General features: G+C 53.2%; 63 protein-coding genes (2 of these 63 running past the window's edge). 25 read left to right on the top strand and 38 right to left on the bottom strand.

Going from position 1 to position 55,360, the window contains the following annotated elements:
* The 10 genes in view from ABJI30_RS07845 to ABJI30_RS07800 are tightly spaced (at most 32 nt apart) and all read right to left on the bottom strand, a layout consistent with a single transcriptional unit that may run on beyond the window.
* On the bottom strand, window positions 1-340 hold the start of the coding sequence (locus tag ABJI30_RS07845; RefSeq protein ID WP_348016628.1) for a flagellar motor switch protein FliM. 587 nt of this gene lie to the left of the window's left edge; 340 of the gene's 927 nt are visible here — the first part of the coding sequence; it begins with the start codon at window positions 338-340; its stop codon lies off the left edge, out of view.
* Window positions 341-362: 22 nt separating this feature from the next.
* The gene (locus tag ABJI30_RS07840) at window positions 363-959 is read right to left on the bottom strand and encodes a flagellar basal body-associated FliL family protein (protein WP_348016627.1); all 597 of its coding nucleotides are present in this window, start codon (window positions 957-959) and stop codon (window positions 363-365) included.
* A gap of 32 nt (window positions 960-991) precedes the next feature.
* Window positions 992-2,614 carry a flagellar hook-length control protein FliK gene (locus ABJI30_RS07835; RefSeq protein WP_348016626.1) on the bottom strand — a complete coding sequence of 541 codons (1,623 nt, stop codon included), beginning with the start codon at window positions 2,612-2,614 and terminating at the stop codon, window positions 992-994.
* A 5-nt stretch (window positions 2,615-2,619) separates the two neighbouring features.
* Window positions 2,620-3,039 (bottom strand): hypothetical protein, encoded by a 420-nt coding sequence (locus ABJI30_RS07830; RefSeq protein ID WP_348016625.1) that lies wholly within the window; start codon window positions 3,037-3,039, stop codon window positions 2,620-2,622.
* Entirely contained in the window at window positions 3,036-4,367 is a 1,332-nt protein-coding gene (locus ABJI30_RS07825; protein WP_348016624.1) for a FliI/YscN family ATPase, read from the bottom strand. The genes ABJI30_RS07830 and ABJI30_RS07825 overlap by 4 nt, the downstream gene beginning before the upstream one ends.
* Window positions 4,364-5,059 carry a hypothetical protein gene (locus ABJI30_RS07820; RefSeq protein WP_348016623.1) on the bottom strand — a complete coding sequence of 232 codons (696 nt, stop codon included), beginning with the start codon at window positions 5,057-5,059 and terminating at the stop codon, window positions 4,364-4,366. The genes ABJI30_RS07825 and ABJI30_RS07820 overlap by 4 nt, the downstream gene beginning before the upstream one ends.
* Entirely contained in the window at window positions 5,043-6,080 is a 1,038-nt protein-coding gene (locus tag ABJI30_RS07815) for a flagellar motor switch protein FliG (protein ID WP_348016622.1), read from the bottom strand. Before ABJI30_RS07815 ends, ABJI30_RS07820 begins: the two co-directional genes overlap by 17 nt.
* Window positions 6,073-7,824, bottom strand: a complete 1,752-nt coding sequence (gene fliF / locus ABJI30_RS07810) for a flagellar basal-body MS-ring/collar protein FliF (protein WP_348016621.1) — start codon at window positions 7,822-7,824, stop codon at window positions 6,073-6,075. The genes ABJI30_RS07815 and fliF overlap by 8 nt, the downstream gene beginning before the upstream one ends.
* A gap of 1 nt (window position 7,825) precedes the next feature.
* Window positions 7,826-8,164 (bottom strand): flagellar hook-basal body complex protein FliE, encoded by a 339-nt coding sequence (fliE, locus tag ABJI30_RS07805; RefSeq protein ID WP_348016620.1) that lies wholly within the window; start codon window positions 8,162-8,164, stop codon window positions 7,826-7,828.
* 16 nt (window positions 8,165-8,180) lie between these two features.
* On the bottom strand, window positions 8,181-9,452 hold the full coding sequence (locus tag ABJI30_RS07800; protein WP_348016619.1) for a sigma 54-interacting transcriptional regulator: 1,272 nt from the start codon (window positions 9,450-9,452) through the stop codon (window positions 8,181-8,183).
* A 373-nt stretch (window positions 9,453-9,825) separates the two neighbouring features.
* Here ABJI30_RS07800 and ABJI30_RS07795 point away from each other — a divergent pair, with 373 nt between their 5' ends.
* On the top strand, window positions 9,826-10,641 hold the full coding sequence (locus ABJI30_RS07795; RefSeq protein WP_348016618.1) for a flagellin: 816 nt from the start codon (window positions 9,826-9,828) through the stop codon (window positions 10,639-10,641).
* A 151-nt stretch (window positions 10,642-10,792) separates the two neighbouring features.
* Here ABJI30_RS07795 and ABJI30_RS07790 read toward each other — a convergent pair whose 3' ends face one another.
* The 8 genes from ABJI30_RS07790 to ABJI30_RS07755 all read right to left on the bottom strand — a co-directional run bounded on the left by ABJI30_RS07790 (window position 10,793) and on the right by ABJI30_RS07755 (window position 17,058).
* Complete coding sequence (locus ABJI30_RS07790; protein ID WP_348016617.1) at window positions 10,793-11,524, bottom strand: FliA/WhiG family RNA polymerase sigma factor; 732 nt, start codon at window positions 11,522-11,524, stop codon at window positions 10,793-10,795.
* A gap of 16 nt (window positions 11,525-11,540) precedes the next feature.
* The gene (flhA, locus tag ABJI30_RS07785) at window positions 11,541-13,658 is read right to left on the bottom strand and encodes a flagellar biosynthesis protein FlhA (RefSeq protein WP_348016616.1); all 2,118 of its coding nucleotides are present in this window, start codon (window positions 13,656-13,658) and stop codon (window positions 11,541-11,543) included.
* Window positions 13,655-14,473, bottom strand: a complete 819-nt coding sequence (locus tag ABJI30_RS07780; protein WP_348016615.1) for a lytic transglycosylase domain-containing protein — start codon at window positions 14,471-14,473, stop codon at window positions 13,655-13,657. The genes flhA and ABJI30_RS07780 overlap by 4 nt, the downstream gene beginning before the upstream one ends.
* A gap of 121 nt (window positions 14,474-14,594) precedes the next feature.
* Window positions 14,595-14,900 carry a hypothetical protein gene (locus ABJI30_RS07775; RefSeq protein WP_348016614.1) on the bottom strand — a complete coding sequence of 102 codons (306 nt, stop codon included), beginning with the start codon at window positions 14,898-14,900 and terminating at the stop codon, window positions 14,595-14,597.
* Window positions 14,900-15,184 (bottom strand): flagellar biosynthesis anti-sigma factor FlgM, encoded by a 285-nt coding sequence (gene flgM / locus ABJI30_RS07770; RefSeq protein WP_348016613.1) that lies wholly within the window; start codon window positions 15,182-15,184, stop codon window positions 14,900-14,902. The genes ABJI30_RS07775 and flgM overlap by 1 nt, the downstream gene beginning before the upstream one ends.
* A 73-nt stretch (window positions 15,185-15,257) precedes the next feature.
* Window positions 15,258-15,779 carry a flagella basal body P-ring formation protein FlgA gene (locus tag ABJI30_RS07765; RefSeq protein WP_348016612.1) on the bottom strand — a complete coding sequence of 174 codons (522 nt, stop codon included), beginning with the start codon at window positions 15,777-15,779 and terminating at the stop codon, window positions 15,258-15,260.
* A gap of 116 nt (window positions 15,780-15,895) precedes the next feature.
* A complete protein-coding gene (locus ABJI30_RS07760; RefSeq protein WP_348016611.1) occupies window positions 15,896-16,366 on the bottom strand; it encodes a hypothetical protein in 471 nt (156 codons plus the stop codon).
* Window positions 16,357-17,058 carry a MotA/TolQ/ExbB proton channel family protein gene (locus tag ABJI30_RS07755; RefSeq protein ID WP_348016610.1) on the bottom strand — a complete coding sequence of 234 codons (702 nt, stop codon included), beginning with the start codon at window positions 17,056-17,058 and terminating at the stop codon, window positions 16,357-16,359. Before ABJI30_RS07755 ends, ABJI30_RS07760 begins: the two co-directional genes overlap by 10 nt.
* Window positions 17,059-17,314: 256 nt before the next feature.
* On the opposite strand from ABJI30_RS07755, the gene flgB reads away from it, so the two are divergent.
* The 14 genes from flgB (at window position 17,315) to ABJI30_RS07685 (ending at window position 27,717) form a co-directional block, all read left to right on the top strand.
* Window positions 17,315-17,668 carry a flagellar basal body rod protein FlgB gene (flgB, locus tag ABJI30_RS07750; protein WP_348016675.1) on the top strand — a complete coding sequence of 118 codons (354 nt, stop codon included), beginning with the start codon at window positions 17,315-17,317 and terminating at the stop codon, window positions 17,666-17,668.
* On the top strand, window positions 17,665-18,075 hold the full coding sequence (gene flgC / locus ABJI30_RS07745) for a flagellar basal body rod protein FlgC (RefSeq protein WP_348016609.1): 411 nt from the start codon (window positions 17,665-17,667) through the stop codon (window positions 18,073-18,075). Before flgB ends, flgC begins: the two co-directional genes overlap by 4 nt.
* Window positions 18,072-18,707 (top strand): flagellar hook capping FlgD N-terminal domain-containing protein, encoded by a 636-nt coding sequence (locus tag ABJI30_RS07740; RefSeq protein ID WP_348016608.1) that lies wholly within the window; start codon window positions 18,072-18,074, stop codon window positions 18,705-18,707. The genes flgC and ABJI30_RS07740 overlap by 4 nt, the downstream gene beginning before the upstream one ends.
* Window positions 18,708-18,740: 33 nt before the next feature.
* On the top strand, window positions 18,741-19,571 hold the full coding sequence (locus ABJI30_RS07735; RefSeq protein WP_348016607.1) for a flagellar hook-basal body complex protein: 831 nt from the start codon (window positions 18,741-18,743) through the stop codon (window positions 19,569-19,571).
* Window positions 19,572-19,662: 91 nt separating this feature from the next.
* Window positions 19,663-20,409, top strand: coding sequence for a flagellar basal body rod protein FlgF (flgF, locus tag ABJI30_RS07730; RefSeq protein WP_348016606.1), 747 nt, complete (start codon window positions 19,663-19,665; stop codon window positions 20,407-20,409).
* 25 nt (window positions 20,410-20,434) lie between these two features.
* The gene (flgG, locus tag ABJI30_RS07725) at window positions 20,435-21,223 is read left to right on the top strand and encodes a flagellar basal-body rod protein FlgG (RefSeq protein WP_348016605.1); all 789 of its coding nucleotides are present in this window, start codon (window positions 20,435-20,437) and stop codon (window positions 21,221-21,223) included.
* A 21-nt stretch (window positions 21,224-21,244) separates the two neighbouring features.
* Window positions 21,245-21,925, top strand: a complete 681-nt coding sequence (locus ABJI30_RS07720) for a flagellar basal body L-ring protein FlgH (RefSeq protein ID WP_348016604.1) — start codon at window positions 21,245-21,247, stop codon at window positions 21,923-21,925.
* Window positions 21,926-21,986: 61 nt separating this feature from the next.
* Window positions 21,987-23,066: a flagellar basal body P-ring protein FlgI gene (locus ABJI30_RS07715; RefSeq protein ID WP_348025426.1), complete on the top strand. Its 1,080-nt coding sequence runs from the start codon at window positions 21,987-21,989 to the stop codon at window positions 23,064-23,066.
* The gene (locus tag ABJI30_RS07710) at window positions 23,063-23,398 is read left to right on the top strand and encodes a rod-binding protein (RefSeq protein WP_348016602.1); all 336 of its coding nucleotides are present in this window, start codon (window positions 23,063-23,065) and stop codon (window positions 23,396-23,398) included. The genes ABJI30_RS07715 and ABJI30_RS07710 overlap by 4 nt, the downstream gene beginning before the upstream one ends.
* Window positions 23,395-24,726 (top strand): flagellar hook-associated protein FlgK, encoded by a 1,332-nt coding sequence (gene flgK / locus ABJI30_RS07705; protein WP_348016601.1) that lies wholly within the window; start codon window positions 23,395-23,397, stop codon window positions 24,724-24,726. Before ABJI30_RS07710 ends, flgK begins: the two co-directional genes overlap by 4 nt.
* A 15-nt stretch (window positions 24,727-24,741) precedes the next feature.
* The gene (locus ABJI30_RS07700) at window positions 24,742-25,590 is read left to right on the top strand and encodes a flagellin (protein WP_348016600.1); all 849 of its coding nucleotides are present in this window, start codon (window positions 24,742-24,744) and stop codon (window positions 25,588-25,590) included.
* A 110-nt stretch (window positions 25,591-25,700) separates the two neighbouring features.
* Entirely contained in the window at window positions 25,701-26,564 is an 864-nt protein-coding gene (motA, locus tag ABJI30_RS07695; protein WP_348016599.1) for a flagellar motor stator protein MotA, read from the top strand.
* A 2-nt stretch (window positions 26,565-26,566) separates the two neighbouring features.
* Window positions 26,567-27,535 (top strand): flagellar motor protein MotB, encoded by a 969-nt coding sequence (locus tag ABJI30_RS07690; RefSeq protein WP_348016598.1) that lies wholly within the window; start codon window positions 26,567-26,569, stop codon window positions 27,533-27,535.
* Window positions 27,532-27,717, top strand: a complete 186-nt coding sequence (locus ABJI30_RS07685) for a hypothetical protein (RefSeq protein WP_348016597.1) — start codon at window positions 27,532-27,534, stop codon at window positions 27,715-27,717. The genes ABJI30_RS07690 and ABJI30_RS07685 overlap by 4 nt, the downstream gene beginning before the upstream one ends.
* A gap of 13 nt (window positions 27,718-27,730) precedes the next feature.
* On the opposite strand, the gene ABJI30_RS07680 is transcribed toward ABJI30_RS07685, so the two are convergent.
* The 6 genes from ABJI30_RS07680 to ABJI30_RS07655 form a co-directional block, all read right to left on the bottom strand.
* Entirely contained in the window at window positions 27,731-28,108 is a 378-nt protein-coding gene (locus ABJI30_RS07680; RefSeq protein ID WP_348016596.1) for a MarR family transcriptional regulator, read from the bottom strand.
* A 55-nt stretch (window positions 28,109-28,163) separates the two neighbouring features.
* Entirely contained in the window at window positions 28,164-28,709 is a 546-nt protein-coding gene (gene radC / locus ABJI30_RS07675; RefSeq protein WP_348016674.1) for a DNA repair protein RadC, read from the bottom strand.
* An 8-nt stretch (window positions 28,710-28,717) separates the two neighbouring features.
* The gene (locus ABJI30_RS07670) at window positions 28,718-29,161 is read right to left on the bottom strand and encodes a hypothetical protein (RefSeq protein ID WP_348025427.1); all 444 of its coding nucleotides are present in this window, start codon (window positions 29,159-29,161) and stop codon (window positions 28,718-28,720) included.
* A 58-nt stretch (window positions 29,162-29,219) separates the two neighbouring features.
* Complete coding sequence (locus tag ABJI30_RS07665) at window positions 29,220-29,576, bottom strand: hypothetical protein (protein WP_348016594.1); 357 nt, start codon at window positions 29,574-29,576, stop codon at window positions 29,220-29,222.
* A 51-nt stretch (window positions 29,577-29,627) separates the two neighbouring features.
* Entirely contained in the window at window positions 29,628-30,167 is a 540-nt protein-coding gene (locus ABJI30_RS07660) for a helix-turn-helix transcriptional regulator (RefSeq protein WP_348016593.1), read from the bottom strand.
* 146 nt (window positions 30,168-30,313) lie between these two features.
* Window positions 30,314-31,453, bottom strand: a complete 1,140-nt coding sequence (locus tag ABJI30_RS07655) for a diguanylate cyclase (protein WP_348016592.1) — start codon at window positions 31,451-31,453, stop codon at window positions 30,314-30,316.
* A 200-nt stretch (window positions 31,454-31,653) separates the two neighbouring features.
* Between ABJI30_RS07655 and ABJI30_RS07650 the strand changes: the two genes are divergently transcribed.
* Both ABJI30_RS07650 and ABJI30_RS07645 read left to right on the top strand, forming a co-directional pair.
* Window positions 31,654-32,067 (top strand): cupin domain-containing protein, encoded by a 414-nt coding sequence (locus tag ABJI30_RS07650; protein ID WP_348016591.1) that lies wholly within the window; start codon window positions 31,654-31,656, stop codon window positions 32,065-32,067.
* A 100-nt stretch (window positions 32,068-32,167) separates the two neighbouring features.
* Window positions 32,168-34,318, top strand: a complete 2,151-nt coding sequence (locus tag ABJI30_RS07645) for an FAD-dependent oxidoreductase (RefSeq protein ID WP_348016590.1) — start codon at window positions 32,168-32,170, stop codon at window positions 34,316-34,318.
* 21 nt (window positions 34,319-34,339) lie between these two features.
* Here ABJI30_RS07645 and ABJI30_RS07640 read toward each other — a convergent pair whose 3' ends face one another.
* From ABJI30_RS07640 to ABJI30_RS07625, 4 genes are all read right to left on the bottom strand, one after another.
* A complete protein-coding gene (locus ABJI30_RS07640) occupies window positions 34,340-34,945 on the bottom strand; it encodes a CDP-alcohol phosphatidyltransferase family protein (RefSeq protein WP_348016589.1) in 606 nt (201 codons plus the stop codon).
* Between the two features lie 31 nt (window positions 34,946-34,976).
* Window positions 34,977-36,245, bottom strand: a complete 1,269-nt coding sequence (locus ABJI30_RS07635) for a nucleoside transporter C-terminal domain-containing protein (protein WP_348016588.1) — start codon at window positions 36,243-36,245, stop codon at window positions 34,977-34,979.
* An 88-nt stretch (window positions 36,246-36,333) separates the two neighbouring features.
* Window positions 36,334-37,131, bottom strand: coding sequence for an SDR family oxidoreductase (locus tag ABJI30_RS07630; RefSeq protein ID WP_348016587.1), 798 nt, complete (start codon window positions 37,129-37,131; stop codon window positions 36,334-36,336).
* Window positions 37,132-37,290: 159 nt separating this feature from the next.
* Entirely contained in the window at window positions 37,291-39,735 is a 2,445-nt protein-coding gene (locus tag ABJI30_RS07625; RefSeq protein ID WP_348016586.1) for a TonB-dependent receptor, read from the bottom strand.
* 326 nt (window positions 39,736-40,061) lie between these two features.
* Between ABJI30_RS07625 and ABJI30_RS07620 the strand changes: the two genes are divergently transcribed.
* Window positions 40,062-40,826: an SDR family oxidoreductase gene (locus ABJI30_RS07620; protein WP_348016585.1), complete on the top strand. Its 765-nt coding sequence runs from the start codon at window positions 40,062-40,064 to the stop codon at window positions 40,824-40,826.
* On the opposite strand, the gene ABJI30_RS07615 is transcribed toward ABJI30_RS07620, so the two are convergent.
* The 6 genes from ABJI30_RS07615 to ABJI30_RS07590 all read right to left on the bottom strand — a co-directional run bounded on the left by ABJI30_RS07615 (window position 40,827) and on the right by ABJI30_RS07590 (window position 45,974).
* Complete coding sequence (locus ABJI30_RS07615; protein ID WP_348016584.1) at window positions 40,827-41,219, bottom strand: limonene-1,2-epoxide hydrolase family protein; 393 nt, start codon at window positions 41,217-41,219, stop codon at window positions 40,827-40,829.
* A gap of 16 nt (window positions 41,220-41,235) precedes the next feature.
* Window positions 41,236-42,258 carry an NADP-dependent oxidoreductase gene (locus ABJI30_RS07610; RefSeq protein ID WP_348016583.1) on the bottom strand — a complete coding sequence of 341 codons (1,023 nt, stop codon included), beginning with the start codon at window positions 42,256-42,258 and terminating at the stop codon, window positions 41,236-41,238.
* Window positions 42,259-42,272: 14 nt separating this feature from the next.
* Window positions 42,273-43,436 (bottom strand): acyl-CoA dehydrogenase family protein, encoded by a 1,164-nt coding sequence (locus ABJI30_RS07605; RefSeq protein WP_348025422.1) that lies wholly within the window; start codon window positions 43,434-43,436, stop codon window positions 42,273-42,275.
* Between the two features lie 114 nt (window positions 43,437-43,550).
* Window positions 43,551-44,699, bottom strand: coding sequence for a thiolase family protein (locus ABJI30_RS07600; RefSeq protein ID WP_348016672.1), 1,149 nt, complete (start codon window positions 44,697-44,699; stop codon window positions 43,551-43,553).
* Between the two features lie 20 nt (window positions 44,700-44,719).
* A complete protein-coding gene (locus ABJI30_RS07595) occupies window positions 44,720-45,124 on the bottom strand; it encodes an OB-fold domain-containing protein (protein ID WP_348016582.1) in 405 nt (134 codons plus the stop codon).
* Window positions 45,125-45,203: 79 nt separating this feature from the next.
* The gene (locus tag ABJI30_RS07590) at window positions 45,204-45,974 is read right to left on the bottom strand and encodes an SDR family oxidoreductase (RefSeq protein WP_348016581.1); all 771 of its coding nucleotides are present in this window, start codon (window positions 45,972-45,974) and stop codon (window positions 45,204-45,206) included.
* An 89-nt stretch (window positions 45,975-46,063) separates the two neighbouring features.
* Between ABJI30_RS07590 and ABJI30_RS07585 the strand changes: the two genes are divergently transcribed.
* On the top strand, window positions 46,064-46,444 hold the full coding sequence (locus ABJI30_RS07585) for a nuclear transport factor 2 family protein (protein WP_348016580.1): 381 nt from the start codon (window positions 46,064-46,066) through the stop codon (window positions 46,442-46,444).
* Window positions 46,445-46,457: 13 nt separating this feature from the next.
* Here the strand turns inward: ABJI30_RS07585 and ABJI30_RS07580 are convergent, their stop codons facing one another.
* From ABJI30_RS07580 to ABJI30_RS07570, 3 genes are all read right to left on the bottom strand, one after another.
* The gene (locus tag ABJI30_RS07580; protein WP_348016579.1) at window positions 46,458-47,597 is read right to left on the bottom strand and encodes an acyl-CoA dehydrogenase; all 1,140 of its coding nucleotides are present in this window, start codon (window positions 47,595-47,597) and stop codon (window positions 46,458-46,460) included.
* Between the two features lie 22 nt (window positions 47,598-47,619).
* Complete coding sequence (locus tag ABJI30_RS07575) at window positions 47,620-48,828, bottom strand: acyl-CoA dehydrogenase family protein (protein ID WP_348016578.1); 1,209 nt, start codon at window positions 48,826-48,828, stop codon at window positions 47,620-47,622.
* A 98-nt stretch (window positions 48,829-48,926) separates the two neighbouring features.
* Window positions 48,927-49,928 carry an NADP-dependent oxidoreductase gene (locus tag ABJI30_RS07570; RefSeq protein ID WP_348016577.1) on the bottom strand — a complete coding sequence of 334 codons (1,002 nt, stop codon included), beginning with the start codon at window positions 49,926-49,928 and terminating at the stop codon, window positions 48,927-48,929.
* A 119-nt stretch (window positions 49,929-50,047) separates the two neighbouring features.
* Between ABJI30_RS07570 and ABJI30_RS07565 the strand changes: the two genes are divergently transcribed.
* The 6 genes from ABJI30_RS07565 (at window position 50,048) to ABJI30_RS07540 (ending at window position 55,127) form a co-directional block, all read left to right on the top strand.
* Entirely contained in the window at window positions 50,048-51,010 is a 963-nt protein-coding gene (locus ABJI30_RS07565; protein WP_348016576.1) for a kelch repeat-containing protein, read from the top strand.
* A gap of 31 nt (window positions 51,011-51,041) precedes the next feature.
* Window positions 51,042-51,803, top strand: a complete 762-nt coding sequence (locus tag ABJI30_RS07560; protein ID WP_348016575.1) for an N-acyl homoserine lactonase family protein — start codon at window positions 51,042-51,044, stop codon at window positions 51,801-51,803.
* 177 nt (window positions 51,804-51,980) lie between these two features.
* Window positions 51,981-52,964 (top strand): thiamine pyrophosphate-dependent dehydrogenase E1 component subunit alpha, encoded by a 984-nt coding sequence (locus ABJI30_RS07555; protein ID WP_348016574.1) that lies wholly within the window; start codon window positions 51,981-51,983, stop codon window positions 52,962-52,964.
* On the top strand, window positions 52,961-53,953 hold the full coding sequence (locus tag ABJI30_RS07550) for an alpha-ketoacid dehydrogenase subunit beta (protein WP_348016573.1): 993 nt from the start codon (window positions 52,961-52,963) through the stop codon (window positions 53,951-53,953). Before ABJI30_RS07555 ends, ABJI30_RS07550 begins: the two co-directional genes overlap by 4 nt.
* A 2-nt stretch (window positions 53,954-53,955) precedes the next feature.
* The gene (locus ABJI30_RS07545) at window positions 53,956-54,189 is read left to right on the top strand and encodes a biotin/lipoyl-containing protein (protein ID WP_348016572.1); all 234 of its coding nucleotides are present in this window, start codon (window positions 53,956-53,958) and stop codon (window positions 54,187-54,189) included.
* Window positions 54,190-54,314: 125 nt separating this feature from the next.
* Window positions 54,315-55,127 (top strand): LuxR C-terminal-related transcriptional regulator, encoded by an 813-nt coding sequence (locus ABJI30_RS07540; RefSeq protein ID WP_348016571.1) that lies wholly within the window; start codon window positions 54,315-54,317, stop codon window positions 55,125-55,127.
* A gap of 6 nt (window positions 55,128-55,133) precedes the next feature.
* Here the strand turns inward: ABJI30_RS07540 and ABJI30_RS07535 are convergent, their stop codons facing one another.
* Window positions 55,134-55,360, bottom strand: the 3' portion of a protein-coding gene (locus ABJI30_RS07535) for a PaaI family thioesterase (protein ID WP_348016570.1). The gene runs 181 nt beyond the window's last position; 227 of the gene's 408 nt are visible here — the last part of the coding sequence; its start codon lies off the right edge, out of view — the gene reads right to left on this strand; the stop codon is at window positions 55,134-55,136.

Genomic DNA, 55,360 nt, shown 5'->3' with positions numbered 1-55,360 from the left:
AGTCTACGAGCAGAGACACCATATCCGGTTCAATCCCCAACATCAGCTGACCTTTGCAGGGCGGCATGTGGAATTTGGTCATACCCAGAAAACCGGCCTTGCTGTCGCACCAGTTCTGATAACCTTCCAGTTTGGTCTCCGTCGCTTCGACTTCAAGCTTTTCGGGCACGATCTCTTCAAGACAGTTCTGAACACTGGCGGCAAACAGTTTTGCAATTCGTTCAAAACCCGGGACCATGTTGATCTGGTCTGACTGATGCATCGCAAAGCTGTGCACAGTTTTGTCCTTTGTGCCCGATGGCTTGCTGGACGTTTCGCTTTCTTGTGACTCTGTGGCCATCTGACTTGCTTCCGATCAAAAACTACTGGACGACAAAATTGGTGAAATAGGCATCTTCGACACCACCGAAACCGGCTTTTTCCTGCAGCACCTGATTGATGCGATCTGTCAGTTTCTGCTGCAGCACCTGCTTGCCCATCTGGGTTTCCAGCTCGGTCCGGTCCTGTTCCGCAAGCAACATCAGTACCGCCGAACGGATCGCAATTTCATGCGCCTGGATGTTTTCCACGACCCGCTCGTCATAATAGGTTGAGATCGCAAGCGAGACCTGCGCAAAACTATTGCTGTTGCGCAGATTGGATGTGAACGGCTGCTCTATCTGGTGATAGGAGACCTTATACTCGCTGGTTGGAGTGGCTTTTGCTTTGCCATCTTTTTTGGACGACTTGCGCGTATCGGCCACGGTTGTTCCATCCTTGAGCACAAGCATAGGCGCATTTGGATCCACTTCTTCCCCATCTGCGTCACCACCCATCGCGCCAGCAGCAAAAAAGCCGCCCGCTGCGCCGCCGCCGCCAACGACAAGAACGACAAGAAGGATCATGATGATCTTCTTCATCTTGCCGCCCTTCGGCTTGCTTTCTTCTTCCAGTTCTTCGGGCTTTTCCTTGTCAGCCATTGGTTATCTCCGTTTGAATGTTTCGTTCCGGTTTACGCGTATCGCGCACCAGAGCTGGTGTGACCGGAGTCGCTACCGGGTGAATATTGCTGTGCGTCCTGGTCTTCCGCCGATCCCGAAACCTGACCTGGTTTCAGACCATTTGATGACGCGGTATCCCGCGCATTCTGTTCCTGGCTCTGATTGAGGTTGGTTCCGATTTCGACGCCCGCCAGCTTCTGACCGTTCAGGCGGATCTCCTGTTCAAGACGCGAAAGTGACTGAACCAGCAGCTGTCTGATCGCATCCGTTTCAGCGGTCACTTTGATATCGTCACCCTGTTCGCCGCCACGGATCTCAACATCAATCCGCCCGAGATGTTCAGGCTTCAACGCAAAGCGCGCAATGCCTTTGGCCTGGGCGATATTTGAAATTTCTCTTGTCAGATTATCGATAAAATTTGCGTCAAATTCGAGGACAACTTCGCCCGCATTGCTCGCCAGCGGCACCGGATTGTTCTGCACCGACGCATTGCCCGTTGCAGCGGCGGTTGCACGCGCAGGCCCAATGGCCAGTCCCGCAACCACATCTCCGGTTACCGTCTGTTTCGGACGCCATCCTGCCAGCGAATTAAATGCTGCCACGCCAGATTCAGCATTTTGCTTCATCTCGGGCTCGATGACATCAGGTTCGACAGTCATCGGAACCGGGCTCGAATCAGCGCTATTTTTTGAACCTGTTCTTCCGGCACTTCCGGCAACCGGTGGCGATGAGAGGGTTTCAACGTTTCCGGAAACCTGTTTCGTCTGGCCAGTTCCAATGGATGGATCGGATTTTGCCGATTGCTGCGTATAATCGGAATCAGGTTCCTGACGTTGGGACGCAACGGCCTGCCTGTTTGATCCCTCGTCAGCGACAGTTGGCGGTGTCTGACCAGGGACGCTGGAAAAGCCCGCTGACGGGCGTTCGGCAGAGGAGGTTTTCGGTGCCGGCATCTCGTTGATCGGAATCGCAAGTTTGGGAGACCGATCAGCAGCCGTTCCTGAATTTCCAACAACTTCTCCGGCCGCCGTGCCAGTGACGGGATTGGGGCCAGAGGGAACAGGACTGGCCGGTTCTTGTTGAACTGGTAGCACAGTCGGGCCGGGACGCGGCCGCTGACGGGATGGATCGGACCCGGTCAATTGGTCGGGCCGGGCCGGAACGTCTGCCTCGCCCGCACCATCAGAACCGGTATTGCCATATGGCATGATTTTCGACTCTGGGTCGATATCAGACAATTTTACGACATTGCCATCATCAGTTTGCGGAGCCAATATGGCGGGTTCGACAACCGGTCGGGCTGGCATCGTTTCGGGCGCTTTTTCCGGCCGCGCTCCAGGATAGAGAACGATATCGGGAATCTGCAATGCCGAACGATCCGGCTTGTCACCGGGAGTATCGTAAACCAGCGGCTTATCCGGCAAATTGCCAGTTCCGCTGACGGTCAATCCGTCGGTTTTAGCGTTTGGACCAGCCAAGCCGCTGCGGCCTTCCTCTTGCAAGGCTGCGCTGTCAGGTCGGGTGTCCTCTTTCAACATGCCCTCTGGAAAAGCAGGAAGCGTGCCAGATGACGCGACATGCGAAACTTTGTCCAATGCAGGACCCGTCAGGGATTTCAAAAAAGAGATTTCCATTTGTATCACCTTTGTTTTTTCGGCCGTCTAAACGGCAGATTTGCAGCAATTTTTCGTTCATTTTCCAGTTCAAAACCTGCCGTTTTGCGTGCAACAAACTCGCGCATCACATCTCGGTCGAGATGAGCGGCAACTCTTTGCCGGTCTTGTTCGGCAACTGATTGCCGCGCATCGATTACGGCGCGATTGACCTGATCTCCTGCCCCGATCAACCGGTGCCCCAGCTCCATGCGAGCCGCCAGCGACTGAGCAGCCGAGCAATCTTCATTATCGAACATGGTGGCTCGCAAACTGGAGAGATGGACAGATTTCTGTTCCAGGCCATGCAGACGTGACTGTGCTTCCGTCGCCCTGCCAATCGCCACTCTGCGCAGCGTCTCACGAACCTTCAATATCCGTCTGGGTGTGTTCAGTTTTCGCGTCATTCACCGAAACCTTCAATCAACCTTGTGACACTGCTTTCCAGCGAGACTTGCGAATGGGATGGCTGGCGAATGAAATCGAGCATGTCGGGTCGTCGGGCAATCGCATGATCAATGGCTTCATCGCTGCCGGCGCGATAGGCCCCCATCAGGATCAGATCCCGATTTTCTTCATATGTCGACCAATGCCGGCGAAAATTGATCATCGCCTGATGGTGATCCTCGTCGACAATGTCCGCGGCAACCCGGCTCAGCGAGCGCGCCACATCAATGGCAGGAAAAATCCCCTGCTCCGCCATGAAACGCGACAAAATAATATGTCCGTCAACGATGGAGCGCGCCGCATCAACCACAGGATCTTCCAGGTCATCGCCATCCGCGAGAACCGTATAGAGGGCAGTAATCGAACCGCCGCTGTTGCTGTCATTGCCCGCCCGCTCAACCAGCTTTGGTATGATCGACAGGGCCGAAGGCGGATAACCTTTCATGGTCGGTGGTTCACCCAGAGCAAGACCGATTTCCCGCTGGGCATGTGCAATCCGCGTCAGACTGTCGATCAGCAGCAGCACTTTTTTGCCCTGATCCCTGTAATATTCCGCAATCGCGGTGGCCCGATAGGCCGCGCGCAATCGCAATATTGGTGAGTGATCCGCGGGCACCGCGACAGTCACCGTCTTGTCCGCCATTTTGCCGTTCAATTTGGTTTCAACAAAGTCGCTGACTTCTCTTCCGCGTTCCCCGATCAAGCCAACAACAATGACATCTGCATCCACACCGGCGATGATCTGGCCCATGAGCACGGACTTGCCGACGCCGGATCCTGCAACAATCGCAATCCGCTGTCCGAAACCGGCGGTGAGCAAAGCGTTGATGGCCTGCACACCGAGATCAATCTTCTTTTTGACCCTGCCACGACGCAAAACATTGTTCTGCTTTCCGCCCAAAGGCCAGTGATCAGTTGTCACAATCGGCCCTTTGCCATCCAGTGCTTCGCCCATCGGACCAACAATTCGTCCGAGCAGAGCATCTCCGACAGAGGCCTGGCTGGAAATCGAACTGGGAACAACACGGCTGCCATTGCGCAAGGCAACATCTTCCGCGAGCGGCACCATCATGGTCTTGGACCCACGGAAACCTGCAACTTCTGCCATAATCGTCTTGCCATCTGCGGTGGTCAGGCGCCCACCATAGCCGGTGGGATAATCAAAACCGGTAACCTCGAGCAAGCCTGCGTCATGCGCGACAACCTTCCCGACCTGCCGGGCATCAGCCTGCAATACGGACAGGCTATCAACGAACTTCTCCGCTGCTCGAACTTGTGCAGCAATCATGACATTTGTTCCATTTCATCGAGCATACCTTGCAGTTCGTCCAGCAACGGCTGAGAGCCTTGCTCGATCCAGCCATCACCGTGTACCAGCCGCAATGTCCCCCGGATCAAACCAGGGTCGGCGGTGACATCCACACCGCATTCAAACTCGCCAAACAAGCTCAGGTCCTCGGGATGGACATGCAACTTGGCATCCCGCATCCCGTTTTGAATCAGACTTCCCAGTTTGCTGGCCTGTTCTTTCAGAAATTCGCTATCCGGGTCGGTCCGGCCAATCATCTTTTCAGTCAGCCCGCAAACGCTCTTGAGCAGCATCTTGGTCATCATCGCATCCGACAGAGGCTTGAGTTCCAGAAGTGCTGTGGTCAATTCATCAACGCGCAGTTGATCTGCAGAAGCCGTAGCATCGCGCAGTCTTTCCGCTTCGGCAAAACCGCTTGCATAGGCGTCGGCCAGCAACTGATCTGCCGTTGGTTGTTCTGTGCCGGTTGCGTTCATATCTGGTGATGCAGAAAAACCATTTGTGGTGCGGGCCGAGCTTTCGGATCCGGAGTATAGCGGTTGAAATCCGCGATCATGGCTTTGTACATTCCACACATTCATACGCAGAATTTCATCGGCTGCATGTGCTCCCGAATCCATTCCCGCTGGCATTGCCGTCGCAATATCGGCTGTCTCAGACGAAGTCGTCATCTGCCCCTCCAATCATGATTGTGCCTTCGTCCGCGAGACGTTTGGCTTCCGCAATCACCGCCTTCTGGGCCGCAATGACTTCTGATCCAGGGATCGGACCGCGGTCTTCCATTTCATCTTCGATTGATTGCACCGCCCGGCTCGACATGCTGGAGAAAATTTTCTCTTTGAGCTCCGGCTCTGCACCTTTGAGCGCCGGTATCATCACTTCATTGTCAATGCTGCGCATCAAAGTGCCCAGGTTCTTGACGTCGAGATTGATGAGATCGGCGAATACGAACATTTCATCCTCGATTGAGAGCGCGGTCTGTTTGGCGCGTTTGGTCAGCAGTTTCAGGATCCGCTTCGATTCCTGTTTGCCGAGATTGTTCATAATGGCCGCCGCATCGGACACACCGCCCATGCTTTTGGGCAAGCTGCTTCCGGTACTGCTGCTGTAGTTGAGAAGCAGCTGCTCCAATGTTGCAATGGCTTCCTTGCTCACCGGCCGCATCGTGGCGACCCGATAGACGATGTCGTCCTGCTGATCTTCGGGAAGCAATTTCAATGTAGTTGCTGCAACTTCGGCTTCGAGAAAGGACATCACAAGCGCTTTGACTTGTGGATGCTCTTCTTCGAGCATGGATACGATTTCAGAAGGATTCATCCATTTGAGCGCCTCGAGGCTTTCGGTATCAACCTTCGGCGGTGCAATCTGGGTCAGCATGTTTTCCGCGCGCTTTTCGCCAAGCGCACGTGTCAACATTCCCTGGATTTGCTCGCCGGCCTGATAGCCAACGGTTGTCCGGCCCTTTGCGCATTGAATGAAACGATCAAAAACCTGATTGATATCGGCCACACCAACGTCAGCCACACTGTACATGGTTTGACCAAGCTGTTTCACTTCTTCCGGTTCCAGGCGCGTCAGTATGTCTGATGCCTGTTCTTCAGAAATGAGCATCAGCAATATTGCCGCCGCTTTGGTGCCATCTTCAGACAGACTGACCTGCACGTCTTCGGTTTGTTCTGTTGCTTCAGGCATCAGCCTCTTCCTTGGTTTGACCGCTTTCTTTCAACAAATCTCGAACGACAAGCGTTGCATGTTCAGGATTCTGACGGACAAAATTCTGGACGAGCGTTGCGCGGCTTTGATAATTTTGTGCAGCCATGATCATGTCGATGGTGACAGGCTCGCCCGGCTTGGATTCAAGTTCCCGATCCAGAGCTCCGGAAATTTCTGTCAAAAGCTGGCTATTCTGTTGCGCGCGGTGCTCTTCGGCTTTTTCGGCCAGCTGTGCCCGCTTTTTCAGCAAGGGACGACCGATGCCGAAGATCAATGCCAATGCGACAAATAATGCGGAAATATTGCGCACCAGCAGGGCGACCCACGAGGATTCATACCAGGCTTCTTCTGCAGCCACTTCGGCTACCGGAAAATCTCGAGACGAGATCGCAACCTGATCGCCACGCGCCTGGTCAAAACCGATGGCGCCTTTCACCAGCGATTCAATCGCAGCCAGTTCTTCAGCGCTATAGGATTTGCCCTTTGTTGGATTGCGCAAGGCAACGGCGACGGAAATCCGTTTTACGGTTCCACTTGCCTCTTTGGTCACAGATACTTCACGACCAAGCTCAAAATTGCGTGCATATTTCTCGGATGTTTTCGTCAGCTCTTTTGCTGTCTGAACCTCTCCGGCGGTTGCTTCGGGCTCTACTCCGGTGACCGATGCAGGCGGTGTCTCGGTAACTTCAGCTTCCGCAGGAGCCCTTGGAGCAATCGCACCGGGAATTCCATAAAGCTGCTTCTGGCCAGGTTCATTTGCCCAGCTGCCATTTTCAGACCGCAGACGGGCGCCGTCGGTCGGGTAGGATTCGCGAGTGGCCTGCTTTTCGTCAAAATCCATCTCTGCCATCACTTCGGCAGCAAAATTGCCTTGGCCAAGCATGGGTGTCAGGAGCGCCGTTAGCGTACGGCGGTAACGTTCTTCCACCCGTTCCTGCACACCGAGCTGTTCTCCACTGCCTTCTGCACCGCTCTGTCCGGGACGTGAAAGCAGGCGGCCGTTCTGATCGGCGACGGATACTTTTTCCGCCGAAAGCCCGGGAACTGAACTCGCAACAAGGTGAACAATGGCTTGGACCTGAGATTCTCCCAGACGGCTGTTCCCTCTAAGCTGCAACATAATCGATGCCGCCGGTTCGCTGCGATCCCGCACGAAGATGCTGGGCGGTTCAACCGCCAGGTGCACGCGCGCAGACTGGATACTGTCAAACGATTCAATTGTTCGAGCAAGGTCGAGCTCGCGCGCGGTTCTCAGTTTCTCTGTTTCGACTGCCCGGCTGGCGCCCATAGGCATATTCGAAATCATGCTGTCGCCGTCGGGGGCACTGCGCGGCAGACCCTGGGCTGCGAGACTCAGCTTGGCAGCGTGATAGTCATCTTCGGATACCGTCAGCGCGCCTGTAGCATTGTCAATTTGGTACATGATGCTGGATGTTTGCAGCGCTGTCGCAACCGCCGCCTTGTCATCGTCCGGCAATCCGCGGAACAAATCCCTTTGGGGTGGTTCGCGCAGCGCCAGCCAGGCCATGGCCGCCAATGCAACCACACCCAGAAATCCAATCATGGGAATGGATTTAACGACGGCAGGTTGTGCAAACGCATCACGAATGCGCTGCAAGATACCGGTTTCTGAAAAGCTCGTGTTCGGGCTCGTCGAAACGGGCTGCAAATTCTGTGTGGCAGGTTGTTCTCCGCCACCTGGGGTCAGGCTGAGTTCACTCATATCACACCGGCATGTTCATAATGTCTTTGTAAGCGGACAGTAATTTGTTCCGAACTTGCAAAGTGGCTTCAAAGCCGATGGATGCTTTTTGCTTGGCCAGCATCACTCCAGCGATATCTGTCGTCCGGCCCAGCTCATAATCGGTCCGCGCTGCGGCTGAATCCTGTTGCAGATTATTGACCTGCTCCAGCGCATCTTTCATCTGCGCGCCAAAACTGGTCGCACCGGTTTGTTCGGTTCCGCTATGCTGTTCCGGCTTTCCGGCCTTTTGCAGCGCGTCATTCTGCTCGATAATCGCTTTGCGCATCGCGAGCAGGTTGTTGCTTCCTATTACGGTCATCTTCCGGTGCTCCTTTCTATGCTGCTATTTCGCGCATATCGGCGAGGCGATAACGCAGGGTTCGTTCTGAGATACCGAGGATTTTGGCGGTCTCCCGGCGATTTCCATCGGTGCTGTCGAGAGCCGATACAATCGCTTCATGCTGGACTTCTCGGGACAGCGAATGCAGGTCCTGGCCGCGCATCAATTTGGCGGCACGGCCGGGTTCAACCGGATCGGCGCGGGGTGTCGTGGGTGCAGCGACATGCTCGATACCGAGATCGTCCGCATCAATAGCTGCATCGTCACTCAATATACTGGCCCGTTGCAAAACATTGTGCAGCTCTCTTGCGTTACCAGGCCATGCGTGGGCCGAGAGAGTTTTCAGCGCGTCTTCAGTCGGCCAGCAAAACGTGCCCGACTTCGCTTGCAGAGACAAAAGCATTGCAGCTGTGATGGCGCGGATATCTTGACGACGCTCCGCCAAAGCCGCGATTTCAACAGGCAAAACGTTGAGGCGCCAGTATAGGTCCTCGCGAAAACGGCCGCAGGCTACTTCGTCTGCGAAGTTACGGTTGGCGGCGGCGACGATCCGGACATCAACTTTGACGGCCATGGTTTCTCCAACCGGCAGAATTTCGCCTTCCTGCAGCGCACGCAGCAATTTGGCTTGCAACATCAATGGCAGTTCGGTGATTTCGTCGAGAAACAGGGTCCCGCCATCGGCTGCGCGAAACAATCCTTCCGAAGCGCCGCTTGCTCCTGTGAAGGCCCCTTTCTTGTGACCGAACAATATGGCTTCGACCATGGTTTCGGGAAGCGCTGCACAATTTACGGCAACAAAGGGCTTCTCGATCCGCTCACTCTGGTCATGGACGAAACGCGCCATGCCTTCTTTGCCAACGCCTGTTTCACCCATGATCAAAACATTGGCGTCACTCTTTGCGATGCGGCTGGCATAATCCATTTGTTTGGCACTGGCTGGTTCGCCCACGGCAGGGCTATTGCCGCCACGGATCGATTCAGAAACAAGCGCATGGCCAAAGGCCATATCTTCAAATCCAAATTCAATCCGCAGCGGCAAGCCATCATTAGCGGGGACTAATGACGGGGGACCAGCTCGGAAACTGATGATGATGTCTTTATGGGTGGCGCGTTCCATCTCGGAATCGAGCAGCACGCGAATGTGGGGGCTTTTTTCTCGCTGGATATCGGCGTTGACAGTCGGGTTGAGCCACGCACCACGCAGCCAATCCAGTAATGTCGGCAGTTGTTCTTTTACCGCTTCGCTAATTTCGCAATTAATCATGATGTCCCCATTCCCACTTCAATTTGATCCAGGTGGTCGGTCAAACAACCTGTTGCCAAACTGATATGCAAACCGCGTGCCAGTTATTTATCGTTTGTTTACAGTGGTTTATTTTAAAGGATATGAGAGTGTCGGTTTTCCGACAGGGGTCATAAGAGGGCAATCCGTCGGTATTCCGACAAATTTCCGAGTATTGATAAAAGCTTCTGACAAGAATGGTCAGACTACCTTTTTCATAGAGAAATTCGCGGAAAACTGAGGATTTTGAAAAAAGTCTAAAGCAAATCCTGACGACACCGTTAACGCTACTGAGGCCGCTTTGGATGAACTACTGAGCCGCCCCAATTTAAGGACGTAACAAAAGGAACTATACATGACTGTAATTGGAACCAATGTAACGGCTCTCCGTACAAGTGCTGCCTCTAACATGGCAGAAATGAGCCTTGCTAAATCAATCGAACGCCTTTCAACCGGCCAACGTATCAATAGCGCAAGCGATGATGCCGCCGGTCTTGCCATTGCAACCCGGATGACCTCCGAAGTGCGTGGCCTGAACATGGCTATCCGGAATGCCAATGACGGTATTTCTCTCGCTCAGACCGCAGAAGGCGGCATGAACGAAATCACCAACATGCTGCAACGTATGCGTGAACTTGCTGTTCAGTCTTCAAACGGCACATTGGCCGCTGGTGACCGTGCAAACCTGCAGGAAGAAGTTTCTGAACTGATCGCCCAGGTTGACGATGTTGCTACACGTACCACGTTCAACAACGTTGCTCTGCTGGACGGAACCAACGCTTCGATCAGCATCCAGACCGGTGCAAACGCAGCTGAAACCGTTTCGATCAATCTGACCGATGTTGACGCAACCGCTCTGGCAGTTAATGCGCTGGACATCAGCACGGAAGCTGGTGCTTCTGCAGCGATTACCGCTTTGGGTACCGCTCTGGATACCATCACGACTTCCCAGGCTCAAATGGGTGCGTCCCAGAACCGTCTGCAGACAACCGTGGCCAACCTGACGGACCGTGTCGCCAACATCACGGAATCGCGTTCGCGGATCCAGGATGTCGACTTCTCGGCTGAAACCACAAATCTGGCAAAATCCCAGATTTTGAGCCAGGCTTCCACAGCCATGCTCGCTCAGGCCAACCAGAGCCAGCAGGGTGTTCTCAGCCTTTTGAGGTAGACCCGGACGCCAAGGTGGAGGCATCCAGCCGTGACGACATCTAGACCAGTCGTACAACGGATCCCTCCCCGGGTTAAAAAAACCCCCAGTCCCTAAGGGCTGGGGGTTTTTTCGTGGGATAGTGGATATTCCTTAGACAATTCGACCCGGTTCAATTCTGATAGTGGGCGGCAAGCATTTGCCGGAGTTTGTCAGTTGCACTTTTCTTGATCTGGCAAACTCGACCGGCGCTGATGTCCATCGTCATGCCAATTTCGTCCAGATTCATTTCCTCGACAAAATAGAGCTGCAATACCATCGCTTCCCGCTCTTTCAGTTTGCCAATACACAGATTGAGGACTTCCTTCATCTGCTTGCGCTCAAGCACGTCGTCCGCTTTGTCCTCCACATCTGCAAACCACATATTATGATCCGAATAGACTTCCTCCATGGAATCGATCCCGATATTCTGAGCGCGATCATAGCGTTCGCGGAAGGTTTCAATATCCATATTCAATGCAGCTGCGACCTCCAACTCGGTTGGCGCGCGCCCCAATTCCTGAGAAAGATTATTCTCGGCAGCTTTGACCTGTTTCTGCAAAGCCATCGCCGATCGGCATATGTTGCTGATCTTGCGAATATGATCGATCATCGCGCCGCGAATCCGCATGCTGGCATAAGTTGCAAACCCATAGCCGCGATCCTCGTAATTCTGCGCTGCTTCGACCAGCGCGACCATGCCGATCTGAATCAGGTCTTCGAGTTCCACCGATTTCGACATCCGACCGTGGACGTGCCAGGCAATTTTGCGCACCAGGGGGATATGACGCGTGGTCAATTCCTCGGGTCCTGGCGTTCCTGCCTGGCGATTATAGGTCAGTGATTGAGGTTGTACGTTACTCATTTCCCTCTGGTCCCTTTCAAGAATCTGACATCATCTGACCCGATTGGGGGTCAGGAAGACTGTTGGGTTCGTTTGTTCCCACGCTCGCAACCACTTCCACTGCCTTGTCATCCGGCAGTTCCAGAAACGACAAAATCGGTGTTTCCGGGAAGCGGGGTTTGAGCAGGCGGGAAAGCGCACGACGCGCAATCGGTGATGTGATGATTGCAAAACTGCGCGCTTCAGCCATGATGGGCATCGCCGCATTTTCAATGGACGTGACAATACGCTGCGCGAGATTGGGTTCGATCGGATGCTCGGCCTCAGCACCCACTTTCATGGCCTGAGCCAGCAACGTCTCAAGCTCTGCATCCAGGGTTACGACCGGCAGCGGCATGTTGACCGGCACAAGCGACTGAATGATGATCGAGCCAATGCGTTGCCTAACGCCTTCGACCAGCGCCGGAAGGTCGGCATCGGGAAATGACGCTTCGATCATTGCCGAGCAAATCCGGCGGAAATCCTTGAGCGGAACCCCTTCTGCAAGCAATGCTCGGCAAATCGCGGATATTGTAAACAGGGAAAGTGGCTGCGGGGTCAGACCTTCAACCAGTTGCGGCGCGCTATCCTTCAGATTCTCAAGCAATTTTTGTGCTTCATCCATGCCGAACAGCTCGCTGGCATTGAGGCGGATCATTTGGTTGAGATGGGTCGCCACGACGGTAGATGCATCCACCACAGTGTAACCGGCAATCACCGCTTCGCTGCGTTTGTCCGGCGATATCCACAGAGCATCCAGACCGAAGGTAGGATCCTTGCAAGACTGACCGACAATTTCACCTTCAGTGTCGCCACTATCGAGAGCCAGCAGATCATCGGGGAAAATCTTGTCCTCTGCGAGTATCATGCCGCCAATCGTTATCCGGTAGCTATTTGGCTCCAGCGCCATATTGTCGGTGACGCGAACCAGCGGAATGACAAAGCCGAGTTCCTTGGAAATCTGTCGGCGTATTCCGGTAACCCGCCGCATCAACGGCTCGCCTTTCCGTTCGTCAACCAGAGGTACCAGCCCATATCCGATTTCCAGACCGAGCAAAGCGCCTTCCGATACGTCATTCCATTCGATGCGATTGGGATTTTCCGGTTCGACGGGAACGGGAAGCTCTTCGGTAACGGTATCCTTCTTTCGCAAGCGCCAGGCGAAAAAGCCCGCCATGACGCCGGCCGGCAAAATAATCATGTGGGGCATACCGGGCAGGACACCGAGTATCAGCAATATACCGGCGACTGGCGTCCAGGCCTTGCTGATCCCGAACTGGGAGGAAATCTGCCCTGCCAGGTTGAGCGGAGAAGCCACCCGGGTTACGATTGCAGCAGCAGCAATGGAAAGCAGCAATGCAGGAATTTGCGCCACAAGTGCGTCACCAATAGACAGCAGGATATAGGTTTCGGCTGCCTGAGCCATTGAAAGCCCGTGGCTGACAGTGCCCAAAATAATGCCGCCGATAATATTGATCGTCAGGATCAGGACACTAGCGATCGCGTCACCTTTCACGAATTTCGACGCACCATCCATTGAACCATAGAAATCTGCTTCGGTTGCGATTTCCTGGCGCCGTTCCTTGGCCTCTTCCGGGCTCAGCAGTCCGGCGTTCAAATCGGCATCGATCGCCATTTGCTTGCCGGGCAAGGCATCCAGGGTAAAGCGTGCGGACACCTCCGAAACGCGGCCTGCACCCTTTGTGATCACGACCATGTTGATAATCATCAAAATGGCAAAGACAAAAATACCAACAACATAATCGCCGCCAATCAGAAAACTGCCGAACGCTTCAATAACCTGTCCGGCGGCATCACCGCCGTTATGGCCATCAACCAGAACCACTCGGGTAGAGGCCACGTTCATCGCGAGCCGCATCAACGTCGCGAAAAGCAACACGGTTGGAAAACTCGAAAAATCGAGCGGCTTGTTGGCGTTCAAGGCAACCATCAGAACCGCAAGCGAGATCATGATATTGGAAATAAAACCAATATCCAGAACTGTTGCAGGCACAGGGAGCACCATGAACACAACCATCATCAATGTGGCAGCGGGCAAAATGGACGCTTGAATGCCGCCCAGCCAGCTGAATTTTTTGGGGATCATCTCACTCATCGCGGCGTCGCTCCGAGAGAGGCGAGAAGCATGTAAGCCATATGTGCACTTTCATTATAGGTCGATGTAGATGCCGCGGCAGGCTGGGCAGCGCGCTGGCTGGCCAGCCGGACATAATCGGCAGGTTGAACGGTATTTTGAAACGGCAAATCCTTACCGGTTCCGGCCGGCAAAATCGCGGCCGCGCCGGCAGAATGACTCTCCAGTTTCGCGGCAAATCTTTGCCGGATATCTTCGAAACTGCGCGGTGTGCCGGTCTTGGTATAGAAAATGGATCTGTTGGCACTCGCCGCGCGCATCATGTGTGGCGCAGCGGCTCCATTGGGATTTTCGCTATGTTGCGAGAGAAATTTCTTCGCGCCTGCCGGCCCCAGAAAATGGGCGAGATAGAGATCGACCGGAGCCGCTGCCTTGCCCAGTCGACCTTCCAGATAGTCCTTGTTGTCGGACGCAAATTCGGCAGCCATGAGAGACGCGATTTCCGGGTTTTTACGTAAGTCGAGAATCTGCTTTTTGAGCGCCGGATCTGCGACATTAAAACGGCCTTTACCGTTGCTGCCAATGGCGGATCGCGCCCAGTCCAGGCCGTATTTCTCGCCATGCTTCTCGATGACACCCAGCCAGCTCTGATCAATAAACTGAAACAGTCCGGTGGCACTGGAGGTGCGCGCCCTGGCATGAGGATCAAGGCCACTTTCAATTTTTGCCTGTCCAAGGAGATAGTTGAAATCGACGCCCGTCCGCTGGGCGGAATTGGCAATCGCACGGGTCACGCGGTCGTGACCGACATTTCCCACTGCTGCTACATTTGCCATTTCAATCCCCAAGGTTTGACTATGGGAATATCAAAGCAACTACCGTGCCAGTTTTTGGAATTGTCCAATAATGATGAGAGAAAATTAGCGGGCTATTACAGCGCTTTAAACAGTTTTATTTCTATAGGGGACTGTAGGTGTCCGTCATCCCATTGTCGCTCTGATTGGCGATCATGAACATCCGCGCACGACACATGTCATGCAGGAATCTTATCCGATATCGAGCGGCCAGATTCAGCTCTTCCATGTCGCTGACTTTCTCCTTCGAAAAACTCGGATCGGATGCGCCGCTTGAAGTCCGCAACTCTTCTGAAGCCTGTTGCAGTTCTTCACAGCAAATCAGAATTTCATCGGCAGAATGGCCGTCGAGAGCGGCAATCAGATTGCGCTGGGCGGATTCAAATTGGGAGAGATGAAGCGCGCTCATCAGCTGTCGCCATGACCCAGATCAAGTGCGATCATCTGTGCGGCAATTTTTTCTCCATCAACCGGATATCGTCCTTCGGCAATGGCAGCTTTAATCATTGCGACCTTGTCTGCATCAATCGGTGCACCCTCGCTCGCAATTGCCGAAGCCAGGCTTTTCACGGCAGGTTGTTCGGTCTCAACAGAATTTTTCCCGGCCTCAACGACGCCCTTGGCAACTTTCGGTGCAGAGAGGTTTCGGGCCAGATCGCTGGCAGAAATCCCCTGTTGTGAAATCGGTTTCATTGCACTTGTCCTTCAAAATATTCTCGTGTTTCCAGTAATAACGGCGCGGTGCGCGAATTCTTTAACAAAAAATTTATGGCGCCTGCATGATGACCTGACCATTGCCGCTGACTTCGGCGAGAATTCGAGGACTCCGGCGATCACGGCGGACCGCGATCATTTCACCGATTGCGCCATTTTCATCAGCAATCATCTGTCGGCTGAGCGAAAAACCTGCTCCTTTATATACCAACGTGACATTCTGACCGCGGCGGATCAGCATTTCGCGTTTGCTGGTCGCAGATCCGCCATTGATTGCAGCGGTTTCACCGACAAGCGGAACACGAATGCGCCATCCCAATGAAGCACAGCGCACAATCGCCGCTCCGAAAACAGGACCTTCAACAGTTGGCGCGGCTGGACAGTTTCCCAGGCGCAGGCGGCGATCGATCGGGCTTCTTGCTCCGCCCGGCTCACCGATATCGGCGCCAATCGTGTCTGCCACAATCTTGTCCAGCTGGACAATATTCTGGAATTCGGCAGCCGAGACAACCGACCCCGCAGTTAAAAACATGATGCTGGTTGAAAAAGCTGCAAATTTGCGGACAAAACTCATGGATCGTTCCTTGCTGGAAAAATATGTTCAAACGGGAATAAGCAATAACGGTGCCAATTTTCGATCTGGATCGCGCGCCGGCTCATGGACGGGTTTCAAGACTTGTCAGATGGATCCTATTTTCGGCGCATCTCGAGAATAATTTGCGAATTGGCAGATTCCGTCTTCGCCTCGGGAATGCGCAAGACAATTCGGTCTTGCGTCAAACCGCCCTGACGCAGGCGGTATCCTATGGATGCTGTTCGAGCGGCAGCCAGTTCCCATCTCTGCAGGCGATCCTCATTCCCAAGCTCGAATGGTACGTAGATATAGACTCGGGCATCTTGCTCCGCCGCTTGCTGGGAAAAACCATCCAATCGCTCAACACCGGAAGCTGTCAGCCGCGCTTCATTTTCTTCAAACAACTGATCAATGCCAAATTTTTGTCCGGGCATGACCAGTTTAGACCCCCCGAAGGTTTCAGAAACCGCATCCACAACGCTCGGCCCGCCCAATTTGTTGGTGATCAGCAGCGCCATGGCACCCAGCATGATCAGTACCAGGTCGATAAATGATGTCAGCCAGCGCGGGTGATGCCTCAGGCGCATTGTCTAAATCCGGTTCCCGTGCTGCCCGTGTCGAGTCCAGGCCGGCTGGCCAGATATTCACGTTCAACGATGTGGAAGAGCTGATCAGCCAGCTCCTGCTGCCAGGCAATTTCACTTTCCGACGCCCGCATCAGGCGAACGGAAATGGGACCGGCGATGACATTTCCAAGTATCAGGCCATATAGAGTGGTCAGCATGGCAACCGCCATTGATTGACCAATCGCAGCAGCGTCTTCCACTTGACCGAACATCAGTACCAGTCCGATGACGGTACCAATCATGCCAAGCGCTGGCGCTATCTCAGCGACCGTTGACCAAAAACGCGCCGCAAACGCATGGCGGGTCTGCCTTTGGATTATGTTGTTTCTGGTCCATTCGCGAAAGCTGGAAGGATCTTTTTGATTTGCAACTTCACGTATGACATTTTGGACAAAGTGCGGATCGACCTTCACCCGGTCCGCGCAATTAATTCCGCGCTTCTCTACGATACGGGCGACACGTTTTCCAGCATTCCGGGCCAGCCGGGCATTTTCGCTTTGATTGGACCGGAACAAAACCGGGAGAGCGCCTATCGCGCCCTGAATGCTGCGCCAACCCTCCTGGGATCCGGCCAGAACCAGACTTCCCATCACGACCAGCGCCAAAGCCAACGGATCAAAAAAGACCATCGCATGGGTCAGACTTTGTTGCATTGCGTTCTTTTCACCCTTCCAGATTAGGCAATTTCAAGACCGGCAAAAACTTGCCGCTTTCGGAAATAGCCTTGCCGCCCTTTCCGAAAAGACCCCTGAAACCCAAGCAAAAGCACCCAGAATTCTGCGATGCGGCAAACTGGCACGCCGTTTGCATCACAGACCTGGCTACTCTTGCCACGCAAAGGAAAACGGCCGGAGAAGCAGAAGTTTTAGCAACGCAAGAGCAGTCGCTCAAATGGAATTGGACGAACATATGCCTGTTACAGATAAGATCTTCGGTATCCATGGAACCGCATTGTCATTGCGCTCGCAGCGCCTGAACATGCTGGCATCCAATATCGCGAACGCAGGAACGCCCGGCTACAAAGCACGCGACCTGGATTTTGAAAAAGCGATGGCGATGAGCGGTGAAGGTAAATCCATGCACCAGGTCATGTCCAATGCTTCCGGTTATCGGACGCCGCTGCAACCATCGATGGATGGCAATACAGTTGAACTGTCCACCGAGCAGACGCTCTTCGCAGAAAACGCCGTGCAGTACCGCACCACGCTCTCCTTCCTGGAAAGCCGGGTGATGGGGATCAAGCGCGCGCTGAAGGGAGAATGACAATGTCAGGCCCAATGAACATTTTTGATATCAGCGGTCGTGCGATGTCTGCCAATCTGACCAGACTGAATACCACCGCATCCAACCTCGCCAATGCCCGGACTGTTTACAGCAACGAAGAAGATGCTTTTCGTTCACTCAAACCGGTCTTTGAAACGGTGTATGATCGTGCCGGCGTCGCGACAGTGGATGTCGCCCAGGTCGTTCAGTCGGACATCAAACCGGTCAAGAAACATGATCCGGGCAATCCACTCGCAAACGAGCAAGGCTATGTCTGGGAAGCCGGTGTCGATGAAGCCGCTGAGCTCGTCGACATGCTCGAAACCGCGCGACACTACCAGAATAACGTCCAAGTTATGCAAACCGCAAAATCACTAATTCTAGAAACAATAAGGATGGCAAAATGACTCTCGTTTCCAATAATCTGCCCAGCGATATTTCTCTGGCACAACCGGCCAATGCGACCGGCAATAACGATCTGAACCAGGAATCTTTCCTGAAACTCCTGACCGCACAGTTGCAGTATCAGGACCCGTTCAAGCCAGTGGATAACAAGGAAATGGTCGCGCAAATGGCGTCGATTTCGACGACAACCGGCATTACGGAAATGAAGCAGTCGCTGGAATCCATAGCCAACTCGCTCAATTCGACGAGGCTCGCGGATACAGCCAGCTGGATTGGTCATTCCATTCTGGTACCCGGTCAATTCGCCGTCGCTGATTCCAAAGGTCATTATAGCGGTGAATTCAGCCTCAACGAAGACACGGAAGCCCTGTCCATCGACTTGCTCAACAGCAGCGGTGAGATTGTTCAATATGTAGAACTCGGCGCACAAAAAGCCGGTCCGGTCGCTTTCTCATTCGATACTGACAACACTGATCTCGGACGGCTTCGCGTGCGCGTGAATGGCGGTGGGGTTTCGGATCTTGCGACCTGGGTACCGGTAGCATCGGTGTCTTCACCCGCCAGCGGACAGGATGCGAAGCTCGTCACGCCCGTCGGCAATTTTGATCCTTCAGAGGCGCTTCGCCTCGGATGATGCGACAAATATCAACTATCAAAGGAGTATATTATGTCATTTTTTACGTCACTTAGCGGCTTGAAAGCAGCGCAAACCAGTTTGTCGGTGATATCCAATAACATCGCCAACACCGGATCAACGGGCTTTAAAAAGAGCCGTGCGATATTCGGTGATCTGTTTGCCGCCGCCCCTACGCAATCCACACGCATGATTGCCGGGCAGGGCGTCCGTTTGAACGGTATTACCCAGCAATTTACGCAAGGAACGCTGGAATCAACAGACAAAACGCTTGATTTGGCGATTGCCGGTGACGGGTTCTTCACCGTTCGCGGACAGCCCCCGCGCCAGGATACGAGCTTTACCCGCAACGGTGCCTTTGGCGTGAACGTTGACCGTGAAGTCGTCGACACGCTGGGTAATATCGCCCAACTCTTGCCGGTGGATGCCAACGGGACTGCGACGTCCACGGATCTTGCCGATGTCTTTGACTTCGTGCTGCCGGATGTGGATCCAGGTGATGCAACCGCGATTCTGTCAAATATCAACGTGAACAACGAAGGTACGGTGACAGCGACATTTTCAAACGGCAACCAGCTTGCACTCGGAGCGCTTGCCATGGCGAGTTTTGACGCGATTGAGGGCCTTCGTCCGATTGGTGATGCCCACTGGCAGTCCACCGGTGATTCCGGCCCGCCCGTGATCAACCAGGCCGCCAATGGCCCACTGGGTTCGGTCCGGTCTGGTGCTCTGGAAGGCGCGAATGTCGATATCACCGAGGAATTGGTTTCCTTGATTTCGGCACAGCGGAATTTCCAGGCCAATGCGCAGGCCATCGAAACCGCCAACAACATGACGCAAACCATTGTGAACCTGCAGGTCTGATTTAGCAGGTTCATACAGCATAGCGGCGCTCGGCTCGATCTGGTCTTTGATCTGAGCGCCGCTGGCTAACCGGCAGACAGGAGATATCCACATGGACAAAATGATCCACACCAGCCTCAGCGCAATGCGCGGCATCATGAACCGGCAAACTGCGATCGCCAATAATATGGCGAATGCGGATACGATTGGTTTTCGTGCCGAAGTCGTCAACGCCAAGGCGCGGTATCTCGATGGCCCGACTCTCGATAGCCGAGCCATGTCCAAGGAATCGGTTCTGTCGGCTGACATGAATGGCGGTCCGGTGAACGCCACCGGTAGACCGCTTGATATTGCCCTCGACGGTGATGCCCTGCTGGCCGTCCAGGCGCCCGACGGTGATGAGGGTTATACCAGGCGCGGCGATCTGCAAACGACAGAGAGCGGCCTGTTGGTGACCGGCGATGGTCATCCCGTGCTGGGCGAAGGCGGGCCGATTACGATCCCGCCCAATGACAGCATCAACATCAGCGCGGATGGCGCAATCTTCATCGTCCCGCGGGGCGGAGATGCAAGCCAGCCGCAGGAAATTGACCGGCTGAAGCTGGCCAGTCCGGCGGGCAGCGAAATCATCAAGCATAATGACACATTGTTCCGGGTGAAAGGCGGCGGCGCATTGCCCGGCGACCCTGATGCCCGGCTGACAGCAGCGTCGCTGGAAGGGTCGAATGTCAACATGACCACCGTACTGGTCGACATGATCGAAGCCAGCCGCGCTTGGGAAACTCAAGTAAAACTGCTGACAACCGCCAAAGATATCGATGAAAGCGGCGCACGCATCATGAGCATGCCGGGTCAGTAAAGACAAGGAACGGAAAGGATAGATTATGAGCAACGGAGCATTACAGGTCGCCCGGACCGGGCTGGACGCACAAAATACCAAAATGCGTGTGATTGCCAATAACCTGGCCAACGTAAACACCACCGGGTTCAAACGTGATCGGGCCAATTTTGAAACATTGGCCTATCAGCAACAAATTACCCCAGGCGCCAAATCCGATGCACAGAATGACTATGCAGTTGGCGTGTCGTTGGGCACCGGCGTAAAAGTTTCGGGCACTGCACGCATCGATACGCAGGGAAGCCTGCAGATTACCGGCAATGCTCTGGACCTCGCAATCGAAGGCGCGGGCTATTTTCAGGTTGAACTTCCGGACGGCCGCAATGCCTATACCCGGTCCGGTAATTTCAGTCTGACCCCGGAAGGTACATTGGTCACCTCCGAAGGCCTGCCGGTAGTCCCCCAGATTCAGATTCCCAGTGATGCAACCGGTGTCACTATCGGCAGCGACGGTACGGTCTCAGCCAATCTGGCCGGACAGACCGAAGCAACCGAACTGGGTCAGCTCGAACTGGCATCATTTGCCAATAGCGCCGGACTGCAAAATATCGGCAATAATCTGGTTGTGGAAACCGGTGCGAGCGGCAATCCGATTGTCGGAGCCGGCGGCATCGAAGGCCGTGGCAGCCTGCGCCAGGGATCGCTCGAACAATCCAACGTCAATATCGTCGAAGAGCTGGTCACGATGATCGAGACCCAGCGTGCCTATGAGGTCAATTCCAAGATGATCTCAGCCACGGATGAGATGCTTCAGTTCGTCAACCAGCAGCTTTAAAAATCAGCAAAGGCCTGTAACATGAATCACGCCAAGAAAAATATCGTCCGGTTCGCTTTGATGACGCCACTGGTGTCCTTGTCAGCTTGTCTTGGATCGGGGTCAGGTGGACCCGACCCCGCTTATGCACCGCAAATGGCGCAACCCATTGCTCCGCCGACCGTTGCCAATGGTGCAATTTTCCAGGCGGTGAATGGCTACGCCCCGCTCACCAGTGGAGCGCGCGCGGCCAGAGTTGGCGATCTGGTGACCATCACGCTTGTCGAACGGACCCAGGCAACCAAATCAAATAGCGCCACAACCGGCAAGTCCAGCAGCTTTGGCATCACACCGCCGACAACCGGACCCTTTTCGTTCTTTTCGCCCAGCGACATTTCAGCTGGAGGGGACTCTTCGTTCTCCGGCAATGGCCAGGCTCAGCAATCCAACGCTCTCACCGGAGAAATCAGCGTCACCATCGCTGAAATCTATCCCAATGGAACGATGCTGGTCCGCGGCGAAAAGCTGATGACCATCAATCGCGGAGAAGAGCAGGTCCGGATAAGCGGTATCATTCGACCCGCTGATATCAGTCCCGAAAATCGCGTCCCGTCCAATCGGGTCGCCAATGCACGGATCACTTATGGTGGTTCCGGCGAGATTGCGACTGCAAGCAAGCAGGGTTTCCTGCACCGCTTTTTCTCTTCCATCAGCCCATTTTAATCGAACCCGGAGACCCCTTGTGGCCAGAATATTTTCATATCGGATAGTCAGCCTTGTCGCGATGACGCTAGCTGCCATGTTACTTTTTCCAGCACCGGCCATGTCGGAGCGGATCAAGGATCTCGGCACGTTTCAGGGCCTTCGGTCTAACCAGCTGACTGGATATGGCGTCGTTGTCGGCTTGCCTGGCACCGGAGATGACAGTCTAGACTATGCCACTCTGGGCGTAAAAGGGATGGTCACTCGCTTTGGCCTGACCCTGCCTCAAGGCGTCAATCCTGCCCTCAAAAACGCCGCAGCGGTGATGGTGACCGTTGATCTGCCGCCCTTCGCCAAACCCGGGCAGCGTCTTGATGTCACTGTATCTGCAATCGGCAAAGCCAAATCCCTGCGCGGCGGGACGTTGATCATGATGCCGCTCTATGGCGCGAACGGACAAGTCTATGCCATGGCCCAGGGAAATCTGGCGGTTGGCGGGCTGGGTGTGGGCGCGGCTGATGGCTCACGCACAACGGTGAACATTCCGTCCGTCGGGCGCATTGCCGGCGGCGCGACCGTTGAACGCGCTGTCGATACCGGTTTTGGAAACACGCCCTATCTCACGTTCAACCTGTCCGAATTTGATTTGACGACAGCGTTGCGCGTCGCAGAAGCGATTAACAGCCGGTTTCCGGATAGCGGCGCTCAGGCAAGTGACGGCGTATCGATCCGGATCAACGCTCCAACGCCAGTCAATGAACGCATGATGTTAATGGGCTTGATCGAAAATATCGAAGTGACTCCCGCAGAGGCACCGGCCCGGGTCATTATCAATGCCCGCACCGGTACCGTAGTCATCAATGGCGCGGTCAGAATCAGCCCCGCTGCCATCAGCCATGGCAAACTGACCGTTAAAGTGGATGAGAGTCCGACCGTTATACAGCCCGAACCTTTCAGCCGAGGACAAACCGCGGTCGAACCGTCAAGCGAGATTTCCATTGAGGAAGAGACCGCTCCGATGTTCGAACTGGCACCTGGAGCCTCACTGTCTGAAATGGTGGCAGCCATCAATGCCATCGGCGTTTCGCCGGGCGATCTGGCTGCCATATTGGACGCGCTCAAACAGGCTGGCGCATTGAAAGCGGAGTTGATCATATTATGACCAATATAACCAATAGCGCTCTGCCAGCCGCGGAAATTGCCAGCGCCCTGCCCCAAATCACACCATCTGCGCCACCGCAGAAACCTGCTGATAATGCAGGCAGGCCGGACAAAGCGGAAATGAAGGAAGCGCTACAGGCATTTGAAGCCATTTTTGCGCGGCAACTCATCTCCACCATGCGCGCAGGATCGCTGGGCGACGAACTGTTTGGCAGCGGGGCCGGTGAACAGTTTCGCGACATGAATGACAGCCTTCTCGCCGATGACCTGGCTGCCAAAGGCAGTCTCGGACTGGCAGACATGATGCTCAAACAATTTGGATATGACGAATGACCGATTTATTTGCCATTGGTCAGGGGGCTCTGAAAGCCTATTCGCATTCGCTGACGACTATTTCGCAGAATATCAGCAATGCCGAAAATCCGGATTATGTCCGCCGTTCCACGCGTCTGTCTGATGCGACGCTGACGGGATTGACCAATCCCCTCTATTTGACCAGCAAAGAACATAGCGGCGTTTCCATTGCAGGAATTGCGCGATCTGCTGATCAGTTTCTGGATGCTTCGTTGCGGCAAAGTGGCGCTGCTCTGGTCCGCACGGAAACCGCGACAATGTGGCTCGCCAATATTGAATCCGGACTTGGAAATTCCGGTCAGGATGTCGGTCAGAAACTGACGCAGATGTTCAGTCGGGGCGAGCAACTTGCAGCAGCGCCTTTTGACAGCGCGCTGCGCCAGTCCTTCCTGTCCGATATTTCGGAAACCGCGACTGCTTTTCAGAGAACCGCCGAGAACCTCTCCCAAACATCGGATTTCATTTACCAGTCGGCTGAGCAATCAACAACACAGCTTAACGGTGCGCTCAGCGAACTGGCCCAAACCAATGTGGAATTGCGCAAGGTCAAGGAAGGATCTGCTTCCCATGCATCCTTGCTCGATCGGCGAGATACGGCTCTGACCGTGATCAGCGAACAACTTGATGCAGATATCAGTTTTGGTGAAATGGGCATGGCGGATGTCAGCTATGCCGGACAATCTCTCGTCAATGTAAATGTCGCGGCTACCACTTCGGTCAGCCGCAACACCGATGGCAGCTTCAATTTTCAGATCGATGGTTCCACTGTCGCGGCACCATCAGATGGAAATATTGCCGGACTGAGCAGTTCCTCGCAGACACTCGTTCAACGGCGACAAAGCGTGGATACACAGGCTCAGCAATTTGTGGATGATGTCAATGCCTGGCAAGCCGCCGGCGAAACCGACGCTGGAGGAGCCGGCGGTCCAATCCTCTCGATTGGAGCGGATGCCACAACCATTGCAACGGTCACCCAGGATCCTGCCGATCTGGCCCTCGCCGCACCCGGAGGAGCTGCCAACGGCAATATTCTTGCGCTCAGCGCCTATCGCGGTCCGGGTCAAAGCGAACAAAATTGGGACAGCCTGATCGCGACCCATGCCAATGGTCTGTCAGCTCAGCGCAGCGAAATGGATGCCGCGACTGCTTTTCACAATAATACGAGCCAGGCCCGCGACGACGTATCGCGTGTCGATCTCGATCGCGAAGCCGCAGACCTGATCCGCTATCAGCAAGCCTATGCTGCAGCTGCACGCGTGATTCAGGTCGCGCGCGAAACCACCCAGTCGATATTGTCGATCTTCTAAACCAAGAGTGAAGCCATGGAATCCATAAACCGAAATCGTGCCCCGCAAGAAGTGCAACAGCAGTTGGATATTGCCCGTCTGATATCAGAAAAACAGGAAGAAGTGGCAACCGGTCGCAAAATCGATCAGCCATCGGACAATCCCGCAAGCTGGCTCGAAATTTCAACCATCGCCCGAAGACAATCGGATGAAGCCGCATGGATGTCCAATATTGGTCGTGCCGAAACGCGTGCCAGCAGTGCGGAGACTTCGCTTGATTCCATTTCCAACGGATTGATCCGCATGCGGGAACTGATGATTCAGGCCAATAACGACACATTCGGACCGATTGACCGGGAAACCATCGCAATCGAGATGGAGGGCTTGCTGGCAACGTTCAACGACAGTCTCGCCGCACAGGATAGTTTTGGTGGCGCCTTGTTTCAGGATGGCGAACCGCTTCAGATCCCGATTAACGAGAACATTTTGGTTGTCTCGTCCCCGAGTATTCAAACCGTGACCGAAGATATCCCGATTGGCAACGGAGCTGTTGCCGATTTTGACACCGTCATTACCGATATCATCGCAGCAGTACGCAGCGGAGATACGGCGGACCGCACTGCATTACTGGATCCACTCGACAAAGTGCAGGACCACATGAACAATCAGGTCGCACAACAAGGGATTATCGGCAATCGCCTGGAGACCGCAAAAATCTATCTCCAGGATAACAGCATTAATCTCGCCGAGCGGCGTTCCGCCCTCGAAGACACGGATTTGAGCGAGACAATTTCAAAAGTTCAATCGCTCTTGGTGAACTTGCAGGCCGCGCAAGCCGTCTACGGCCAGATCGAACAGCAAACCCTTTTTGACTATCTCCGGTAACCGCAACTTTGCCTAAAGGAACAGCCGGAAATGCCGTTCTTCCCTAATGAACCATAAACCATATCAGTGATCCGCCGTGATCGCCGCATTCGTCTGAACGGAAAGAACATATGTTTCCAGCTATTGGCCTAGTTGTCCTGATTGTCACCGTATTTGGCGGGTTTATTGTATCCGGCGGCGATATCGGCCCGGTGCTGAAAGCCCTGCCTGTCGAGATGACAATTATCGGCGGCGGTGCCATGGGCGCGCTGATTATCGGCAACTCCAGTCCCAAGCTCAAAGCGCTGATGGGCGGCGTCGGCAAGGTGTTCAAAGGCCCCAGATACGTAAAGCAGGACTTTCTCGATTGCATTTTTCTCGTATCAAAGCTGATGAAATTGCTGAGAACAGACGGTCCGGTCGCTGTCGAGCCTCATATCGAGGACCCGCAAAGCTCTTCGATTTTCGGCGAGTTTCCAAAGTTGCTGGAAGATGAAACGCTCGTCCACCTGATCGCAGACACATTGCGGCTGGTTGTGATCTCTTCGGGGACTCTGGATATTCATGCCGTCGAGGATGTCATGGACAATGGCCTCAAGACCCATCACCACGAAGTAATTGAACCGGCTGATAATCTTCAGGGCCTGGCAGATGCCCTGCCGGCACTGGGTATTGTTGCCGCCGTTCTGGGTATCGTCAAAACCATGAGCGCGATCGATCAGCCGCCTGATGTACTGGGCGCAATGATTGGCTCGGCTCTCGTCGGAACATTTCTGGGCGTTTTGCTGGCTTATGGACTTGTTGGTCCGCTCGCAAACCGCTGCAAACAGGTTATTGAGAGTGATGCCGCCATCTATCAGATGGTCAAGCAAATCATCATTGCCAGTCTGCACGGCCATCCTCAGCCACTTGTCATCGAAGCAGCGCGTTCCAGCCTGGCCCATTCAAATCAGCCCGCCTTTGCCGAAGTGTTTGATGGCATGAGGGGACGCTAGACATGGCTGCAAAGGCAAAGAACGAACCCCCGCCGCAACCGATCATCGTCAAAAAGATTATCGAGGAAGGCCATGGAGGACACCATGGCGGTGCCTGGAAAGTCGCATATGCTGACTTCGTGACCGCAATGATGGCATTTTTTCTCATGATGTGGCTGCTTGGTGCGACGGACGAGAAAAAGCGCAAGGCACTCGCTGACTATTTCACGCCGACGCTTGTCGAAATGAAACAGGCAAGCGCGGGTTCCGACGGCATGTTCGGCGGTGACTCACTCATGTCCAAAGACAATTATCCCACCAAAGCTTCCCAAACCGGCACCCGCTCGATGACAATTCCCCGTGATGCGACGGGAACCAATGATCGCGGAGGCAAGGACGATATCGACCGGGACCGTGAAGCATTTGAAGAGTTGAAAAAGATACTCAAGGAGCGACTTGAGCAAACCGAAGCCGGCGCCAATCTCTACAAGAACCTGAGCTTTGTTGAAACGGAAGACGGACTTCGAATCAACATGGTCGATCAGTCTGACTTTTCCATGTTCATGCTTGCCACCGACATTCTGACCCCCAAGGCCGAACAGTTGATCCGGGAAATCGGCAAAGCTGTGATCGACTTGCCAAATAACATCATCGTTCGCGGACATACGGACAGTTTGCCCTATGCGTCCGGCAAGACAATGAACAACTGGAAATTGTCAACGGCGCGCGCAGAAGCAACCCGAACAGCCTTGTTGATGAACGCTGTTCCGGCACGTCGGTTCTCTCGCATTGAAGGCGTGGCTGACCGCGAACCATTTAATCCGAGGGACAAATATGATTCCCGCAATCGCCGCATGGCCGTGACACTGGCCTGGAGAAATAACGGAAATCGGCCAGCCATTGCAGGAACACAAAGACCGGAGGTCATAAGAAAACCGGTTCCCCTAGGACAAATTTCGGCACTGCAAGCCGGTAATGGAGGCCAACCATGACAAGTTCTGATCCCTCGCAAGACCGGCAATCCCTGTTGTCCGAGGCTGATAGCCTTATGGAAGAAGCACTGCATTTGCTGGATGGGGCACAGGCCTATCTTCCCGCTGCAAAACTGGATGAGGCAATCTGCACGCTGAGATTACGCAGACAAGCTGCGGGGAACCCGGCCGATCCGGAATAGTCGGTTTGTCAGTCTATTTCTGAAACAATCCCCACTGCCCGCTAATTTCGTCGAGATACTGATATAGATTCTGGTATCCCGAATTGCTCAGCCGGACGTAAATCCTGCGTCGATCAGCCGGATCCGGCTCTCGCAGGATCAGCTTTTTGTCGACCAGCGTATCAATCCATCGCTGGGCTGTGCTTTGCGGCGAAGCCGACGCAATGGAAAGGCTCGTCACGCTGATTTTCTTGCCTTCGGCTTCAGAAGCGAACAAATCCAGCAACATGTCCCAGGCGGGATCCGAAAACAGCAAAGGCGGGAAAAGTGCTTCCCTTTTTCGTCGGTCGGAAATCAGGTTTCGCGCAAACTGAGCCAGTGTTGCGGCTTCTTGTGTCCCCCTGTTTTTCATCTGAACCCTACCCCCCACGGATGTGAAATTCGAATTTTCTCGACTGATGGTATCACTATAAATACCCCAGTTCTTTCAAGCTCGACCAACCGCTCGAAGACAAAATGACGTGGTCATGTACTGTAATGCCGAGTTCTTCGCCCGAACCTTTCAGGCGTCGTGTCGCCAATATGTCCGCGCGACTGGGCGTGGCATCTCCGGATGGGTGATTATGAGCCAGAATAATGGCAGAAGCGTTCAGAAGAATTGCTCGCTTCAATATTTCACGCGGGTAAATCGGTGCCTCTGATATGGACCCGCGCCCCATCACTTCGTCACACATCAGATGGTTTTTCACATTGAGAAACAGAACCCGAACCTGTTCGGTATCAAGATAGGCCATTTCCGCTTTCAGATATTGAATGAGGTCCGCTGAGCGCGATATAATTGGTCGACCTTCAATTTTTGATCGCAGCGATTCGACCAGCGCGGCCTGTACTAGGCCGAGGAAAGCCGTTCGCGGATCATCATTGTCCGCTTCCGCACTGGCCACCAGGACCGCCGATAGTGACCCGTATTGATCAAGCAGGTCGCTCGCCAATCCGGTTGCGTTTTCAACCAGCGTCGAGGCTAAAAGTTGCTCCAGGATTTGTCGGCCCCGAATTTTTTCAGCCTCTGCCGATGACGCCAGGTTCCGATCCCCAGCAGAGCGAGCATGGGATAGCTCCAGATTCCGATTACGGCCCCATAAGCCTGAGGAAGCAACTCGGGGATGAATATTATGGGCAAGTGTGAAATCACTTGAATTGCTTGCATGGCGCTCATCCATAGGGGCCAGTATCTTTCTGCATTTAGCGCCAGAATGACAAATGCTGTCAACATGGCGGAATCAACCAAAAATAATCCAAGTTCTACATTTGCAAATCGTTGCGACAGCGGAGAAACTGCAAGCATCGAAAGTAAAAATCCCGGTACCAGTATGAGTACCGCTGCTTTTTCTGGCTTGCCTCCCCAAACCAGTGCGGATGCGCAAATTGCCAAAAATAGAACATAGAAAAGCTGAATTATGATCATGCCCCAATCCGACCAAAGTTTGACGGCCGGGTCAAGGCATGACCATTATTCAGTCAGTTTACACAGCACGCAGTTGAAGTGCGGGCTCTTCCTCTTTCTCTGCCTGCAATGGGGGACATTCGTGCGGTCCCCAACCAACAGTTTTGAGGCCAATATCTGCCTGGTCTTGCGCCAGGTCTGCATGGGCCTCAACAACAGTCCGATAGCTTTGAGTCACCGTCGCTGCGGCATCCAGAAGCTTTTCGGACGCATCCATGCCAGCGGTAAGGGGCATTAGCGTGCCCGGGGCCATGCGCGCAATTGCGATGTTGGTCATCAACTCTCCCATGTGCTTGATGGTGGCGTTCAGGGATGCTTCAACTTCGTTGATGCTTTTCGCAACGGGGGCTGCTGCTCTTTTTCGTTCGTTCAACATAGATACTCCTTGCGCCGCCAGTCGATCGACAACCGCTTGTTTCAGGAGATATCAGGTCCGGCTGATAAGCGTGCTGATGAGGACAGCTGCCAGGCAAATCAAAGCAAAGGTCGTAGCGAGCTTTGCCGTAATATCGGCTATGGCTTTAATTCTCTCGCGCTTGCTCAGATCGTTGCCGACATCTCCCTGTCTCAGAAAAGGGATAGACCAGGCCATGCTTCTATTGAGCGGTGCAAACTCGTAAGGGGTTTGCATTTCCCGCAGTGTAGAAGGCATGTTATCGTCTTGCCCAATTTTTGCCTGTTGTTCAGACAAAGCATGGATTGGCGGAGAATCAGGCGTTTCAGCAATACCAATTTCTTTGTACCCAAAAAATTTGGGGTCTTCGCTATCGCTTGCAGCGAATAAACGAGCGGCTTCGCGACTGCTGGTTACGCCGAGCTTTCGCCGTGTTGAACGGAGCCGCTCATTGACACTGTTTGGAGTAATGTCGAGTTCATAGGCTGCCGTCTTCGCGTCATAGCCACGCAGAAGCAGCCGCAATACGACTTTCTCTTTCTCGGTCAGTTTTTCTATGCTCGGTTGCCCCATCGTCCGATAAGGTTAACCGAAATTACACCTCAGGAGAAGTCCGATTCGAAACTGATGACTAAGAATCGGAAAAACAGTCGAAAAACCTGTGCGAGTTGCGACTTCGAAGTGAAGCCCCGTCAGATTATCCAATATTCCGGTGCGGTTCACTCTTCCTGAGCGGGAATATCGTCAAATATGACCGCCTGATTGCGGCCATTACCTTTGGCAAAATAGAGTGCAATATCCGAATTTCTCAGCAATTCCCGCGCGCTTGTTTTTTCATTCAAGCTTGCGATACCGGCCGAAAATGTCACGGCTCCGATAGGTTTTTTTGTTTCCCGGTTTGTCATGGACCGATTTGCCGTGTGCTCGCGACAATTGTCGACGATTTCTTTGGTCTCGCTTGCATTTTTGCCCTCAAAGAGGATCACAAACTCCTCACCTCCGTGGCGCGCAACATGGCAACGGCCGTTTGACATTTTGTTCAGTTGCTTGGCAATTTCTACCAGAACACGGTCACCGGTTTCATGTCCATGCGTGTCATTAATGTCTTTGAAGTGATCAATATCAATGAAAGCGACAGACATATTGCTGGCATGCTTGTTGGACCGTTCCACTGCAATCGAGAAATGGCGTTCAAAAGCACGGCGGTTTGGCAGCCCGGTCAATTGGTCTATATCCGCGCTTTCCTTGGCTTTTTGAAGTTCCTCACTCATGAAACTCAAACGCTTGCTGGCGGTCTTGAGTTTTTCTTCGGCCTTTTTGGAACGATCAACCATTGCATTGGTGATCTGCAGCAAGGATTCAAAACGGGTTGCCCATTGCTGGTCATCGGGATCCATTGAATCCAGGCTTTCCTGCAAGGCAACACCATATTCCGCGCTGTCATCGCGAGATTTGCTCAACGTCTTTTCACCGGTCGAGATCAGGTCTTTACCTTCCTTGACGAGCTGTTGAATTCCGTCAGAACTCATGGCCTCGCTGTGTTTCGCCATCAGTTCGTCGACCTGATCGGACGTAATATGTCCAACGCGCGACAAAATATCCTCCGTCGCGCAGCGCAGTGCGAAATTCGTTCCGAAATGATATTCCCATGCCAGAGAATAATTTTTTGGCGTGGGCTCCAGATCAACCGAAGTCAGGAAACTGGCAATGCGATCAATCTCGCTTTGTTTTTCCTCTTTTTCAGCCGGCTGCTCTGATGCGACTGTTTGTCGTCGATCATTGTCTTTGCCAAATACGGAAACAAACTGTCCTGCCAGAGAAGCCAGTGTGCCTTGGGAATTTTGTGATGCAGATGTCATAGTAGGTTCATTTCAGTTTTCGGTCTGGTGTGAAGTTCACTATAGTTTACGGCAGACATCTGCCCCGCTTTAGAGTTTTTTGCACACAGACAGCCTGATTCAGTTAATATCAACTTATATCTATTTATATCAGTTACTTAGGCGAATATGTCGGTGTTTTTCACGAATAAGCCGACGGCCTGCGAAACAAGGAATTTCTGATGAATGACGTCCCCGCAACCAGCATCATCCGGTTTCTCAATATGGAGCCGCATCCTGAAGGCGGACATTTTGTTGAATCTCATCGTGACGAATTCTCGACCGCAATTTACTTCCTGTTGCGAGCTGGTGAGGCATCACATTGGCACCGCGTCCATCGCAGCGTGGAAATCTGGCATTTTCACGCCGGTGCGCCCCTGTCACTCGAGATATCTAGCGGCAAAGCCTCACGGCGATCCCATGTGTTGGGAATCGACCTCGGAGCAGATCAGAAACCCCAGATTACGGTTCCCGCCGGGCACTGGCAAACAGCCAGAAGTCTGGGGGAATGGACATTGGTAGGCTGCACCGTTGCACCGGCATTTGAATTTGCTAATTTCGAGCTTGCCGCGACCGGCTGGGAGCCGGAGGATTGATCAAGCCAATTTCAAAAGACCTGATCGACGGATGCATTGTAACCCGTTATGCCAGCTCGACGAACCGGCAAAGAAGTCAAAAAGAGGCACAGGTCACACAATGAAAAAGCTAATCCTTGTCGCAGTTATTGCGATCATCATCTGGGCCATTTTTCATTTTAACCTGAACAGCTATCTGGATCTCGAAGTCCTCAAAGCCCAACAGGAAAGTATCGACGCTTTTTACCGCAGCAACGCCATTCTCGTCATTGCGGCATTTTTGGGCATCTATATCACCGTAACGGCTCTTTCTATCCCCGGAGCGGCAATCATGACGCTCGCAGCCGGTGCGATATTCGGCGTCATTGTCGGCACAGTAATCGTATCGTTCGCATCCACCATCGGCGCGACTCTGGCCTTTCTTACGTCCCGTTATCTGTTGCGTGACTGGGTCGAAGACAAGTTTGGATCCCGCCTGAAAAAGATCAACGAAGGCGTCGAGCGCGATGGCGCATTCTATCTTGTGTCTATGCGTCTAGTGCCGGCTTTTCCCTTCTTCATGATCAACCTGCTCATGGGTTTGACCAAGATGAAGGTCTGGACATATTTTTTCGCCAGCCAGATCGGGATGCTGGCGGGCACTATCGTTTTCGTGAATGCCGGTACGCAGCTTTCACAGGTCAATTCTGTTGGCGAAGTATTCTCGCTGCCCGTCATCGGCTCGTTCGTTTTACTCGCCATTTTTCCTTGGATTGCCAAGGCGATTATCGCACTTTTCAAACGGCGGCGTATCTACAAGGGCTGGTCCAGGCCCCGCAGTTTCGATCGCAACGTCATCGTGATCGGTGCAGGATCAGCCGGGCTGGTATCCGCGGTGATTGCCACAACCATTAAAGCCAAGGTGACATTGATTGAAACCGGAAAAATGGGTGGTGATTGCCTCAACTATGGTTGTGTCCCTTCCAAAGCCCTCATCAAAAGCGCCAAAGTGGCTGACCAGATCCGGCATGCAGAGCAATATGGGCTGAAATCTGCCGAGCCGGAATTTTCCTTCCCCGCTGTCATTAAAAGAGTGGAAGATATCATCGCTGCCATTGAACCACATGACAGTGTTGAGAGGTTCGAAGGTATGGGAGTTGATGTGGTAAAGGGCTATGCCAGAATGGTGGACCCATGGACGGTAGAAATCGACAAGGGAAATGGTGAAAAACGTAAACTGACTGGACGATCCATTGTTCTGGCGACCGGCGCACGTCCGTTTGTCCCGCCGCTGCCGGGCCTTGAGGAAACCGGCTATCTGACCAGCGACACGCTGTGGGAACAGATGGCGAAACGTGACAAAACACCCGGCAAGCTGATCGTTCTTGGCGGGGGGCCCATAGGATGTGAACTATCCCAGTCATTCTCTCGCCTCGGGTCAGACGTCACACTGGTCGAAATGGGTAACCGGGTCATGTCAATTGAGGATGAAGACGTATCTGCCGTGGCCGCACAGTCGCTCGAGGCTTCGGGCGTTCATCTGCGCTTTGGTCACAAAGCGACGCGCACGGAGATCAGCGACGGTACCAAATATCTTGTCGTCGAAAATGCCGATGGCGAGGAACGACTGCCCTTTGATGATCTCTTGATCGCCGTCGGTCGGGCCGCACGACTGGAGGGATATGGACTAGAAGAACTGGGTATTGAAACGGGTCGCACGTTGGTAACCAACGAGCACCTTCAGGCGACTTTCCCGCATATGTATGCCGCCGGTGATGTTGCAGGCCCGTATCAGCTGACGCATAATGCATCACACCAGGCCTGGTTCGCGACTGTCAATGCGTTGTTCGGGCAGTTTAAAAAGTTCAAGCCCGGTTACGAACATCTGCCCTGGACAACGTTCCTCGATCCGGAGATTGCGCATGTCGGGTTGAATGAACAGCAAGCCCGGTCAGAAGGTGTCCAGTTTGAAGTCACCAAATATGAACTGGATGATCTGGATCGCGCAATTGCCGAGAGCGCCACGCAGGGATTTGTAAAAGTCCTGACCCCGCCCGGCAAAGACCGGATATTGGGGGTTACAATTGTTGGGCAAAATGCCGGAGAGCTTCTCACCGAGTTTACCTTCGCGATGAAACACGGCATGGGTCTCGGGAAAATTCTGGGTACCATTCATACCTATCCGACCATGGGCGAAGCGAACAAATTTGTGGCTGGTGAATGGCGCAAGAAACACAAACCGGAATGGGCACTCAATCTCCTCGAACGCTATTTTAAATGGGCGAGAAGTTAGGGAAATTGGCCAATCTGCTGCTCAGTCACGAAAGGTTCGCTGCGCCAGAAGGCTGCGCTGGAATACCGTGATCACACACAAGACAGCGTAGGTTCCTGCTATGTAGGAAAACCATGTTGGGAAAAGACACATCAAAAGGAAGGCGGCAATAGTTTCGGTTCCTTCCGCAATCCCGGTGCTGTAAAAGAAGCTCTTCTGACCATGGGCACTAGTGCTTTTTCCTTGCTCTGCAGCGGTCACTGCGAAGGCCAGAAAACTGATTCCGGTAACCGTAAAGGCCGATACCAGCATCAGCGCATAGGCCAGATTCTCAAGATCGGCGAAGCCAAATGCCAGGGGTACAGATACGTAAAATATAAAATCACAGACAATATCCAGATAACCGCCAAAAGCCGTTTTCTTAGTCGCACGGGCTATTGCACCGTCCAATCCGTCCAGAATCCTGCTCGCCAAAACGAGCGCAAAGGCCAGTCCATATAGATGGAAAAAAATCGCAACTGCGCCGCCAAGCCCAACCAGAAGACCGAGTATCGTGACGCCATTTGCCGAAAAACCCATTCCGGCAAGCGCCCTGCCCGCTGCATTTAACGGGGGATCGATCAGCGGGCGGATCTTCGCATCAAGCATTATCGCCCATCCTCCGGTTGCTGATCCATATTCATGCCCAAGTGATAATCCCAATCACTGCACCCGTCATTGCGGTCGCACAATTCCCGGCAAACCAGCTCTTCATCCCCAAACCGGCAACTTCGGCCCGGCGGCTCGGGGACAGTGTTCCAATTGTAGAAATGATCAACCCGACACTGGCCAGATTGGCGAAACCGCACAACGCGTAAACAACAATCAGCTGTCCCTTGACACTGAATGTATCGCCCGGAAGCGCCGCGAGTTCGAGATAGGCAACATATTCATTGAGAATCGCCTTGGTTCCCATCAAGGAACCAGCGGCCGCCGATTCATCCCACGGCACGCCAATCATCCACATCAACGGTGCAAAGATCCAGCCAAATATCCGTTTGAGACTCAGCACCTCTCCCGATACCAGGGGCAAAACCGATAGAATTTGATCGATCAGCGCCACAAAAGCGAATATCACGATGATCACGGCGATGACCGCCAGAAAAAGTTGTACACCATCCATTGTGCCGCGGATTATTGCGTCAAAACTGCTTTCATATTTCAGGCCGGATTCCTTGCTGTCGGTTTTCGTGGTTCCGCTGCCGGGAACCATCAACCGGGCCAGCAAAATGGCTGCCGGAAGAGAAATCAGCGATGCCGAAATCATGTGGCCCACTGCGTTGGGTACGGTCCTTTCCAACGTGGATGCATAGAGAACGAGGATTGCGCCGGAAATAGTCGACATCGCGAGAACCATGATCATGAACAGCTCTGAACGGCTCATGCGTTCGAAATAGGCGCGGACAACAAGCGGCGATTCAACCACGCCGAGAAAGATGTTTGCACCGCCGCTCAGCCCGACCACGCCGCTCACGCCGAGAGTTTTCTGCAGTGCCCAAGACAGGCCTTTCACGATCAGCTGAAGGATCCGCCAATGCCAGAACAATGCTGCGAGCGCGGAGAAAACAATAACCAGCGGCAAGATCTGAAACGCAATAATCAATGGCGGCGCGGCGCCTTCTTTGAGCACAAACGGTACATCCGCGCCTCCGGCATAACCGAACATATAGCTTGAGCCCGCCAGCGTGGCCCGTTCAATGGCTTGCACACCATTGTTGGCAAGACCAATTATGTCCCAGATCACCGGAATGCGAACGATGACAATCGCCAGTATGAACTGAATCGCGATCGCACCGGCAATCCAGCGCCAGCCCGGTCGGTCGGTGCGATTTTCAGAAATAAACCAGGCGACGGCCAGAATGAAACCGATACCGATCAGGCCTTGAAACTGACTAATAAACTGGATCACGACCGATAATTCCTAGACGCGGTGGATTAATGCACCACCATGCCGGAATTTCCCGATAGCGCCAACCGTGATTTCGGGAAACCGGCCCTCAGGATGATGCGGCGGCGGCCACGGCTCCCATCATCAATTCCTGATCCTTGCGAGTTGGATTGCCGCGCAGGCACAGCCCGCCGTTCACCTGCAGATTTTCGCCGGTCATGAAACATTCGTCGCTTGCGAGAAACACAGCGGCAGACGCAATGTCTTCGCTAGTTCCGATTCGTCCCAGCGGGTAGCGCGCCTCGAACGATTCGACCAGGCCAGGCACCTGATCGACGCCAGCTGTCATCGGAGTCCGCGTCAAGCCTGGCGAAATGCTGTTGGCCCTTATGCCCTGATCGCCAAATTCATGGGCGACGCAGCGAATAATATGATCGGTCGCCGCTTTGGTACCCATATAGGCAGCATGGTCATTCAGCATGATCGTTGCCGTTGCCGAACTGATCTGAATGATCGAACCGCCGTTTTTCATGGCTTTGATCATCGCCTGGTAGAACTGAAATGGCCCGACCAGTTGCAGCTCGGACATCATCTGCAATTCCTCTCGTGTATTTTCGAGAAATGGCTTGAGAAAACCGAGACCAGTCGCGTTGATTGCAATGTCCACACCGCCCATCTTGCTGGTCGCGGCGTCGGCGAGGGCCTGAATATCGTTCTCATTGGTCAGGTCACACAGAGCATAATGACCGCCCAATTCGTTGGCAAAACGCTTGAGTTCGTCTTCCTTGCGGCCAGCGACGAGTACGTCGGCTCCTTCATCCCGAAAGCGCTGGGCAATGACCTGCCCCATGTTACCGGCACCGGCTGCGCCAAGAATTACCGCTTTTTTTCCGTCGAGACGTCCCATATTCCATGCTCCTGTTTGCTGTTCTGTTTGTCCCCAATTCTAGAAGCCGGTGGAGCAGATACCACTCTCAATATGGCTATTGCGCTGCTTTCAATCGGCACAGAAAAGGCCGGTGCAGCCCCCCAGCTGACCGGCCTTCTATTGATCAACGGGAGTTGATCAGAACTTGAAGGACGCTTCCACGAAGACCTGACGTCCACGGTTTTGGGTGACGACCAGGTCGTCGCCAACACCAGGCTCAAGGAACGGACGACCGCCGCTGGTATTGATCCAGATTTCATCTGTCAGGTTAACACCAACCAGTGACAGTTTCCATTTTCCGTCAGGATCACCAACCGAAATCGAACCGTCGATCGAAACATAGCTGTCCTGACGAAGGTCGGTCAGAGAATCTTCGTTGGTGAAGTAAGAACCGCTATATTGCAGGTTACCATTTAATCCGAATTCAATCGCATCACCAACCGGCATGGACCAGTCAAATGCGGCGTTTGCTGCGAACTTGGGAGCCCGAGCGGCTGCGCGGCCGTTGATATCCTCACCCGACGTAGTCACAAACGGAGCCGTAAACTCGGCATCGGTATAGGCCATAGAACCAGAAAGATTCAGACCCTCAACCGGGGTCCGCCATGCCCATTCCACATCGATGCCCTGACTGGTTAGCTGACTGGCATTGAATGTCTGGAACTGGATGGTCGTGGCATCAAAATTTTGCACCTGAAGATCATCGAACACGTAGTAGAATACCGAAGCATTTAGTGTCACTGTTCGATCAGCAAACTGCGATTTCACACCGACTTCACCGCCGAGACCGGTTTCAGACTGGAAGATCAGGGCACCGAAGTCACCGGAAGCAGCCGCAGCGCTGAGCGAGCTGGATGGCAAAGCGCTGTTATCAATGCCGCCTGATTTAAACCCGGTCTTGAATGAGGCATAAATATTCACATCATCCGTCGCCTGATATTTGATCGTCGCTTCTGGCGAAAAGTTGCTGTCGCTGAACCGGATCGGTCCGGAGAAGAAGCCACTATTGATGAACGCCGGTCCAGCCGCCAGAAATGCATGAACATAAGGCACCGAAATCGTGTTCACTTTCTTTTCATCTGTCCAGCGTAGACCACCGGAAAGTTCGAGCTGATCGGTCAGATCCAGGGTGACACTACCGAAAAACGAAATCGCTTCTGTCTTGGTATTGTGCTTCTTGAACCAGTCATAGGTATTGCCGGTGACCGGGTCCGGACCGACAAAACCGATGTTGACGCCGAGTTGCGACGTATCGAAATCAATTTCGCGGCTTTCATAAAATGCACCGACCATGAAATTGAAAATGCCGTCCATATCGCTGGCGATCCGCAATTCCTGCGTAAATTGCTCAACGGCATTGCGCGGGTCACTACAACCAGCATTGCCCGGTACACCCGGTCCAAGAATCCCGACATAGGCATAACAGTCCGTGTCAACCGCCTCCATGTTGAGATAGCCGGAAACCGACGACAATGTCAGAGTATCGGATACATCCAGATCCCATTTCAGTCGTCCGAAGAAAATATCGGTCTCACCAAATGGCTGGCCGTTTTCAAATCGTCCTTCGCCAGCGGAACCGGCAGGCACTTGGCCAACCAAGGCCGCGGCACCGTCTGCATGGTGGTAAAGGCCATCACTATCGTTACAATCGGCATTTGATGGAATGTTAACACCGCCGCCCAGCAAAAATACCGAGTCAGCAACACCATTTGGTCCACAATTAATATCTGAATGGGCGATCGCACCATCATTTTCATTACGAACGTAATTCAGTTTCAGATTGGCGTTGAAATTGTCAAACGGGTCCCATTGGAATGTCACCCGTCCGACAAAGTTCTTCAGACCCCGAGACGTCCTGACTGAACCATCAGGGTTGAATGCCGGTGTACCGGGGGCAAGATCAACATAATCCTCGATATCCTGATATTGGGCCGCAACGCGAATGCCCAAAGCATCACTGATCGGGCCGGAAATATAACCGCCAACGGTATAGCCTTTTTCTTCAAATTCGTAGGATGCCTTGCCACCAATTTCCCAATCGGGTGTAGGGTTGGCCGACCTTACAGCGAACACACCTGCCGAAGCGCTTTTACCGAAGAACAGCGATTGAGGACCTTTAAGAACATCAATCTGTTCGACGTCAAAAAAGCCAGCCTGAACAATCCGCATGGTGCTGACCTGAACACCGTCGAAATCAAATGCAACGGCAGAGTCAAAAGAAGCCGAAATGTTAGAGGAACCGACGCCGCGAAGACTAATCTGTCCGCCTGAACCGGAACCACCAACTTGCACGTTCAGAGCCGGGACCCGGCTCGTAACGTCTGCAATTTCGTTGACCTGAAATTTATCCAGTGTTTCGCCGCCAATGGCCGTGACCGTGACCGGGACTTCCTGAAGGGATTCCGTCTGTTTTCGGGCAATCACAGTAATGACGTTTGTGTCTTCATCGTCAGCCGCTTCATTTTGCGCCATTGCCGGAGCAGAAACACCGGCAAACGCCAGAGTGGCCGCAGAGCCCATCAAGAACCGTCTGGCTGCTTTTGTCGTGAAGATGGATTTGTGGTGTTGCGATTGTGTCATCATGCTCTCTCCCAAATTGCACCGGCATAAGAAAATACCAGAACATAACTAATGTAATTGGCGGTTTTTCCGCGCTATTATGAGCTCATCTTAAGCCGGTGTTCGGCACTGCTCAGCTAGCCAAATTGATAGCAAATGTGCAAAACTGTGATATTCTCGCAACAAATGTTCATTGAAGCTCGGAAATCTGGCAATTCTTGCTGGCTTGAAACAACACCCCCTGTTCATTCTAATAGCAGCCCGCGATATTGTGCTTTTCCTCCATTTGGCTCTATTCCGGTTTTCTACCGAATGAAAAACAAGCCCCGGCGGGCCGGCAAGGAGAAGTTATGGGAAGACTGGATAACAAGATCGCGATTGTAACCGGCGGCGGATCCGGCCTGGGCAAGGCGATCAGCGAGACCTATGCTGAACTGGGTGCAAAAGTAGTCGTCACCGATATCAACGAAGAAAATGCACAAATGGTAGCCGCGGCCATCGGCGAAAATGCAACTGCCATAAAACAGGACGTCGCAAGCGAGCAGGGCTGGCAGGATATTTTTGCTGCCACGGCAGATAGATTTGGCACGCCGCATGTCCTTGTGAACAATGCCGGATTGGTCATTCCAGCAAATATTGAAGACTGCACATTGGAGCAGTTTCGACATACCAATGCCGTGATGCTGGAAGGCGTGTTTCTGGGCTGTCGGGAAGCGGTTCGGTCAATGAAAACTCAAAGTGAACCCTGCTCAATCATCAACATGAGTTCGATGGCAGCCCTGCAAGGCTATTCGCCGTTCCTGTCATATGCTGCTGCAAAAGGCGGCGTGCGCTCGATGACCAAGTCGGTTGCTCTCCACTGCAAGGAACAAAATTATCCGATTCGATGCAACAGTCTGCATCCGTCCGGTATTGACACTCCGATGGTCCGTCAGGAAGCAGTTGGAGCCGAGGGTGATGCGACACCGGAAACGGGCATGATCCCGCTGGGCGGCCTGGGCCATCCCAAGGATGTCGCCAATTTGTGTGTGTATCTGGCGAGCGATGAATCGCGGTTTATGACAGCGGGTGAATATCCGGTGGAAAACGGAACTTTGCATCAGCCGCAAATGTAATCAGGAGCTACCGGCTCCCATTACTGAGGCCATCTGGTTCTGGAATTCCGCCAGATCGAAATAGTCTCGCCATTTGACGATCTTGCCATTTTCTAGTTCAAATGTGCCCATCACCCTTATGGCGATCCATTGCCCGTTGATACGGAACTTGTCTGTCCGTTCGGTTAGCACTGTGTCGCCATTCGCCGCAATATGGTGAACAATCCATTCGGCTCCGTCTGATCCCATCCCGGATCCTTCGAAAAACCCCCGAACGGCGTCAATCCCTTCACAAGGTTCCATCGGGATATTGTGATAGAAGATATCGTCCGCCATTGCTGCATAGATTGCGTCATAATCCAGACGGTTCCAGGCTTCGATAAAATCGAGCACAAGTTGCTTGCTGTCGGCCATGTCCAGTTTCCCTATTCTATTCTTCCGGCGATACGTCGAGGATCATCTTGCCTTGATTGCCGCCGGAAAACAGCTTCATGAAGGCCGCGTACGAATTCTCGATTCCCTTGTCGATGTCTTCATCATGCTTGATTTTTCCTTCGGCCAGCCACTGCCCCATCTGAGCAATCCCTTCAGGGAAACGCGGCGGATAGTCGCGCACAAGAAAACCTTTGATCGTCGCCTGGCGCGAGATCAGATACCACAGATTGCGAATGCCGACCGGTTTCGGACTGTTATACTCGCTGATCAGTCCGCAGAGCACGACCCGGCCATGTTCGTTAATGGCGGTAATCCCGGCGTCGAGAATTTCACCGCCAACATTTTCCCAGATAATATCCACACCGTCAGGAGCAGCTGCAGCAATTTCCTTTTCAAGATCCCGCTGGCTTTTGCCGCGGTAATCAATCGCGGCATCAAAGCCATAATCATTGATCAACCGTGCGCATTTTTCGGCGCCGCCAGCGATGCCCACGACCCGGCAACCTTTAATCTTGCCGATCTGGCCGACCAGAGCACCAACCGCTCCTGCGGCTCCGGTAACCAGCAACGTGTCGCCTTCCTTTGGTTGACCATCGTCGATCATGCCGAAATAGGCGGTCATTCCGACCGCGCCCAGCACGGAAAGAAAATTGGTGGGTGACGGAACAAGAGAAGCATCAACCGGCGCAGTAAAACCTCCCGCCTGCACGACAGAATACTCCTCCATCGCAGCCAAACCGACAACCCACTGTCCTTCCTGGAAATCCGGGTTTTTTGAAGCATGAACCCGGCCTACTGCACTTGCCGTGACAGCGGCCCCCAATGCAATCGGAGGCATGTAGCTTTCCGCATCGCTCATCCAGCCACGTTGTGCAGGGTCAAGAGATATATAGTGATTACGGACCAGGAATGAGCCGTCTTCCAATTCCGGCAAATCTTCTTCGACCAAAGCAAAATCGCTGGGCTTTGGCTCTCCATCCGGACGACTCACTAGCGTGAATTTGCGGTTTTTGGTCATGTTTCTACCTTTGCTTAAATGGGATTGGATTTCTTGATTTTTTTGGCCAGCGACCATTTGTGGACTTCGGTCGGACCGTCATACACACGAAAGGCGCGGACTTCGCGGAACACCTGCTCGACAACAGTGTCATGGCTAAGGCCCGTGCCGCCCATGACTTGCACGCACTTGTCGGCGATCCGGAATAACGCTTCCGACACCGCTACCTTGGCCATCGAGCTTTCCGTCGTACCAATATCACCAGTGTCGAGCACCCGCGCGCACCAGTCGATCATCAATTCGGCCTGTTTCAGATCAATCTGATTCTCGGCCAGCATGAAGCCAACGCCCTCATGGTCGACCAATGGCTTGCCAAAAGCCTGTCGGCGACAGGCATAGTCAGTCGCAATCTCCTGCGCACGATCACAGCATCCCAGCCAGCGCATGCAATGAGTCAAGCGTGCGGGAGCCAGACGAACCTGTGCATATTTGAATCCTTCACCGCTTTCACCCAGCATCTGGTCGGCGGGAACGCGGAGATTATCGATATTCACCACCGAATGGCTGCCAGGCATCGAACTGTCGATTGTATCCAGCACACGCTCGATCTTGATCGCCGGATCAGGAAGATCGACAAGGAACATGCAGGCGCCGTCATCCGATTTCGCCATTACAATCCCGACCTTGGCACCTTTGGCTCCGGTTATGAATGTTTTCCGACCGTTGATTACCCAGTGATTGCCGTCCGGCTTCGCCGTGGTTTGCATCATCATCGGATCGGAGCCTGCACCATTTTCACTGGCCGGCTCTGTCATGAAAAACGCTGAACGCGCGACGCCTTCGACGAGGGGTTTCAGAAAATGTTCCCGCTGTTCCGGCGAAGCACATTTACCGAGCAGATACATATTGCCTTCGTCCGGGGCAAAGGTGTTCACCGCCAACGGTCCGAGCGGTGACAATCCTGATTTCCGCAACACCAGCGCTGTTTCCAAATGAGTCAAGTGGCTGCCATCGTCGCGGATATGCGGCGTCAGCACTCCCGCTTCTTTCGCCAAAACCCGCATTTCCTGAACCAGCTCATCGGTTGGACCGTGATCTTCACAGCGCGGATCTTTTTCAAACGCAAAAATCTTGTCTCGGACAAATGTTTCAACTTTTTCTGCTATTTCGCGAGCTTCGGTACTGATTTCGTTGGTCAATACAATCATCCTGATCAATTGATCATCATGCTGAATCTGTTTCAGCATCTCCAGCGGAGATCGATAGCCCCGAAGGAGATCCTGAAACAAGTTCAGGATGACGAATGTGATAACTTATCGCTGCAATATTGTGACAGCGGAAACTCCCGGAGCACCATAAACCTGCGTGTAAGCAGTTTTCGGGTCTCCTGGCACTTGCCGTTCGCCAGCGGTACCGCGCAGCTGGACGACATTTTCGTAAACCTGGCGCAGTCCCGATGCGCCTATCGGTTCGCCGCAGGCCAGACAACCACCATCAGTATTGACCGGCAGCTCTCCATTAATCTCGCTGCGTCCTTCGAGAAGCCACTGTTCCTGATCGCCATGCGCGCAAAAGCCGTTCTCGGCCATATGCATGATTTCTGCTCCGGCTTCGGTATCCTGCAACTGCGCAACATCAATATCTTCCGGTCCCATGCCTGCTTGTTCAAAAGCCGCCTTCGCTGCTAGTTCAGTAGCTGTTCCGCCGCGTTCCACATCAATGGATGCGGCAAAGACTTCAAATGATCCCGGAGGCCGTGTGCGCATGACCGAGGTTTTCAACTTGATCATCGGTCCGCCTAGTTCTTTCGCCTTTTTCTCGCTGGCAAGAATCAAGGCAACGGCACCTTCGGCGGGCGAACAGAACATATATTTGTTGAGTGGATCAGAAATCATCGGTGCGTTCATGATCGTTTCCAGATCCACCTCGCTCCGCCGCCATGCGTGATCAGTTTTTGCACCATTGCGGAACGCTTTTTCCGCAACCCGGCCAAGTGTTTCCACACTCAAATTGTTTTCATGCAGATAGCGCATGATCTTGGCCCCAAAGAATTGAGTAGTCAGCATGTAACCGGCCTCACCATACCAGTTTGGCAAACCATAGGCCGCAGGATCAGCATTGAACGCGCCGCGCGGATGCTTGTCGAAGCCGACCGCCATGCCCAGTTCATATTCTGCCGATTTGATTGCGCTGGCTGCCGCATTCAGAGCCGATCCGCCAGTGGCACAGCCATTGGAAACGTTGATGAATTGAATGCCGGTCAATCCGAGTTTTGAAACCATTGTGTCAGCAGCTCCGGAGGCGGCGGAACCGCCAAAGGCAAACTCCACATCCTTCCATTCGATCCCGGTATCGGACAGAGCTTGCTTCACGGCAAAGACCCCCTGATCCATACCGTCGCGACCTTCGGTGCGGCCAAAAGGATGAATTCCTGCACCCACAATATAAATATCTGACATGATCTATCTCCTGAGTCGCCGTTTTAAACGGGCTTGAATGCGTGAATAAGTCTTTGTTCTGCTGGTGGCGCATCGGGATCGAGCGGAATTGCCGTCAATTCGACTTCCATGCCAATTTCTACCTCTTCGGGAGTGAGCCCGGTCAATCGCGATTCAACCATCGTCTGGCCCGGTAACTCAACATAGGCCACGACATAAGGTTTGAATGTTTCAATATCAGTCGGCCCGGCATAGGGCGTTTTGGGCGGGAATCTCTGCACGGTATAGGTCCAGACTGTTCCGCGGGTCGCCAGTGCAATCGGTTCAATATGATCAGAAGCCGTCAACGGCAGAGGAAAGAATATCTGTCCGGTCTCTTTGTTACGCGCGCCGATCAAGGCGCTCATGTCTTCTGTGAACAAGTTCTCCGCAATCGGTTGCGCGGCCATTTTGACTCTCCCTTTTTCGAGCAGATTGATAGGCGAAAGCCCGGCAGGCAATAACTGCCAAAACGGCTAGGCAGTGAGCTCAATAACCAGGATGAACCGCCAGCATCCCGCCATCAACCAGCAAATCACTGCCGGTAACGAACGCAGCATCATCGCTGCCGAGATAGACCGCAGCCCCGGCGATGTCCGCGCCTTGCCCGATCTTGTTCATCGGCGACATCGCCGCAGCCATGTCGATCATGCCTGGCACCACTTTTGCCGCTTCGTCTATGATCGCTGTATGGGTGGCGCCTGGAACAATGTTGTTGCAGCGAATATCCAGACCGGATTGCGCACAATGTACTGCTATCGATTTCGTCAACATCCGCACTCCGCTTTTCGAAGCGGTATAAGTCACGTCACCTGGCAGCGCAGCAAAAGCAGAAGTTGATGCAATATTTATGATGGATGCTGTCGTGCCTTCGGGATTCGTCTTCATCACCCGTATGGCATTCTGACAACCCAACATCACACCGGTCAAATTGATCTCCAGCAATCGGTGCCAACTATCCAGATCAACATCTTCGATGGACCGGCCGATGACGATCCCGGCATTGTTGACGAGGATATCGAGCCGGCCGGTATCTGATTGGACCTGCTTCGTGACTTTTGCCCAATCATCGGGATTTGCAACATCCTGCTCGACAAAAATGGCGCCCGCTTCGGCAGCCACGTTTTCGCCCAGGTCAGTCTGGACATCGGTCGAAAAAACATGGGCCCCTTCTTCGGCAAACCGTTTCACAATTGCAGCGCCAATTCCCGATGCGCCGCCGGTTACGATCGCGGTTTTGCCTTTCAATCGATCTGTCACTGTTCTTCTCCCTGTCCTATCAATTCTGTCAGACGCGTTTTACCATAGCTTGGCTCTAGTTTGGATGGGCACTTTGATGGAGATTACTCATGCTTTCGTCCGCACAAATCACCGAGACGGTCCACGCTTATCTGGCCGCCATTAACGCAGGCGACATGCAAGCCGTTATGGCACTCTATGCGGATAATGCCGCCGTCGAAGATCCTGCGGGCACGGAACCAAAGCGCGGAGCAGATATTCTGGAATTCTATACCAACGCATTTGCCGGCGGTGCGAGTGTGGAATTGACAGGTGCGATCGGAGTCAGCAGCCGGACCGCAGCCTTTCCATTCCGAGCTGAAATCAAATCTCCGGCGGGGTCCGTCACCATTGTCGAAGTCATCGACATTTTCGAGTTTAACGAAGATGGGAAAGTGGAGAAAATGACAGCTCATTTCGGCCCAACAAATATGAGCCAGCGCGAGGACTGACCATATCTGGCAATCAATAGCCGGACCGCTTGGCCAATCGGTCCGCATGAAAACCGGCATCGCCAAACATCTGCTGCGCGAGATGCACACGCTTGAAATAGAGACCAATATCATATTCATCGGTCACACCGATCCCGCCATGCATCTGAATGGCTTCTTTGGTAGTCAATTGCGCAGTCATGCCGGTCTTCGCCTTGGCCATTGCACAGGTCGGGCCAGCGCTTTCAAAATCATCGTCCAGCAACTGCAATGATTTCAGCACAGCAGATTTCATCATCTCGATTTCGGTTGCCAGATGCGCAGCGCGATGCTGCAAGCCCTGGAACGATCCGATTTTCTTCCCGAACTGTTCTCGCTCCTTCAAATATTCGGTCGTTGCTTCGAATGCCTGTTGAGACGAGCCAGACATTTCTGCTGCCAATACCGCTCGACCGGCTGACAATATCCCTTCCAGAGCCGTGAAACCGCCATCCAGTTTTCCAATAATGTCGTCACCCGTGACCTCAAGTCCATCCACTACAATATCAGCGGCATTTCTGCTGTCGATCATCGGTGTTTTCTGGCGTGAGATTTCGGGAGCATCGGCATCGACAAGAAAGAGTGTGATGCCGTTTTCGTCGTTCGTTTCTCCTGATGTGCGTGCAGCAATAATCATTTTGTCAGCAACATGGCCATCGGCAACAAATGACTTCGCGCCAGACAGCACGTAGCCGTTGCCCGAAGCCTCCGCAGTAAACGCAATCTGATTTGGATTGTGATGAGGTCCCTCGTCTACAGCCAATGCAAATATTTTGCTGCCGTCGCTAATTGCGCCAAGATACTGAGCTTTCTGTTCCGCGGTTCCATATCGCTGAATCGCGGTGGCACCGAGCACAGCTGTGGAAAAAAATGGTGAAGCCGTAAGGTTTTTTCCCATTTGTTCTGCAAGAACGCCGGCGCCGACATAGCCGAACTCACTGCCACCGAATTCCTCTTCAACAATGATTCCTGCCCAGCCCATTTCGGCCATCTGATTCCAGAGCTTGCGACAGAAACCATCTTCCGGTTTGTTGTCCCTGACCATGCGGAATGAAGACACAGGCGCATTTTCCGCCAGAAAACCTGCAGCTGAATCTTGCAGCATTTCCTGTTCTTCGGTGAGTATCAGTGCCATTTCAGTTCCCCTGCCCGTCCGCCTAGCTCGGTAGTTCCAGAACGCGTTTGGAAATAATATTCAACTGTACTTCGGTTGTACCGCCCAAAATCGAATAAGCCCGGTTGTACAGCCAGGTATTGGCCAGACTGCCATATTCAATTCCGTCTTCGCCAATTTTGGCGGCGACCGTCCCGCCAATATCCATGCGCAGCTCCGTGCCTTTTTTGGTCAGTTCTGAAGCTGCGTATTTAAGCATCGACGATTTGGCTCCCAGACCATTACCCGCATTCGCCTCGTCATTCATCCGTTCAACCGTCAGGTTATAGGCCCAGTCATCAATCTCGGCTTGTGAAATCCGCTGTCGAAGAGCGGGATCGGCAAGTCGTCCGGCTTCATCCAGTCCGAGCTGATCAGCCGCATATCCGCCAAGGCTTTCGGGTCCCGTCGTACCGCGCAATGGCGACATTGTGCCCAGCATTCCGCGTTCATGAACAAGCAAATTCTTTGCAACGTCCCAACCCTGGTTAACTTCACCAACAACCGATAAATTTCCGTCGCCATATTGCTTCGGAACTTTGACATCGTCAAAAAATGTCTCGCAGAAGGGAGAATGACCAGAGATCAATATAATCGGTTTAACCGTGATCCCCTCGCTGGCCATATCGATAAGTATGAAAGTAATACCTTTGTGTTTCGGCGCATCAAAGTCGGTACGAACCAGACAAAATATCCAGTCAGAAATGTCAGCGTTGGATGTCCAGATTTTCTGGCCATTGATCAGCCAGTGGTCCCCGATGTCTTCACATTTTGATTTGAGGGACGCCAGATCAGAGCCCGCACCCGGTTCCGAATATCCCTGGCACCAACGAATTTCACCGCGCGCGATACCGCCAAGATGCATCAATTTTTGCTCATGGGTTCCATAGGCAAGCAAAGCAGGTCCGAGCATCGAAATGCCAAAATTGCTCAACGGCTTGCGTGCGTTGATCCGTTCCCGTTCTTCCTGAAATATCTTGGCCTCGTCAGCCGAGAGGCCAGCGCCGCCATATTCTTTGGGCCAGGTTGGAACGGTGTAGCCTTTGGCCATTGCCCGCTCGAACCAGATCTTTTGCGCATCGGACTGGAATTCCCACTGGCGGCCACCCCAGCACTGATTCTCGGCGGTGATGTCGCCATCCCGCATTTCTTCAGGGCAGTTTTCTGCCAGCCAGGCCCTTGTCTCGCTGCGAAATTCATCCAGATCCGTCATATACCGCTTTCCTGTAACCCCATTGTCATATTGCAGAGCATGCCGGGCTGGCACTGCGCAAATAGTTAGCACAAAAGGATAGTCACCCCCCCCAACGATCAGTCCAACCGAAGCATCTGCTTTCCGAAATTCTGTCCGGCGAACAGTCGCTTGAGGGTCGATGGAATATTATCGAATCCTTCCTGAATATCCTCTTTGAAGGTAATTTTCCCTTCCTTGATCCATTGTCGCATTCGCTTCTGCGCTTCCGGATATTCGCTCATATAGTCCAGGACAATGAAACCAGACATGCTGGCGCGCTTGAAGATCAGATTGAAATAATTCTCGGGTCCCGCGGGCATATCACCTTTTTCGTATCGCGAGATTCCGCCACAAATCGCAACGCGGGCGTGCATCGCGATATGAGCCAGCGCATCGTTTAGAATTTTGCCGCCAACATTATCATAAAAGACATTGATCGATTGATTGCAATGTTCCTTCAATCCCGCACGGACATCTTCATTCTTGTAGTCAATTGCGACGTCATAACCGACATCTTCCGTCAGCCATTTGCACTTTTCTTCTCCGCCTGCGATGCCGATCGTCCGGCAACCGGCAATTTTTGCGATCTGACCAACCATTGACCCGGTGGCTCCCGCAGCACCTGAAACAACAACGGTATCACCCGGCTGCGGGCGTCCGTGTTTGAGCAAACCAAAATAGGCCGTCATTCCGGTCGTGCCCAGTGCGCCAAGATTAGCGGCCAGCAAGTCATCATCAGGGATAGAGTTAAGCTCGCTTCCAGGCACATGAGCATAATCCTGCCAGCGCAGCATCCCCATGACCTTGTCGCCCGCCGCAAAGTCGGAATGGCGCGACTCGACAACCGTCCCAATACCGCTTCCGCGCATGACTTCGCCGATTTCCGTAGGCGCAACATATCCGCCAATATTTTCCATCCAGCCCTTCTGAGCCGGATCAAACCCCAGAATTTCATTCTTCACAAGCACATGACCTTCAGCACAATCCGGCACCGGCGTGACAACTTTCTTAAAATCATCATCCACTAGTCCCCGTCCCTTGGGACGCCCGTTGATCAACCATTGCCTGTTATCAGTCATCATAATCTCCAGTTTTGATTTTGTGCGTTGATAGATCACAGTCGCCTGAAGAGATAACTGCCAGCTTTGATAGCTTCCCAAGGGCTGGAAATTGCATCGACTTGTGGCATAAAGCATCTATGAGAAAATTTTTTCTGGCCACAGCCCTGTTCATTCTGATTGTGGCGAGCGGGCTAACCTTGTTGCGCATGGCTATGGGCTGGAATGACGGGATGCGCGAAACACGGTCTGAAATACATGCGACATCTCTGGATGACAAGCTCTACGTCGCTGGCGGTATCGGTCTGTTTCGCGTACTGGATAGCTGCGAAGTGCTAGATCTCACCACACGGGACTGGGCCAGTTGCGGCCATCTTCCTCGACCGCTGCATCATGTCGCAATGGCGGCAGATGATGATCATGTTTATGCATCAGGCGGCTATGTTGCATTACCATTTCAAGCGGATCTCGAGGCCGGACTCTTTCGCTTTGACACGAGAACACAAGACTGGTTCGAGATCAGCAAACTGCCACATCCGATAGGCCAACATGCGATGCTCCATTTCGATGGATCGCTTTATATCGTGGGCGGACAGAATGACGGACAGGATCTCAACACGTTGTGGCGCTACGACATTTCCAAGGACAGCTGGAGCGCGATGGAACCAATGCCAACGGCGCGTCATTCTCACGCCATAGCGGTTGCGGGCAATCAATTATATGTCACTGGCGGTCGCAGTGCCGCGCTGGGTACTGAAATCACGAGGATTGAAGTCTATGATCTCATGGAGAATATCTGGGAACGACTGCCGGATATGCCGATCGGTCGCGGCGGTCACGGAGCTGTAGTTCATCAGAACCGACTGCACATATTTGGCGGAGAATCATTGCGTGAAGGCATGGTCCTGTCGAACCATGACATTCTGGATCTCATCACAAATAAATGGACTGTTGGAACCCCGTTGAAGCGACCACGGCATGGATTCGCGTTCGCTAACACCGGCGGATCAGGCGGCGTAACTGTTGTTGGCGGCGGAGCACGGCCAGGAATGGAAACAATATACTCCGTTACCGGCGACGCGCAGTTGGTCGAGCTGAAATAGCGTTATCCCAAATACCAAAAGGACATAATAGATGAGAACCAGTGATCAGAAAGGCGTTCTGCTTTATGCGTTCACCTGTGGACATATCACTTTGCCGATGAGCTTCTTTCTGGATGGGGAATCCGGCAAGGCCAAAGTGCCCGCCTGCGTGTTTCTGATTGATCACCCGAAGGGACTGGTATTGTTCGACACAGGGTTCAGCGATCGTTTTGTCGGTATGGAAAAAGGGCTCGGCAAGATTGTTGACATGCCTGAAGGCGGTTGCGTTGCGGATCGTCTTGAAGAAATCGGTGTGGACCCCGCCAAAATCGACTATGTTGTAAACTCTCATCTTCATATTGATCATGCTGGCGGCAATCATCTTCTTCCCAATGCAACGATCATTGTCCAGGCTGCAGAATGGGATTTTGGATTCAGCGGGGAGGATACAGCCTATGACAAGGTTGATTTCGACCTCGGTCAGCCATTGAACCGCATCAACGGCGAACACGATCTGTTCGGTGACGGGAGTCTCATCATCTTTCCAACTGCAGGTCACACTCCCGGTCACCAATCCATGCGGGTGCAAACAGCAACCGGCGAGGCAGTTCTGGCTGCAGATTGTTGTAATATGCGACGTTCGCTGGACGAGATGCACCTGCCCGATCACTGCTACAACATGGATCAGTATCGTGGCTCGCTGGAAAAACTGTCGCAGCTTCGGCGCGCCGGAGCACAGATATTCTATGGTCATGACCCGGATTTTTGGGCCTCGGTTCCCCAATCGGAAAATCTCGACCTGACAACAATATAGGCGTTCATTCCATATCGTTCCCCAGCTGCTGGATAGTCAGTCTCGGGAACCTTGATTTGCAGGACCAAGAGCCGACCGACTGCCACTAACAATAGTGGCGAGAGCGCCTTCCTGCGCTATGAAGAATGCAATCAAATCGCCTGATTGAAAGGCTGATTCACAAAGAGGAGCAAGGCCTTGGCCAACACAGAAATGGCAGACAAAGACGTCCTGATTGACATTTTTACCCGCGCAGACCTTATCATGCAGTCGGATATCAAATTCCGCAAAATGATTGGAGCCGGGCAACTGCAAATCGTCTATTATCCCGTGCGTGGTCAGGAAGTGGTGTCAGCTGCCATGATGGCTGCGGTCAATCAGGAAGATTATCTGGTCACGATTTATCGCGGTCTTCACGATCAGTTGGCCAAAGGCATTCCGTCCAAGGATTTGTGGGCAGAATTTGCGGGCAAGATGGCGGGCACCTGCAAGGGCAAAGGCGGCCCCATGCATATTACCCATCCCGAAACTGGCGTAATGGTTACGACTGGAATTGTCGGATCCGGCATTCCGATTGCCAATGGCCTGGGGCTGGCGAGCCAGCTCGAAAAGGACGGGAAAGTGACCGTCTGTTGCTTCGGCGATGGTGCTTCGAATATCGGCGCATTTCACGAAGGTCTCAACATGGCGCAGGTCTGGAAACTTCCTGTGATATTCCTTTGCCAGAACAATCTCTATTCCGAACATACGCCGATGGCTTTTGCCACAAGTTCGGACTCGATCAAGCAACGCGGCGATGGCCTGGGCATGCGTTCCGTGAAAGTAAACGGCAATGATGCGAGCGAAATGTATGCCGCCGCCAAGGAAGCGGTTGAATATGCGCGCGCCGGCAATGGGCCGACATTGATTGAAGCAATGACCTTCCGTTTTCATGGCCATTTGCTAGGAGATACGGGCCACTATATTCCAGAAGCGGAGATGAAACAGGCGCTCGAGGATGATCCGATGCCTATCCTGCGCCAGCAACTGCTGGACATGCAGATCAGTGAATCCGACATCGCTGCGATCGAAGCGAAAAACGCAGCAATTATTGACGAAGCCGCTCAATTTGCACTGGATGCACCTTATCCCCCCGGAGATGAATATCGAATCGATGTTCTGGATGTGGAGATTGCAGCATGAGCGACAAACCTGCAGAAATCATGTTCGCCCAAGCCTGTAACATGGCGATGGCCAAAGCCATGAAGGATGACCCGAAGGTAATTCTCATGGGTGAAGATATTGCCGATGATCAAGGCGGTGGTGTTTTTAAAGTAACCGCGGGTCTGTCTGCACAATTTGGTACGGATCGCGTACGTTCGACACCGATTTCCGAACAAGCCATTGTTGGCGCCGCTGTCGGGTCTGCTCTGGTTGGCTACAAGCCGGTTGCGGAAATCATGCTGATGAACTTCATCACCGTCGCGATGGATCAGATTGTCAATCACGCTGCGAAGCTGCGGTTCATGTCCGGCGGACAAACCAGCGTACCCTTGACCATACGCACAACGACCGGTGCAGGTACAGGACTGGGTGGGCAGCATAGCGACATGCTGGAAGCTTGGCTGGCGCATGTCCCCGGACTCAAAGTTGTGGCCGCGTCGAACCCGGCAGATGCGTATGGTCTGCTCTATTCGTCTATCATGGACCCCAATCCGGTGATCTTCATCGAGAATACGCCAACCTATTTTACCAAGGGCCCTGCGCCCGCGCCCGATCATGTTGTACCGCTGGGTAAAGCATCGGTTCCGCGCGAAGGCACGGACATCAGCCTGATCACTTATAGCCGTGGCGTTGGAGCATGCCATGCCGTGGCCGAAAAGCTATCGGAAGAAGGTATTTCCTGTGAAGTGGTTGATCTGCGCACAATCGCTCCGTTTGACGAGGAAACCGTTCTGCAAAGCGTTGGAAAAACCAAAGCGGCGGTGGTTGTCCATGAAGCCGTCAAGAATTTTGGGACCGGCGCCGAAGTCTCGTCACGCATCCACGAAGAACTTTTCTCTGAACTAAGGGCACCTGTTGGCCGGGTTGGTTCTGGTTACGCACCAGTGCCTTTCTCTCCTGCGATCGAAAAAGCATGGATGTTCAGCGAAGATGATATTGAACGCGAAATTCGGAAGATACTGGGATAATCATGGCGACAGAGATACGCATACCAAAATTGGGCTTCAGCATGGAAGTCGGAACGCTGGCAGAGTGGCTGGTGCCTGATGGTTCGGATGTAACCGAAGGACAGGACATTTACGCTCTGGAAAACGACAAGGCGACCCAGGAAGTGGAAAGCCCCGCTACCGGCAAACTGAAGATTGTCATCAGCGAAACAGGCGAAGAATATCCGGTAGGCGAACTCATTGGAATCATAGAATAATCAGTTACGCCTTGGGTGTTGTTGACAGACTAACACTATCGTTAGTAATGTTTGGTTGACTGTAAAACCAAACAACGTAACAAGTCGCGATCAGTCTCAACGACTTTCGCAAGGACAAGCGCCGCATGGCCGACAATTTTGTAGAAGACATTCCACGCCCGGGGCGAGAGCGTTTTCGGAAAAACCTCGACAGCGTGACAATAACAAAAGCCGCAGAGATTCGCGGCGCTGCTGAAGCAATTCACGAGATTGCCCAGACCTATGGATTTCGCATTGCAGTTAGTGCAGACATTTCATCCAAAGCTCATCTGGTAGATGCCGATGGCGAGCTGCTCAACAAGGATGTGTTCGGATGGGTTGCAGAAGGCGAGCGCTGGTGGGAAGATACCAGGTTGGCTCTCAGCTCTCCCTTGCCCCGGGCATGTCGCTATGAAAGCGAACCGATGTGGTGCAATGCCGAAGGTTTCCACGGCCACTGGCCCAATGAATATCTCGACGAGATTGATCTGGGTGATTTTTATGAAAACCAGTCGGGTGCCAAATGCGGCATATTGATTCCGGCACATCTTCCCTTTGGTCAAATCGGTGCAGTCAGTTTCATTCCGGTGGACAAAACCGTTACGGATCTGAGCGAAGAATATCGGCTCTACTCCGATTTTCTCGCCATTGTCACACGCCGGTTTGTGACCGGCTATGTTCTGGCGATGCGCGAAAAACACCGGATGCCAACCAACTGCGTTTTGTCGAAGCGCGAAGCAGAATGCCTGCACTGGGCCGCAATCGGGAAGACCGACAAGGAGATCAGCATGATCCTGTCGCTCAGCCACGCGACCATCCGTTATCATGTGAACCGCGCAGGTCAAAAATTGAACAGCGTCAATCGCGGGCAGACAATTTTCAAGGCTGGGCAGCTCGGGTATCTCGGCGCAACGGACTGAAGTCGTTCATTTGCGCAGTAGTGCAAATACCCCTGTCATCGTCATCAGCAACCGCTCTCCTGCGACAATCCTGCCGTGACAATAAGCTGTCTTTGAACCTTTGCGATCAATATAGGCATGGGCGACCACCCACTCCCCGAGTTTCGCTCCGATCAAAAAATTAGTGTTGAGATTGACGGTGGCGATCGGCAGCCGTGGTTTCTCGCTGACAAACAACTGATAGCTCAGGGCGA

Source organism: Parasphingorhabdus sp., from assembly GCF_039968395.1.
GTDB lineage: Bacteria > Pseudomonadota > Alphaproteobacteria > Sphingomonadales > Sphingomonadaceae > Parasphingorhabdus.
The sequence above is the reverse complement of the archived record's forward strand: the minus strand, read 5'-3'. Positions and strand labels throughout refer to the sequence as shown.

Bases quoted from the DNA above. Each gene is read 5' to 3' on its own strand.
- ABJI30_RS07835 (WP_348016626.1), bottom strand. From the start codon at position 2,614: ATGGAAATCTCTTTTTTGAAATCCCTGACGGGTCCTGCATTGGACAAA.
- flgG (WP_348016605.1), top strand. From the start codon at position 20,435: ATGAGCAACGGAGCATTACAGGTCGCCCGGACCGGGCTGGACGCACAA.
- ABJI30_RS07595 (WP_348016582.1), bottom strand. From the start codon at position 45,124: ATGGCCGCGCAACCGATTGCGGAGAACTTGTTCACAGAAGACATGAGC.
- ABJI30_RS07775 (WP_348016614.1), bottom strand. From the start codon at position 14,900: ATGAGCGCGCTTCATCTCTCCCAATTTGAATCCGCCCAGCGCAATCTG.
- ABJI30_RS07740 (WP_348016608.1), top strand. From the start codon at position 18,072: ATGACTCTCGTTTCCAATAATCTGCCCAGCGATATTTCTCTGGCACAA.
- ABJI30_RS07735 (WP_348016607.1), top strand. From the start codon at position 18,741: ATGTCATTTTTTACGTCACTTAGCGGCTTGAAAGCAGCGCAAACCAGT.
- ABJI30_RS07840 (WP_348016627.1), bottom strand. From the start codon at position 959: ATGGCTGACAAGGAAAAGCCCGAAGAACTGGAAGAAGAAAGCAAGCCG.
- ABJI30_RS07760 (WP_348016611.1), bottom strand. From the start codon at position 16,366: ATGCGCCTGAGGCATCACCCGCGCTGGCTGACATCATTTATCGACCTG.
- ABJI30_RS07825 (WP_348016624.1), bottom strand. From the start codon at position 4,367: ATGATTGCTGCACAAGTTCGAGCAGCGGAGAAGTTCGTTGATAGCCTG.
- ABJI30_RS07650 (WP_348016591.1), top strand. From the start codon at position 31,654: ATGAATGACGTCCCCGCAACCAGCATCATCCGGTTTCTCAATATGGAG.
- ABJI30_RS07560 (WP_348016575.1), top strand. From the start codon at position 51,042: ATGAGAACCAGTGATCAGAAAGGCGTTCTGCTTTATGCGTTCACCTGT.
- ABJI30_RS07615 (WP_348016584.1), bottom strand. From the start codon at position 41,219: ATGGCCGACAGCAAGCAACTTGTGCTCGATTTTATCGAAGCCTGGAAC.
- motA (WP_348016599.1), top strand. From the start codon at position 25,701: ATGTTTCCAGCTATTGGCCTAGTTGTCCTGATTGTCACCGTATTTGGC.
- ABJI30_RS07685 (WP_348016597.1), top strand. From the start codon at position 27,532: ATGACAAGTTCTGATCCCTCGCAAGACCGGCAATCCCTGTTGTCCGAG.
- ABJI30_RS07640 (WP_348016589.1), bottom strand. From the start codon at position 34,945: ATGCTTGATGCGAAGATCCGCCCGCTGATCGATCCCCCGTTAAATGCA.
- flhA (WP_348016616.1), bottom strand. From the start codon at position 13,658: ATGAGTGAGATGATCCCCAAAAAATTCAGCTGGCTGGGCGGCATTCAA.
- fliF (WP_348016621.1), bottom strand. From the start codon at position 7,824: ATGAGTGAACTCAGCCTGACCCCAGGTGGCGGAGAACAACCTGCCACA.
- ABJI30_RS07665 (WP_348016594.1), bottom strand. From the start codon at position 29,576: ATGTTGAACGAACGAAAAAGAGCAGCAGCCCCCGTTGCGAAAAGCATC.
- ABJI30_RS07680 (WP_348016596.1), bottom strand. From the start codon at position 28,108: ATGAAAAACAGGGGGACACAAGAAGCCGCAACACTGGCTCAGTTTGCG.
- fliE (WP_348016620.1), bottom strand. From the start codon at position 8,164: ATGACCGTAATAGGAAGCAACAACCTGCTCGCGATGCGCAAAGCGATT.
- ABJI30_RS07620 (WP_348016585.1), top strand. From the start codon at position 40,062: ATGGGAAGACTGGATAACAAGATCGCGATTGTAACCGGCGGCGGATCC.
- ABJI30_RS07755 (WP_348016610.1), bottom strand. From the start codon at position 17,058: ATGCAACAAAGTCTGACCCATGCGATGGTCTTTTTTGATCCGTTGGCT.
- ABJI30_RS07700 (WP_348016600.1), top strand. From the start codon at position 24,742: ATGGAATCCATAAACCGAAATCGTGCCCCGCAAGAAGTGCAACAGCAG.
- ABJI30_RS07820 (WP_348016623.1), bottom strand. From the start codon at position 5,059: ATGACGACTTCGTCTGAGACAGCCGATATTGCGACGGCAATGCCAGCG.
- ABJI30_RS07610 (WP_348016583.1), bottom strand. From the start codon at position 42,258: ATGACCAAAAACCGCAAATTCACGCTAGTGAGTCGTCCGGATGGAGAG.
- ABJI30_RS07715 (WP_348025426.1), top strand. From the start codon at position 21,987: ATGACGCTAGCTGCCATGTTACTTTTTCCAGCACCGGCCATGTCGGAG.
- ABJI30_RS07790 (WP_348016617.1), bottom strand. From the start codon at position 11,524: ATGAGTAACGTACAACCTCAATCACTGACCTATAATCGCCAGGCAGGA.
- ABJI30_RS07550 (WP_348016573.1), top strand. From the start codon at position 52,961: ATGAGCGACAAACCTGCAGAAATCATGTTCGCCCAAGCCTGTAACATG.
- flgK (WP_348016601.1), top strand. From the start codon at position 23,395: ATGACCGATTTATTTGCCATTGGTCAGGGGGCTCTGAAAGCCTATTCG.
- ABJI30_RS07545 (WP_348016572.1), top strand. From the start codon at position 53,956: ATGGCGACAGAGATACGCATACCAAAATTGGGCTTCAGCATGGAAGTC.
- ABJI30_RS07780 (WP_348016615.1), bottom strand. From the start codon at position 14,473: ATGGCAAATGTAGCAGCAGTGGGAAATGTCGGTCACGACCGCGTGACC.
- flgC (WP_348016609.1), top strand. From the start codon at position 17,665: ATGACAATGTCAGGCCCAATGAACATTTTTGATATCAGCGGTCGTGCG.
- ABJI30_RS07625 (WP_348016586.1), bottom strand. From the start codon at position 39,735: ATGATGACACAATCGCAACACCACAAATCCATCTTCACGACAAAAGCA.
- ABJI30_RS07565 (WP_348016576.1), top strand. From the start codon at position 50,048: ATGAGAAAATTTTTTCTGGCCACAGCCCTGTTCATTCTGATTGTGGCG.
- ABJI30_RS07830 (WP_348016625.1), bottom strand. From the start codon at position 3,039: ATGACGCGAAAACTGAACACACCCAGACGGATATTGAAGGTTCGTGAG.
- ABJI30_RS07580 (WP_348016579.1), bottom strand. From the start codon at position 47,597: ATGGCACTGATACTCACCGAAGAACAGGAAATGCTGCAAGATTCAGCT.
- flgF (WP_348016606.1), top strand. From the start codon at position 19,663: ATGGACAAAATGATCCACACCAGCCTCAGCGCAATGCGCGGCATCATG.
- ABJI30_RS07795 (WP_348016618.1), top strand. From the start codon at position 9,826: ATGACTGTAATTGGAACCAATGTAACGGCTCTCCGTACAAGTGCTGCC.
- ABJI30_RS07540 (WP_348016571.1), top strand. From the start codon at position 54,315: ATGGCCGACAATTTTGTAGAAGACATTCCACGCCCGGGGCGAGAGCGT.
- flgB (WP_348016675.1), top strand. From the start codon at position 17,315: ATGCCTGTTACAGATAAGATCTTCGGTATCCATGGAACCGCATTGTCA.
- ABJI30_RS07660 (WP_348016593.1), bottom strand. From the start codon at position 30,167: ATGGGGCAACCGAGCATAGAAAAACTGACCGAGAAAGAGAAAGTCGTA.
- ABJI30_RS07720 (WP_348016604.1), top strand. From the start codon at position 21,245: ATGAATCACGCCAAGAAAAATATCGTCCGGTTCGCTTTGATGACGCCA.
- ABJI30_RS07765 (WP_348016612.1), bottom strand. From the start codon at position 15,779: ATGAGTTTTGTCCGCAAATTTGCAGCTTTTTCAACCAGCATCATGTTT.
- ABJI30_RS07570 (WP_348016577.1), bottom strand. From the start codon at position 49,928: ATGACTGATAACAGGCAATGGTTGATCAACGGGCGTCCCAAGGGACGG.
- ABJI30_RS07800 (WP_348016619.1), bottom strand. From the start codon at position 9,452: ATGATTAATTGCGAAATTAGCGAAGCGGTAAAAGAACAACTGCCGACA.
- ABJI30_RS07710 (WP_348016602.1), top strand. From the start codon at position 23,063: ATGACCAATATAACCAATAGCGCTCTGCCAGCCGCGGAAATTGCCAGC.
- ABJI30_RS07815 (WP_348016622.1), bottom strand. From the start codon at position 6,080: ATGCCTGAAGCAACAGAACAAACCGAAGACGTGCAGGTCAGTCTGTCT.
- ABJI30_RS07630 (WP_348016587.1), bottom strand. From the start codon at position 37,131: ATGGGACGTCTCGACGGAAAAAAAGCGGTAATTCTTGGCGCAGCCGGT.
- flgM (WP_348016613.1), bottom strand. From the start codon at position 15,184: ATGAAACCGATTTCACAACAGGGGATTTCTGCCAGCGATCTGGCCCGA.
- ABJI30_RS07645 (WP_348016590.1), top strand. From the start codon at position 32,168: ATGAAAAAGCTAATCCTTGTCGCAGTTATTGCGATCATCATCTGGGCC.
- ABJI30_RS07670 (WP_348025427.1), bottom strand. From the start codon at position 29,161: ATGATCATAATTCAGCTTTTCTATGTTCTATTTTTGGCAATTTGCGCA.
- ABJI30_RS07575 (WP_348016578.1), bottom strand. From the start codon at position 48,828: ATGACGGATCTGGATGAATTTCGCAGCGAGACAAGGGCCTGGCTGGCA.
- ABJI30_RS07585 (WP_348016580.1), top strand. From the start codon at position 46,064: ATGCTTTCGTCCGCACAAATCACCGAGACGGTCCACGCTTATCTGGCC.
- ABJI30_RS07690 (WP_348016598.1), top strand. From the start codon at position 26,567: ATGGCTGCAAAGGCAAAGAACGAACCCCCGCCGCAACCGATCATCGTC.
- ABJI30_RS07655 (WP_348016592.1), bottom strand. From the start codon at position 31,453: ATGACATCTGCATCACAAAATTCCCAAGGCACACTGGCTTCTCTGGCA.